At 38.8% G+C, this 57,671-nt stretch carries 54 protein-coding genes and 1 pseudogene (1 of these 55 running past the window's edge); 35 read left to right on the forward strand and 20 right to left on the reverse strand.

Features of this window, described 5'->3' with window-relative positions:
• The 3 genes and pseudogenes from AAV97_RS03595 to AAV97_RS03605 form a co-directional block, all read left to right on the forward strand.
• A pseudogene (locus AAV97_RS03595) lies at positions 1-460 on the forward strand (acetyl-CoA C-acyltransferase); the annotation flags it as partial.
• Between the two features lie 312 nt (positions 461-772).
• Complete coding sequence (locus AAV97_RS03600; RefSeq protein WP_046759835.1) at positions 773-1,138, forward strand: nuclear transport factor 2 family protein; 366 nt, start codon at positions 773-775, stop codon at positions 1,136-1,138.
• Positions 1,139-1,149: 11 nt separating this feature from the next.
• Entirely contained in the window at positions 1,150-2,217 is a 1,068-nt protein-coding gene (locus AAV97_RS03605) for a maleylacetate reductase (RefSeq protein ID WP_046759836.1), read from the forward strand.
• Positions 2,218-2,444: 227 nt separating this feature from the next.
• Here the strand turns inward: AAV97_RS03605 and AAV97_RS03610 are convergent, their stop codons facing one another.
• The 3 genes from AAV97_RS03610 to AAV97_RS03620 all read right to left on the reverse strand — a co-directional run bounded on the left by AAV97_RS03610 (position 2,445) and on the right by AAV97_RS03620 (position 6,305).
• Positions 2,445-3,101 carry a hypothetical protein gene (locus AAV97_RS03610; protein WP_046759837.1) on the reverse strand — a complete coding sequence of 219 codons (657 nt, stop codon included), beginning with the start codon at positions 3,099-3,101 and terminating at the stop codon, positions 2,445-2,447.
• Between the two features lie 69 nt (positions 3,102-3,170).
• Entirely contained in the window at positions 3,171-4,700 is a 1,530-nt protein-coding gene (locus AAV97_RS03615; RefSeq protein WP_046759838.1) for an alkaline phosphatase, read from the reverse strand.
• Between the two features lie 15 nt (positions 4,701-4,715).
• The gene (locus tag AAV97_RS03620) at positions 4,716-6,305 is read right to left on the reverse strand and encodes an alkaline phosphatase (RefSeq protein WP_046759839.1); all 1,590 of its coding nucleotides are present in this window, start codon (positions 6,303-6,305) and stop codon (positions 4,716-4,718) included.
• Between the two features lie 565 nt (positions 6,306-6,870).
• Here AAV97_RS03620 and AAV97_RS03625 point away from each other — a divergent pair.
• Positions 6,871-7,623 (forward strand): IclR family transcriptional regulator, encoded by a 753-nt coding sequence (locus AAV97_RS03625; protein WP_046759840.1) that lies wholly within the window; start codon positions 6,871-6,873, stop codon positions 7,621-7,623.
• Between the two features lie 362 nt (positions 7,624-7,985).
• Here the strand turns inward: AAV97_RS03625 and AAV97_RS03630 are convergent, their stop codons facing one another.
• From AAV97_RS03630 to AAV97_RS03645, 4 genes are all read right to left on the reverse strand, one after another.
• Entirely contained in the window at positions 7,986-9,482 is a 1,497-nt protein-coding gene (locus AAV97_RS03630; RefSeq protein ID WP_009584622.1) for a CoA-acylating methylmalonate-semialdehyde dehydrogenase, read from the reverse strand.
• 46 nt (positions 9,483-9,528) lie between these two features.
• Positions 9,529-10,689, reverse strand: a complete 1,161-nt coding sequence (locus AAV97_RS03635; RefSeq protein ID WP_046759841.1) for an iron-containing alcohol dehydrogenase — start codon at positions 10,687-10,689, stop codon at positions 9,529-9,531.
• A gap of 32 nt (positions 10,690-10,721) precedes the next feature.
• Complete coding sequence (locus AAV97_RS03640; protein ID WP_046759842.1) at positions 10,722-12,113, reverse strand: GntP family permease; 1,392 nt, start codon at positions 12,111-12,113, stop codon at positions 10,722-10,724.
• A 507-nt stretch (positions 12,114-12,620) separates the two neighbouring features.
• A complete protein-coding gene (locus AAV97_RS03645; protein WP_046759870.1) occupies positions 12,621-13,013 on the reverse strand; it encodes a hypothetical protein in 393 nt (130 codons plus the stop codon).
• A gap of 376 nt (positions 13,014-13,389) precedes the next feature.
• Between AAV97_RS03645 and AAV97_RS03650 the strand changes: the two genes are divergently transcribed.
• From AAV97_RS03650 to AAV97_RS03665, 4 genes are all read left to right on the forward strand, one after another.
• On the forward strand, positions 13,390-14,733 hold the full coding sequence (locus AAV97_RS03650; protein ID WP_046759843.1) for a spinster family MFS transporter: 1,344 nt from the start codon (positions 13,390-13,392) through the stop codon (positions 14,731-14,733).
• Positions 14,734-14,823: 90 nt separating this feature from the next.
• Entirely contained in the window at positions 14,824-15,819 is a 996-nt protein-coding gene (locus tag AAV97_RS03655) for an AraC family transcriptional regulator (protein WP_046759844.1), read from the forward strand.
• Between the two features lie 99 nt (positions 15,820-15,918).
• The gene (locus AAV97_RS03660) at positions 15,919-17,025 is read left to right on the forward strand and encodes an NAD/NADP-dependent octopine/nopaline dehydrogenase family protein (protein WP_046759845.1); all 1,107 of its coding nucleotides are present in this window, start codon (positions 15,919-15,921) and stop codon (positions 17,023-17,025) included.
• A gap of 1 nt (position 17,026) precedes the next feature.
• Positions 17,027-18,025 carry a 3-hydroxybutyryl-CoA dehydrogenase gene (locus tag AAV97_RS03665; RefSeq protein WP_005029799.1) on the forward strand — a complete coding sequence of 333 codons (999 nt, stop codon included), beginning with the start codon at positions 17,027-17,029 and terminating at the stop codon, positions 18,023-18,025.
• A gap of 49 nt (positions 18,026-18,074) precedes the next feature.
• On the opposite strand, the gene AAV97_RS03670 is transcribed toward AAV97_RS03665, so the two are convergent.
• Positions 18,075-18,542 (reverse strand): MarR family winged helix-turn-helix transcriptional regulator, encoded by a 468-nt coding sequence (locus AAV97_RS03670; protein WP_004831289.1) that lies wholly within the window; start codon positions 18,540-18,542, stop codon positions 18,075-18,077.
• A 149-nt stretch (positions 18,543-18,691) separates the two neighbouring features.
• On the opposite strand from AAV97_RS03670, the gene AAV97_RS03675 reads away from it, so the two are divergent.
• The 8 genes from AAV97_RS03675 to AAV97_RS03710 all read left to right on the forward strand — a co-directional run bounded on the left by AAV97_RS03675 (position 18,692) and on the right by AAV97_RS03710 (position 26,137).
• Positions 18,692-19,804 carry an amidase gene (locus tag AAV97_RS03675; protein ID WP_046759846.1) on the forward strand — a complete coding sequence of 371 codons (1,113 nt, stop codon included), beginning with the start codon at positions 18,692-18,694 and terminating at the stop codon, positions 19,802-19,804.
• Between the two features lie 18 nt (positions 19,805-19,822).
• The gene (locus tag AAV97_RS03680) at positions 19,823-20,989 is read left to right on the forward strand and encodes an acyl-CoA dehydrogenase family protein (RefSeq protein ID WP_005029794.1); all 1,167 of its coding nucleotides are present in this window, start codon (positions 19,823-19,825) and stop codon (positions 20,987-20,989) included.
• A gap of 43 nt (positions 20,990-21,032) precedes the next feature.
• Positions 21,033-21,560 carry a nuclear transport factor 2 family protein gene (locus AAV97_RS03685; protein ID WP_046759847.1) on the forward strand — a complete coding sequence of 176 codons (528 nt, stop codon included), beginning with the start codon at positions 21,033-21,035 and terminating at the stop codon, positions 21,558-21,560.
• A 30-nt stretch (positions 21,561-21,590) separates the two neighbouring features.
• On the forward strand, positions 21,591-22,868 hold the full coding sequence (locus AAV97_RS03690) for an aromatic ring-hydroxylating oxygenase subunit alpha (protein WP_046759848.1): 1,278 nt from the start codon (positions 21,591-21,593) through the stop codon (positions 22,866-22,868).
• Positions 22,869-22,878: 10 nt separating this feature from the next.
• Positions 22,879-23,364 carry an aromatic-ring-hydroxylating dioxygenase subunit beta gene (locus tag AAV97_RS03695; RefSeq protein ID WP_004831284.1) on the forward strand — a complete coding sequence of 162 codons (486 nt, stop codon included), beginning with the start codon at positions 22,879-22,881 and terminating at the stop codon, positions 23,362-23,364.
• Positions 23,365-23,374: 10 nt separating this feature from the next.
• Positions 23,375-24,112, forward strand: a complete 738-nt coding sequence (locus AAV97_RS03700) for an SDR family NAD(P)-dependent oxidoreductase (protein ID WP_046759849.1) — start codon at positions 23,375-23,377, stop codon at positions 24,110-24,112.
• A gap of 34 nt (positions 24,113-24,146) precedes the next feature.
• Positions 24,147-25,100: a PDR/VanB family oxidoreductase gene (locus tag AAV97_RS03705; protein WP_046759850.1), complete on the forward strand. Its 954-nt coding sequence runs from the start codon at positions 24,147-24,149 to the stop codon at positions 25,098-25,100.
• A 71-nt stretch (positions 25,101-25,171) separates the two neighbouring features.
• Complete coding sequence (locus tag AAV97_RS03710; RefSeq protein WP_171249345.1) at positions 25,172-26,137, forward strand: p-hydroxyphenylacetate 3-hydroxylase reductase component; 966 nt, start codon at positions 25,172-25,174, stop codon at positions 26,135-26,137.
• Positions 26,138-26,217: 80 nt separating this feature from the next.
• Here the strand turns inward: AAV97_RS03710 and AAV97_RS03715 are convergent, their stop codons facing one another.
• From AAV97_RS03715 to AAV97_RS03740, 6 genes are read right to left on the reverse strand one after another with little or no spacing between them, the layout of a single operon-like run.
• Entirely contained in the window at positions 26,218-26,910 is a 693-nt protein-coding gene (locus AAV97_RS03715; protein WP_046759852.1) for a hypothetical protein, read from the reverse strand.
• Positions 26,911-26,940: 30 nt separating this feature from the next.
• The gene (locus AAV97_RS03720) at positions 26,941-27,633 is read right to left on the reverse strand and encodes a hypothetical protein (protein WP_009584637.1); all 693 of its coding nucleotides are present in this window, start codon (positions 27,631-27,633) and stop codon (positions 26,941-26,943) included.
• Positions 27,634-27,648: 15 nt separating this feature from the next.
• Positions 27,649-28,392, reverse strand: coding sequence for a Tox-REase-5 domain-containing protein (locus tag AAV97_RS03725; RefSeq protein ID WP_052945854.1), 744 nt, complete (start codon positions 28,390-28,392; stop codon positions 27,649-27,651).
• A gap of 9 nt (positions 28,393-28,401) precedes the next feature.
• Entirely contained in the window at positions 28,402-28,734 is a 333-nt protein-coding gene (locus AAV97_RS03730) for a hypothetical protein (protein ID WP_009584635.1), read from the reverse strand.
• On the reverse strand, positions 28,724-29,224 hold the full coding sequence (locus tag AAV97_RS03735) for a DUF4123 domain-containing protein (protein ID WP_046759853.1): 501 nt from the start codon (positions 29,222-29,224) through the stop codon (positions 28,724-28,726). The genes AAV97_RS03730 and AAV97_RS03735 overlap by 11 nt, the downstream gene beginning before the upstream one ends.
• A complete protein-coding gene (locus tag AAV97_RS03740; protein ID WP_009584604.1) occupies positions 29,221-29,421 on the reverse strand; it encodes a hypothetical protein in 201 nt (66 codons plus the stop codon). The genes AAV97_RS03735 and AAV97_RS03740 overlap by 4 nt, the downstream gene beginning before the upstream one ends.
• 90 nt (positions 29,422-29,511) lie before the next feature.
• Between AAV97_RS03740 and AAV97_RS03745 the strand changes: the two genes are divergently transcribed.
• A complete protein-coding gene (locus AAV97_RS03745) occupies positions 29,512-30,189 on the forward strand; it encodes a hypothetical protein (RefSeq protein WP_046759854.1) in 678 nt (225 codons plus the stop codon).
• Positions 30,190-30,354: 165 nt separating this feature from the next.
• Here AAV97_RS03745 and AAV97_RS03750 read toward each other — a convergent pair whose 3' ends face one another.
• Positions 30,355-32,826 carry a penicillin acylase family protein gene (locus AAV97_RS03750; RefSeq protein ID WP_046759855.1) on the reverse strand — a complete coding sequence of 824 codons (2,472 nt, stop codon included), beginning with the start codon at positions 32,824-32,826 and terminating at the stop codon, positions 30,355-30,357.
• Positions 32,827-33,401: 575 nt separating this feature from the next.
• Here AAV97_RS03750 and catM point away from each other — a divergent pair.
• The 3 genes from catM to AAV97_RS03765 all read left to right on the forward strand — a co-directional run bounded on the left by catM (position 33,402) and on the right by AAV97_RS03765 (position 37,460).
• On the forward strand, positions 33,402-34,319 hold the full coding sequence (gene catM / locus AAV97_RS03755; RefSeq protein WP_009584605.1) for a cis,cis-muconate-binding transcription regulator CatM: 918 nt from the start codon (positions 33,402-33,404) through the stop codon (positions 34,317-34,319).
• A 301-nt stretch (positions 34,320-34,620) separates the two neighbouring features.
• Positions 34,621-35,886: an OprD family outer membrane porin gene (locus AAV97_RS03760; protein ID WP_046759856.1), complete on the forward strand. Its 1,266-nt coding sequence runs from the start codon at positions 34,621-34,623 to the stop codon at positions 35,884-35,886.
• Between the two features lie 749 nt (positions 35,887-36,635).
• Positions 36,636-37,460, forward strand: coding sequence for a class I SAM-dependent methyltransferase (locus AAV97_RS03765; protein ID WP_009587254.1), 825 nt, complete (start codon positions 36,636-36,638; stop codon positions 37,458-37,460).
• Positions 37,461-37,486: 26 nt separating this feature from the next.
• On the opposite strand, the gene AAV97_RS03770 is transcribed toward AAV97_RS03765, so the two are convergent.
• From AAV97_RS03770 to AAV97_RS21175, 4 genes are all read right to left on the reverse strand, one after another.
• The gene (locus AAV97_RS03770) at positions 37,487-38,860 is read right to left on the reverse strand and encodes an ATP-binding protein (RefSeq protein WP_046759857.1); all 1,374 of its coding nucleotides are present in this window, start codon (positions 38,858-38,860) and stop codon (positions 37,487-37,489) included.
• Complete coding sequence (locus AAV97_RS03775; protein ID WP_004831272.1) at positions 38,857-39,528, reverse strand: response regulator; 672 nt, start codon at positions 39,526-39,528, stop codon at positions 38,857-38,859. The genes AAV97_RS03770 and AAV97_RS03775 overlap by 4 nt, the downstream gene beginning before the upstream one ends.
• Positions 39,529-39,897: 369 nt before the next feature.
• Positions 39,898-42,126, reverse strand: a complete 2,229-nt coding sequence (locus tag AAV97_RS03780; RefSeq protein ID WP_046759858.1) for a phosphocholine-specific phospholipase C — start codon at positions 42,124-42,126, stop codon at positions 39,898-39,900.
• A gap of 35 nt (positions 42,127-42,161) precedes the next feature.
• On the reverse strand, positions 42,162-42,308 hold the full coding sequence (locus AAV97_RS21175) for a hypothetical protein (RefSeq protein ID WP_171248744.1): 147 nt from the start codon (positions 42,306-42,308) through the stop codon (positions 42,162-42,164).
• A 556-nt stretch (positions 42,309-42,864) separates the two neighbouring features.
• Here AAV97_RS21175 and AAV97_RS03785 point away from each other — a divergent pair.
• Positions 42,865-44,070 (forward strand): alpha/beta hydrolase family protein, encoded by a 1,206-nt coding sequence (locus AAV97_RS03785; protein WP_228136506.1) that lies wholly within the window; start codon positions 42,865-42,867, stop codon positions 44,068-44,070.
• A 270-nt stretch (positions 44,071-44,340) separates the two neighbouring features.
• Here the strand turns inward: AAV97_RS03785 and AAV97_RS03790 are convergent, their stop codons facing one another.
• Complete coding sequence (locus AAV97_RS03790; RefSeq protein WP_005029768.1) at positions 44,341-45,162, reverse strand: IclR family transcriptional regulator; 822 nt, start codon at positions 45,160-45,162, stop codon at positions 44,341-44,343.
• Between the two features lie 258 nt (positions 45,163-45,420).
• On the opposite strand from AAV97_RS03790, the gene AAV97_RS03795 reads away from it, so the two are divergent.
• From AAV97_RS03795 to AAV97_RS03860, 14 genes are all read left to right on the forward strand, one after another.
• Positions 45,421-45,726 (forward strand): non-heme iron oxygenase ferredoxin subunit, encoded by a 306-nt coding sequence (locus tag AAV97_RS03795; protein ID WP_005029766.1) that lies wholly within the window; start codon positions 45,421-45,423, stop codon positions 45,724-45,726.
• A gap of 25 nt (positions 45,727-45,751) precedes the next feature.
• Positions 45,752-46,051 (forward strand): recombinase-like helix-turn-helix domain-containing protein, encoded by a 300-nt coding sequence (locus AAV97_RS03800; RefSeq protein ID WP_009587234.1) that lies wholly within the window; start codon positions 45,752-45,754, stop codon positions 46,049-46,051.
• A gap of 17 nt (positions 46,052-46,068) precedes the next feature.
• A complete protein-coding gene (locus tag AAV97_RS03805; RefSeq protein ID WP_046759860.1) occupies positions 46,069-47,136 on the forward strand; it encodes an aromatic ring-hydroxylating oxygenase subunit alpha in 1,068 nt (355 codons plus the stop codon).
• On the forward strand, positions 47,129-47,893 hold the full coding sequence (locus AAV97_RS03810; RefSeq protein WP_046759861.1) for an SDR family oxidoreductase: 765 nt from the start codon (positions 47,129-47,131) through the stop codon (positions 47,891-47,893). Before AAV97_RS03805 ends, AAV97_RS03810 begins: the two co-directional genes overlap by 8 nt.
• A gap of 11 nt (positions 47,894-47,904) precedes the next feature.
• Positions 47,905-48,834: a VOC family protein gene (locus AAV97_RS03815; protein WP_046759862.1), complete on the forward strand. Its 930-nt coding sequence runs from the start codon at positions 47,905-47,907 to the stop codon at positions 48,832-48,834.
• A 27-nt stretch (positions 48,835-48,861) separates the two neighbouring features.
• Positions 48,862-50,073, forward strand: a complete 1,212-nt coding sequence (locus AAV97_RS03820) for an NAD(P)/FAD-dependent oxidoreductase (protein ID WP_046759863.1) — start codon at positions 48,862-48,864, stop codon at positions 50,071-50,073.
• A 40-nt stretch (positions 50,074-50,113) separates the two neighbouring features.
• On the forward strand, positions 50,114-51,337 hold the full coding sequence (locus tag AAV97_RS03825) for an MFS transporter (protein ID WP_046759864.1): 1,224 nt from the start codon (positions 50,114-50,116) through the stop codon (positions 51,335-51,337).
• A 23-nt stretch (positions 51,338-51,360) separates the two neighbouring features.
• Positions 51,361-51,882 carry a cupin domain-containing protein gene (locus tag AAV97_RS03830; RefSeq protein WP_009587221.1) on the forward strand — a complete coding sequence of 174 codons (522 nt, stop codon included), beginning with the start codon at positions 51,361-51,363 and terminating at the stop codon, positions 51,880-51,882.
• A gap of 32 nt (positions 51,883-51,914) precedes the next feature.
• Positions 51,915-52,730 carry an alpha/beta fold hydrolase gene (locus tag AAV97_RS03835; protein WP_046759865.1) on the forward strand — a complete coding sequence of 272 codons (816 nt, stop codon included), beginning with the start codon at positions 51,915-51,917 and terminating at the stop codon, positions 52,728-52,730.
• A gap of 22 nt (positions 52,731-52,752) precedes the next feature.
• Positions 52,753-53,547, forward strand: a complete 795-nt coding sequence (locus tag AAV97_RS03840) for an SDR family oxidoreductase (protein WP_046759866.1) — start codon at positions 52,753-52,755, stop codon at positions 53,545-53,547.
• Positions 53,548-53,556: 9 nt separating this feature from the next.
• Positions 53,557-54,348 (forward strand): aspartate dehydrogenase, encoded by a 792-nt coding sequence (locus tag AAV97_RS03845; protein ID WP_005029744.1) that lies wholly within the window; start codon positions 53,557-53,559, stop codon positions 54,346-54,348.
• Between the two features lie 12 nt (positions 54,349-54,360).
• A complete protein-coding gene (locus AAV97_RS03850; protein ID WP_046759867.1) occupies positions 54,361-55,827 on the forward strand; it encodes an aldehyde dehydrogenase in 1,467 nt (488 codons plus the stop codon).
• A 38-nt stretch (positions 55,828-55,865) separates the two neighbouring features.
• Entirely contained in the window at positions 55,866-57,506 is a 1,641-nt protein-coding gene (locus tag AAV97_RS03855) for a thiamine pyrophosphate-binding protein (RefSeq protein WP_046759868.1), read from the forward strand.
• A gap of 162 nt (positions 57,507-57,668) precedes the next feature.
• Positions 57,669-57,671, forward strand: partial view of a hypothetical protein gene (locus tag AAV97_RS03860; RefSeq protein ID WP_046759869.1) — the start only. It continues 1,191 nt past the right edge of the window; 3 of the gene's 1,194 nt are visible here — the first part of the coding sequence; the start codon lies at positions 57,669-57,671; the stop codon falls past the right edge of the window.

Here is a 57,671-nt window from a genome sequence, read left to right on the forward strand (position 1 = left end):
GGGCAATGCTTCAGGAATTAATGATGGTGCAGCCGCTTTACTGATCGCATCAGATCAAGCCGTTACACAGTATCAATTAAAACCACGTGCCAAAATCATTGCAGCGACAACCGTGGGTATAGAACCTCGAATCATGGGATTTGCACCTGCACCAGCGATCAAGAAATTACTTCAACAGGCAAATCTGAGTTTAGCGCAGATGGATGTGATTGAGCTGAATGAAGCCTTTGCCGCCCAAGCTTTAGCGGTGACTCGTGATTTAGGCTTGACAGATGATGATGCACGGGTCAATCCGAATGGTGGTGCGATTGCTTTAGGTCATCCATTGGGTGCATCAGGTGCTCGCTTGGTGACAACCGCCCTCAACCAACTTGAACAGATTCAAGGGCAATATGCTTTGTGTTCAATGTGCATCGGTGTGGGTCAAGGCATCGCCATGATTATTCAACGGGTAATATAACTTTCTTGTGATTATAATCAATTAAAAGGGTGCTTATTTAGGATCCTTTTAATTTGTGTAAATCAAAAAATACTAGAATTTATTTAGTATTAAATATAAGAAAAAATAAAAGAAAGCAGAGTTTATTTATGAAAAATATTTTAGATAGTATGTTTGTGATTTTTTATAATTCTTTGATTTTTAATAAATAAATTTAATAAAAAATATTCTTTCAATTATGAAAATATAATTTCCTAAATCGTTATTTTTAAAATTTTTTATAAAAGATAGGATGAATTAAATCTTGAGTTATTTAAAAGTGTAATCAATCTAATGGAAGATATTCTAATCAAAAAACTTGAGGATGAACGGTTTAAGTCAATCGTTGAAAGACGTTATAAAGATTTTGCCAAACTGGTTCATCCTGAAATGACTTATACGCATACCAGTGGAATCACTGATTCAAAACAATCGTACTTAGATAAATTGTTTGATGGCTTTTATGATTATAAGTGGATCGAACACCCAATTTCTAAAATTCAAATTATTGGTGATATTGCACTGGTCTTTGGTGAAATGCATTGTGAAGTCCTTGCTGGAAATATTCAAAAAATTTTAAAGAATAAATCATTAGCAATTTGGAGAAAAGAAAATAACGAGTGGTTATTTTATGCCTATCAGCCAACACCGTTGCCATAAGGAGATTAAATGTGAAAAAAGAATTTATCTATGATGTTCCGCAAAGCAGAGTAATTTTTGGAGTAGGTTCTCTTAAAAATTTAAAAGCTGAAATTAAAGCTTTAGGGGCAAAAAAGGCATTAATTTTATGTACACCTGAACAGGTTGAGTTAGCAGAGAAGATATCTGATTTGCTAGGGCATTCTTGTGTAGGAATATTCCCTAAAGCAGTTATGCATGTACCCATTGAAACAGCGAAAGAAGCAATAAATGTCTCAAGAGCATTAGGTGCCGACTGTGCGATAGCTGTAGGCGGCGGATCAACGACAGGTTTAGGGAAAGCAATTGCTTTAGAGGATGACCTGCCGATACTTGCGATCCCAACCACTTATGCAGGTTCGGAAATGACCCCTGTTTATGGCATCACGGAAAATGGTATTAAGAAAACAGGAAACGACCCTCGAGTTTTGCCAAAAACAGTAATTTATGACCCTGAACTTACATTAAGTTTACCATTAAATATGTCTATTACGAGTGGTATCAATGCCATAGCACATGCAGCAGAAGGTTTATACGCTCAAAATGGTAATCCGATTATGTCTTTGTTGGCTGAAGAGGGAATTAAGGCTTTGGCAGATGGATTAAGACTTCTAAAGCAAAATGATCAAGATATTGAAGCACGCAGTTTATGTTTATATGGCGCTTGGCTGTGTGGTTATGTGCTAGGAAATGTCGGCATGGCGATTCATCATAAACTTTGTCATACCTTAGGAGGAAGTTTTAATTTACCACATGCACAGACTCATACGGTTGTGTTACCACATGCCATTGCTTATAACCAGCAAGCTGTTCCTGAAGCGATGGATAGGATTAAAAGAGCACTAGGAGCAAAAGAAACTACAGCAGCAAATGCATTATTTGATCTGGTTAATGAGCTTGACGGACCGAGATCTTTGGCAGAATTAGGATTAACTGAATCAGATTTGGATAAGGCAACGGAAATTGCATTATCCAATCCATATTGGAATCCTGAAGCTATAGAAAAAAATGCAATTCGCCGTTTATTACAAAATGCATTTGAAGGCTCACGTCCTAATTAAATTTATGAATTACTCATGAATGAGTGAACTATGCTGATCTATTTATTTAGGTCGGTTGGATTTTTCATAAAATCAAACTAAAATTTTTATTAAAAAAATTCGGTTGATGTCCAATCTTTTATTAGAAAGTTGTTAATTTGGAAGAGGGCTTAGGAAATATTGAACATCAGCCAAATAAAAATATGTTCCAGTTAGATTAAGCTTTTTATACTTTAATCAGCTATAGTTCAATCCCCAAAATCTGCATATTCCTTCGAGATGAATTTGCCATATTGAGTCCATGGTGGCGTAATATTCACTTGTTGGATGTGGGTTTTGGTCAAGCTGTAACTTTGCCCATTTAAGCTGCGAATATCGATGATCAGCGCTAAATTATTTTTATTGTCCCATTTTACTTTAATCTTATTTTTTGCATTTTGGCTCTCATACCATGTATAGCCATTACCTTGTTGAGTGATTTTCATTTTTTTCACTGATCGGGAATCAAAAATGGAAAAGACACAAGTCCAGCAGTTAGTCAAACCCAGCATTTCAATATCTACAGTTTGTAAATGAATGACAGTTTTATCCTCAGGCAAAACCAAATTGAGTCGTGTTGATTTTTTATTGTCGAGAAAATAATGTTGTGCCGTTTCAGATAAATCTAGGTGTTTATGGCTAGGTTTATTTTTAGCATCAGTTGAATGTTGATGATGTTTTGGAAGCACTCGTTCAAGCCAAACATTATTTTGATCACGATACATGTGTTCTTGAAATACTGAAGTGTGGGTAACACCATCATTGCCGATCACTTGAGACTCTCGGCTAATGGTCGCTTTAAGCACTGGTGCGGCTTGAACAGTATGGATGAAGAAGATAAATAAAACAGTGATAATAAAACGCATAAATAACCCTGTATAAGCAAGAAAACCTCAGCTAGATATACCTCGCTGAGGTTTTAAATAGATCAGAATTTAGAACCCAAAAGCTTCTTTTAATTTGCTAAAGACCCAAGTGTTATCACGTGTTCCTTTAAATATCGATGAACCTGCACCCTCTGCATATAGCATGACATCACCACCACCATGGGTTTCAGAACCAGGTGCACCCATGCGAATCCCAACTTCTTGCAGATAATCATCAGAAGCAGCATCTTGTTCAGAAATGTTGACACGAGAAGTCGGACGAGGACCACCACCATTACCAAATACCAGTACTGATCCATTATTGCCATTTACATCAAGGGCAGGAGCATGTGGTTTTCCATCCGCCAAAATGCGATTTGGTGCGGCAGCTGTGTTGGCAACAGCATATAAATAACTTAAGCCTAAAATCCCCGGATTAGTCGTTGTAGTTTTTCCTGTACGGGCGTTGTAGCCATTAAAGGTTAGGGTATGGTCATGGTCTGCTGTGACCACGATTAAGGTGTTTTTGAGATCAGGATCAGTTTGTTTCACTTTGTCTAAAGCGGCTTTGATCGCATTATCAAAGGCGATAGTGTCTTGTAGTGAACGTTTGGCATTAGTGCCATGCAGGGCATGGTCAATACGACCGCCTTCGACCATCAAAAAATAACCCTTGTCGCCACTTTGTGCCTGTAGCATCTCAAGTGATTTTACGGTCATTTCTGCAAGACTAGGTTGATCTGGTGCCTTACCATTCAAACGATCCAGATCATAGGCAAGGTGAGAGGTTGCCGTATAAAGTCCAATATATTTTTTGTTGAGTGGCGCAGATTGCATTTCGGCTTTGTTTGCAGCAACGGTATAACCTTTTGCCGACAGTTCACTTAATAAATTACGTCCATCAATACGCCCTCTGCTATTGCTAGGGCTGTATGGGGTAAAGTGATTACGACCACCGCCCATCAATACATCCACACCATCAAGTAGTTTGCTGTTGTAGCCAGCCCCACCAGGAATAATTTGACGGGCAATTTCAAACTGGGCATTTCGATTACATACATGTGCAAAAGTTGCAGCAGGGGTTGCATGGGTCAGTTCAGTTGTGGTGATTGCCCCAACTTTTTTGCCTTTGGCTTTTGCCAATTCAAGAATTGTCATTGCAGCTGTACCTGCCGCAGTGCTTGAACCAGGTTCTGGACAACGATTTACAGCATTCCGAACGCTTGTCCCATCAGGTGCTTTACCTGCTACTGGTTCAACGGCTACTGTACCAGGACTCATCCCAATCACTTCATTACGGGTTTTCTGTCCTGTCATGTAGGCTGCCATTGAAGGTGCGCTATCCGTCGTTTGTCCATCTTCAGAAAAGGTTTTGATACGCACAGCACGGCTAAATGTATCCATGGTGAGTTTACCTGATTCACCATAAGCATATATTCGACTGGCAGTGACCACGGTTGGTCCCATACCATCACCTAGAAAGAAAATCACATTTTTGGCTTCACCCGCTGCTTGAACAGACATACTACTCAGTAATAATGTGGCAGCAATGATGGACGCCCCAAGGTTGATTTTGTCTCGTTTTATATTTTTTGACATGGTTATATTCCTTGTTTATAGACCAATGGCTTTTCGAATACGTTGAAACACTTCAGTATTTTCAAGGCTGCCGTAAAAGTTTTCAGATCCAGCTCCTATTGCACCTAAAAATACATCTGTTCCTCCATGTGTTTCGTCATCAGCGAAACCTGTTTGAACGACGGCTTCTTGTTGAAAGTCATCTGAGGCAACCCCTGTACACCAGCCAACAGTACTGATGTCTGTACCGAGACTGTCTTTATAGTTTCCAACAGGTCCTTTGACTGGATTACAAATATCGTTGTCGACGAGCACACCACGTGGTTCTTTACGATCAAAATCAAGGCGTTTTTTACCTGTACCAAATCCGATAATGGCATACGGATTTCCGTTAATATCTGTTGCTACACCTTCACCGTTATAGTTTTTAACCAGTCCAAGAACACTGGTTTCGCCACCTTTAACATATTTCCCTGTACGCTTTGCATAGCCATTCAGAACCATTGTATGGTCATGGTCAGCAGTGACGACGATCAATGTATTCTTGAGTTCAGGGTCTGTTTTTTTCATTTTTTCAATTGCAGTTTTAATTGCATTATCAAATGCCACAGTATCTTGAAGTCCTCGTTTTGCATTGGTGTCATGCAGTGCATGGTCAATACGTCCACCTTCTACCATCAAGAAAAAGCTTTTATTTTTAGCTTGTAGTACATCAATCGCTTTGCTGGTAAGGTCGGCAAGACTCGGTTCATCAATTTTTTTATTCACTCGATCAAGGTCATAATTGAGATGGCTGGAATTAAATAAGCCTAAAAGTTTTTGAGTTTTGCTTGGATCGACTTTTGCAAAATCAGTCCCATTTGCAACAAAGTTATAACCTTGCTTTTGCATTTCCTGAATAAGATCACGACCATCAGCACGTCTTCCACCCGCTGTGGTAGGTTTAAATTGTCTTAAACCACCACCCAAAATGACATCGACACCATCTTTGAGCTTAGTGTTATATGCTGCATAACCTGTGCTTTTGCCCCCTGGAACCAGTTGTGCTGCAATATCGTTTTCTGCATCACGGTGACAAACATGAGCATAGGTGGTTGCAGGCGTAGCATGAGTAACACGTGTTGTGGTAACAATGCCTGTTCCCATTCCTTTTGACTTGGCAAGTTCAAGTAGGGTTTCTGTTGGTTTTTTATCTTTATTGTCGGCAGCACTGTCGCAGTTACTTGTTCCATTGCTATTGGGTGGTGTCGCAACAGTACCTGTCTGCATTGAAATGACTTCATTTTTCATTTTTACGCCTGTCATATAGGCGGCCATAGATGGTGCACTATCTGTAACTTGACCATCTTCAGAAAAGGTCCGTACAAAAGCTGATTCTGGTAAGCGATCAATGGTTAAATCGCCATCTTCTCCCACTGAATAGATGCGTGCAGCGGTTAAGGTGGTGATGCCCATCCCATCACCCAAGAAGAAAATGACATTCTTCGTCGTTGGTTTTACTGGTGTAACCACTTGCGGATTATCTTTGTCATTGTCCGAGCAAGCTGTAATGGTTGCACCGCCGAGGATTGCTAACAAGCTGAATGCGAGAAGTTTTTTCCTCTTGGTCATTTTTAGAAAGAACATAGATCAAATACCCTTTGAATAATAATAGTGGCTTTTTTTTGTTCAATTTGAGTCTAATCACGGATCATGACATTTTTATTTCTATGTTTAGAATTTCTTAAATATGACTAATTTGTAATTTAACTATGATGTCTTCATATGGTGTCTTCAAAATTAAAAAATGAACGATGATAATGACGTAATAAATGAAGTTGTTTCGTCACTCAAATGATGATTGTAGGGAGGAAATGGATTCAAACTAAAATCTTTTCACTTTCATTATTATTGAATACCAATACGCATTGATCTTGAATAATGCTTTTGAGGTGGATTCATGTAAGTTACTAAATCCTCAATAGAATCAATCTTGTTTGAAATGATTATGTATGACCTTTCAGGGTTTACTTTCAGAAAAACCTTATCAAGTACAGCCCCAAATATTAAATATAAGTCGTCTATAAGGCGGTTGATGTCTATCTTTGGAATTATTGATAAAACCTCAATTATTATTTATCAGATACAATCTGTTATGATAAACAAAGTGCAGAACATAGACTGACCAGATTGAATTGTTGGGAACATGAGAATGAATAAAAAAGGTTCATCAATTACACGCGTTTTAGACATTATTGAAGCCATATCAACAGCAAAACATCCTCCAACACCCCTCGATCTTTCCGTTGAACTGGATATTCCAAAACCCAGTATTCATCGCTTACTACAGACACTGGAACAAGAAAAATTCGTTAAAACGGATATGTATGGTGGATATATCTTGGGTGATCGAACCTATAAATTGCTGCTAAGTTCTTGGGAGCAAGAGCCGCGAAAAATGGAACGATTGGCGATATTACAAAAACTCTCAGACCAAATTAATGAGACTTGTGGCATTGCCATCCTAAATAATAATCAAATGTTATATACCGACCGTGTACAAGCCAACTGGCCATTGCAGGTGTATTTACCTGTCGGTTCAACTGTTCCTTTATGGTGTAGTTCAAGTGGAAAACTTTTTTTAAGTTTCCAACCCAGTCAACGTAGAAAAAGTATTTTAGAGCATTTACCGATTACGCAACTCACACGAAATACCATTACTGACCCAGTATTACTTGAAGAAAATTTAGATCAGATTTATTTAAATAAAATTGGAACAGACAATGAGGAGTTTATTTCGGGTATGGTGGCATGTTCAGTACCAATTCAGCGTGGTGATACGATTATTGCCTGTTTATATGTACATGCACCAACCATCCGAAAATCACTTGAAGACCTGTTGCAGTTTGAACCTTTACTACGTCAAGCAGCACATGATTTAAATAAATTAATTGAAGTTGCATAAAAAAGCAGACGATAAAGTCTGCTTTTGTTCAAACAAAGTTAATAGCTGATGTTACGCAGTAACTCTAAAATTAAATTTTGGAGCTAGAAGAATATGGATACGCGAAAATGTCATCCGCAATTGCTTGAGGCAGGACTCCTCCTAATAAGTAAAGTTTCTGCGAAACTTTGAATATTTTGACGATAGTGAACGAGTTCTGCGGATGACAATGGTTTTGGGTACTTTTGACAAAACAAAAGTACCTCGAGCCGAAGGCTATTCCATAAATTTAAACTTTGGATGTAAGACTCCGTCGTGTAAATTTAGCTTTTTCTTTTTCACCTACTTAATTTAAATCAAGTGCGTAACATCAGTGAATAGGATTAATTTAATGTCGGCATCGCAAACTGTGCGCCTTCACGGACATTGGTACTTGGCCAACGTTGAGTAATGGTTTTTCTGCGTGTGTAGAAGCGAGCACCATCTGGACCATATGCATTTAAATCACCAAATAATGAACGTTTCCATCCGCCAAAACTATGATAAGCCACAGGAACTGGAAGCGGAATATTAATACCCACCATACCGACTTTGATGTGATCACTAAAATAGCGGGCAGCTTCACCATCACGAGTATAGATACACGTACCGTTACCATACTCATGATCATCAATCAGATTCATGGCTTCTTGCATGGTTTTTACACGGATGACTTGCAGTACTGGACCAAAGATCTCTTCTTTATAACTGGTCATATTGGGCTGAACTTGGTCGATTAATGTTGCACCAACATAAAAGCCATTTTCATAGCCAACTGGTGCTGCATTTCGACCATCAACAACAATTTTTGCACCTTGCTGTTCTGCGCTACTGATATAACCCTCAACCTTTGCTTTATGTTGTGCAGTAATGACGGGACCAAAGTCATTGTTTTTGTCGGAGTATGGACCATATTTCAATGTACCGATTTCATTAGAGAGCTTTGAAATCATTTGATCTGCAATCTCATCTCCTACAGCAACCGCCACAGATAATGCCATACAGCGTTCACCTGATGAACCAAAAGCCGCACCAAGTAATGAGTTTACGACATTATCAATATCTGCATCTGGCATAACGATGGCATGGTTTTTGGCGCCGCCCAATGCTTGGCAACGTTTACCTGCCGCTGTTGCGGTTTTATAAATATATTCTGCAATTGGTGTTGAGCCCACAAAACTCACCGCTTGGATACGTGTATCATGCAGTAAAGTATCCACTGCTTCTTTGTCACCATTGACCACATTGAGTACACCATCAGGTAGTCCAGCTTCTTTGAGTAATTGTGCAATATATAAGGTCGAAGATGGGTCACGTTCAGACGGCTTTAAGACAAAGGTATTTCCGCAGACAATTGCCATCGGGAACATCCACAAAGGCACCATCACAGGAAAGTTAAAAGGCGTAATCCCTGCAACCACACCTAAAGGTTGAAATTCGCTCCATGAATCAATTGAAGGTCCTACATTTTTACTAAATTCACCTTTTAAAAACTCTGGTGCGCTACAAGCATACTCGACATTTTCAATGCCACGCTGTAATTCTCCTGCTGCATCGTGCACAATTTTTCCGTGCTCTTCACCAATCAATTGGCAAATTTTTTCAGCATTTTGTTCAAGCAACTCTTTGAATTTGAACATGACACGGGCACGTTTGATCACAGGGGTGTTACGCCATTCAGGAAATGCAGCTTCAGCAGCAGCAATTGCCTCTTCAACTGTTGCTTTGGTCGCTAATGCGACTTCTTTTGTTTGTGTACCAAGTGATGGATTGAAAACAGCTTGAGTTCTGCTGTGTTCAGTATTTAAAGCACCGTTAATAAAATGTCCGATTAATTCCATGTGGGTATATCCTCATTGTGATAAAAAATAGTAAAAGGGCGTTCAATCATGACCAAAGTTTTTGGTAGAGCGAGACCATTTGTTCAACTGTAGGAACAATAGGGTTGTTGGATGGTGAACCAGATGCCAGCGCTTGCTCTGCCATGGTTTGCACAACCTCATCGAAATATTGTTTGTCTACACCAAACTCCGCCAAAGTCGGCACTTTGAGATCGCGATTGATTTCGATTAAAGTGTTAATTAGTTTTTGATTTGCCACGTCATTAGAATCATCAAGATGTGCACAGCCCATTGCTTTAGCGCATTCTGCATAGCGTTCAGGTGCAGCATGTATTGAAAATTCTGTGATCATCGGCAGCAACATGGCGTTGGATAAGCCATGTGGGACATGGAAAAATGCACCAATTGGACGACTCATTCCATGCACCAAAGCGACTGAGGCATTGGAAAAGGCAATGCCTGCAAAAGTAGAGCCCAGCATCATTTTTTCACGAGCTTGTTCGTGATCAGGCTGATGATAAACAACTTGCAAGTTTGGTCCGATGAGTTTCATCGCTGCAATTGCTTGAGCATCACTATATGGTCCGGCTTTCTTACTGACATAGGCTTCAATCGCATGCGTTAATGCATCAATACCAGTATCTGCTGTGGTACGAGCAGGTAAGGACATGGTGAGCTCATAATCAATGATGGCGGCAACAGGAAGAAATCCTAAACCTGCACAGAGCATTTTTTCACTGGTGAGATCGTTGGTAATGATGGTAAAGCGGGTACATTCCGAACCTGTCCCTGCTGTTGTGGGAATGGCAATAATTGGAAGTCCCATTTCATTGACTTGGCGAGGAAATTTATAATCCGAAATTTCTCCACCATGTTTGCTCAAAATACTGATCGCTTTTGCACTGTCAATTGGGCTACCACCACCGATTGCAATAATCGCATCGTATTGATGAGTTTGCACATGATGAACGCCAGCTTCGATTGAACCTGAAGTCGGTTCAGGAATCGTTTCATCAAAATAGTCACTCTCAATTCCTGCTGTCTCAAGAATGTTTTGAATCTGTTGAATATAACCCAACGTAACCATCATTTTATCGGTAATGATCAGTGGCTTTTTTGCACCTAAACTTTCAAGAATTGCCGGGAGCTTCGCTCTGGCATTTTTTCCAACTTCCATAATCCTTGGAAGGTTAACTGAATGAGACATTTTTAATTCCTTTCGTAATGGATGATGTGTTTTTAAAATGAACCGAATAATGTTCCCAGTGTGATTACGCCACATAGCGCAATCAGTGGAATAATGACCGCAACCACAAACATGTCGTAATAAGATTGTTTGTGCGTCAACCCACATAAGGTAATAATGGTAATTACAGCGCCATTATGTGGCAGAGAATCAAGTGCCCCAGAAGCCATAGAAGCGACACGGTGCATAAGTTCTTGAGAAATACCGTGCTCAATCGCAAGGTTTTTATAGGTTTCACCCATGGTATTGAGTGCAATACTTAATCCCCCAGATGCCGAACCTGTGATACCTGCCAATACGTTGATCACAATGGCTTCCGAGATCAGCGGATTGTTCGGTGCTATGCCGACCAAAAAGTCCCGTAAGATAATAAAACCAGCCAATGATGCGATGACCGAACCATAGCCAACTTCCGAGGCAGTATTGAAAATGGGTAAAAAGGAAGAGGAAACACCTTGTTGAATGGAATCTTTAATATCCACAATGGCTTTCCAGTTGAGAACAATAATGCTCAGACACGCCAAGACTAAGGCACAGATGATTGCCCATAATCCAATCACTGAATTCAATGAAGTATTACCAAACTTATCTGTTGCTAAATAGGCAGTGTCCAGCGAAGGTAAAATCAATTTAGTCAGCACTAAGTTGGTGATAATCACAATTAAAATTGGGGCAAATGCAATGATCAGACTTGGGTTTGATTTCACCAACTTTGTTTCAACATGCATTTCAACATGGTTGCCATAGCCTTCTTTATTGAGGTCTGCTTGTGCAAGACGCTTGTTTAACCACCACATGCCTGTCAGCAAAATAAAAATTGACGCTAAAGTGCCCAGACCCGGTGCGGCATATAGATCGGTATTAAAGAAGGGCATTGGAATCGCATTCTGAATTGCAGGAGTGCCAGGCAGAGCAGTCATGGTAAAGGTGAGCGCACCTAGCATTATCGCTGCTGGAATTAAGCGTTTCGGGATACCAAGTTCTTTAAACAGTGCTGAGGCAATTGGAAATACAGCAAAACCAACTACAAAAAGCGAAACACCACCATAGGTCAAAATAGCGCAGGACAGCACAATAGATAACATTGCACGACGATGTCCTAATTTATCAACAAAAAAGTTGGCAATGGTTTGGGCTGAACCAGAGTCATCCATTAATTTTCCAAATACTGCACCCAATAAAAACAGTGGAAAATATTTGATGATATAACCGCCTAAACCTGTCATGAACACTTGCGAGTAAAAACCAAGCAGCTCATTACTTAATCCACTCCAAGCCACTGCAAATAAAGCGAGTAGTGGAGCAAGTACAATAACGCTAAATCCTTTATAGGCTAAATACATCAGCAATATTAAGGATATGACTATTCCAATTAGTCCGATCATTTTTAAACATCCTGTTTATCATTCTATCTATAATGATACGATTCGTATCGTTATTAATGTATATAATTTAATCTTGATGATGTCAACAGAAAATTAAAAACGATTTTTTTCTTATACTGCCGAGATGAGAGAATCAGATTTGAGTACATTTTAAAAATGTTAGATCGTTTTGATGGGTGTGTTATTGCCTGATTTTATGAATAATTTAAAATTTCATATGCAATATAGACATTAAAATGATGTGATTTTTTAATGATCAGTTGTCGTTGAGATCGGAAGTATTGAGAAAAAAACTAAATAAAGAGAGGGTTTTACCATGAGAGGAAATAAATTTATTTTTATGGAGGGTTGAATGCATCGAAGATTGTTTTTTTAAGGGATAAAAATTTTAAGCCGCAACAACTTTAAATGGCAGTAAAAGAGGAATATCGCAAAATAGAGTATGCCCCATATACATTTAGCAGATCAATTAGATACAGGGCACGATTTATTGATGATGGTTATGTTTTAGGATAAGAATGTTTCTTGTAAATAACTCCAGCGCATTTTTCCTTCAATTTCCTCAATCAGTGCACATGAACGGCGAATCAGTACACCCGAAGATTTGGTGTGTTTTTCCGTATAGGTAAGTACGATGGTATCTGAGCTCTGCGTCAGTATTTGCTCATCATAAATTTCAATTTGAAGATCAGGCATCTTTCCTTGATTATTTGCAAACAGCCCTTTGACTTCTTGGAGTTTAATTCGTTTTCCTGCTGCACCGACCATTTCAAAATGATCCGCAAAATAATCAATTAGCAGAGGAAGATCTTGTTCTGAATGTTGTCCAGTAAAAATCTTTTCAATCAATACATGCATTGTATGTATACTTTCGATTGCATGTTCTTTTAAAAGTGCCATATCCATTTCCGTTGAAAGCTTTTCTCTCTTTTTATTTTATTGCAAAAATAAATGTAAAATTCAATATAAATTTAAAAAATATATTTTGGTCAGAAAATTATTTAAGCAATAAAATATCATAAAACTAAATATATCATATGTTTATAGATTATTTTTTAATTATTTATCATACTGAGGAAAATCGGGAATAGCCAAAATAGCAAAAAAGGTATAACTTTATACCTGAACTATTATGGAAAATTCCATGTAAAAATAATAATTATATGACAGGATGATTTACCTTATTGAAGATTGACTGGAAAAGGAGATGTGTTCTGGTCGCAAGATTTTTCAATAAGTAGACCCATTAGAAAAATGGCATGGACAAGGAAGAAAGATGGATACTCATACAACTGAGCCAACAAGGGCTCAATCCAATATATATGCATGGTATGTCGTTTTACTGTGTATGTTGGCATATATATTTTCATTTATTGATCGACAGATATTGGCACTGATGATTGAACCGATTAAAGCCGATCTTGGTCTATCAGATACTCAGTTTAGCTTATTACATGGTTTAGCATTTTCATTGTTTTATGCTTTTATGGGCTTACCTTTGGCCTATTTGGCAGACCGATTTTCACGACCAAAAATTATTGCAATCGGTGTGGTCTTTTGGAGTATCGCAACAGTATTTTGTGGACTCAGTAAAAACTTTATTCAACTTTTTTTAAGTCGTATGGGCGTAGGTGTAGGCGAGGCGGCCTTATCCCCAGCAGCCTATTCGATGTTTAGTGATATGTTTAGTAAGGATAAATTGGGACGAGCGGTAGCAGTTTATTCCATCGGTTCTTTTGTCGGAGGTGGTATTGCCTTTCTGGTCGGTGGGTACGTGATTGGTTTGCTCAAAAATATGGATACGATCTTGATTCCTGTATTTGGAGCCTTAAAAGCATGGCAGGCGGCATTTATTATTGTCGGTTTACCAGGGGTATTTATTGGATTATTGGTTCTACTCACCGTCAAAGAACCAAAACGTAAGGGACAACGTTTAAATGCACAAGGCGAAGTGGAAAAAACCAGCATGGGTGATGCTTTCAAATTCATCAAAAAACATGCACAAACATTTAAATGTCATTATTTAGGTTTTACATTTTATGCGATGGCGTTGTACTGCTTAATCAGTTGGTCACCTGCATTTTATATGCGTAAATTTGGACTGACCCCAACAGAAGCTGGCTATATGCTTGGAAGTGTTTTATTGGTGGCAAATATTTTAGGGGTATTCTGTGCAGGCTGGTTAAATGACTGGTTTATTCAAAAAGGTCGTAAAGATGCACCCATGATTACTGGTGTTATTGGAATTGTCGGTTTAATTTTACCGATGATGATATTTACCCACGTCGATCAATTATGGCTCTCAGTTGTTTTCCTTGTACCTGCCATGTTTTTTGCATCTTTTCCGATGCCAATTTCAACGACAGCGATGCAAATGTTGGCACCAAATCAACTCCGTGCTCAAATTTCTGCCATCTTTTTACTCATCAGTAATCTGGTTGCTGTTGGAATAGGTACAACTTTGGTGGCATTAATTAGCGATAAAGTTTTTGAAAACCCACTGATGGTCGGAACTTCATTAAGCATTGTGGGAACAATTTCATGCATATTGGCATTTATTTTATTGAAAAAAGGCTGTCAGGCATTTAGTGACAGTATGCAAAGGGAACATGCTTCATGATTTAGTCATGTTTGATGACCAACCAGCGCCCATTCTTTAGTGATGGGCGTTGTTGTTGATTTGATCAATCCATAACAAGGGAGTGTAATGATGGAAATATCTGTCAAACTGAATCACCTTCATTATCTGGATGAATTTTTATTATTGAAGTCTGATGACTATCAGACCATCAAAGAACAAATTAGCCATTACTTATGTCCGCATCATTTTGATGTTGCTTTAAGAGAACCATTGAATACACGATTAAATGGTTTTAGTTTTGGAAATAATGCGCTCTACGATTTGAAATATAGTGCGCCTGTGATGATTACGATTGATGAGCGATCTAACTTTTATTTATTTCGACTTACGCTTGAAGGACAATGCAAAGTCAGTCTAGCAAATCAACATGTGCTGCAATCCGCTGGAATCATGTCCGTCACACATCCTTATACACGGCAACAGATTATCACCAACCAAGATTGTCGCAATATTATTCTAAAATTGTCACAGCACGATGTAGACACACAGTTATGTAAGATGTTGGGACATTCTGCTCATAAACCACTTCAGTTTGATACTTCGCCGTCTTGTACGAATGAGCGCATAGATGCTGTGATCGAAACGCTCAATTATCTGTGTCATGCTTATTATCATATTCACAACTGGCAATTTATTTCGAGTAGCTTTAGTCAGTATCTGATTGAATTGATTTTACTCAAAATTCCAAACAACTATAGCGAGCAGTTGCATATACAAGGTCAGCAGCTTTTACCACGGTATCTGAAAAAAGCCCAACAGTATATTCAAGATCAATTACAACAACCGATTTCATTGTCAAACTTGAGTCAACACTGTGATGTGTCGATCCGTACCTTACAAAAAGGCTTTGGGCAATATTTACAGCAAACCCCAGTGGAATATATCCGTGAGCAACGATTGAAGCATGTGCATCAGGCTTTACAAGCGACACAAATCAATGAAACGGTAACTGATATTTTATTGCGTTACGGTATCCAAAGTTTTGGACATTTTTCGACAATTTATAAAAAGCGCTATGGATGTTTGCCTTCTCAGACCTTAAAAATGAATACTCAGCTCAACTAAAAAATGCCTGCGCGAATTGAATAAGCCATGCGCATTTGGATAAGCCAGATGATTATGGCTCACCTATGATCAATTGAAAATGAATCATCAGGAGAGATCATGAAAATTACAGTACTCGGCGGTGGGCATGGATGCTATGCAGCTGCAGCAGAAATGGCAGAAAAAGGACATGACGTGGTGTTATGGCGTCGTGATTCAGCAGCCTTAAAACAATTCGCCATGACAGGGCAATTGAAGGTTAAGGATTATCAAGGAGATCGAACCCTAACAGTGGGATTTGAACAGAGTCAGATCAACTTGACTAATGATTTGCAAGCGGCGATCCAACATGCCGAATTGATCATTATTCCTTTGCCAGCGACCACACATGAAGATTTAGCCCAACAAGCGGCAAAATTTTTTAAAGCAGGGCAAGTGGTGTTTTTACCTCCAGCAACATTTGGTAGTTTTATTTTCGCCAAAGCCATGCGAGATGCTGATAACCATGCCGAAGTGGCTTTTGCAGAAACGGGGACTTTACCGTATTTAGTGCGTAAACATGGAGTCAATCAAATAGTAATTAGTGGTTATGCTACAAGATTGCCGACGGGTGTGTTTCCCAGCGCATTGTCAGAACATGCTTTTCAGCAGCTTAAGCAGGCTTATCCAAGTGTGGAGCCGATTGAAGATAGTTTAAGCGGAGCATTGATGAATGCTGGTCCAATTATTCATCCTCCTTTGATCCTCATGAATGCTGGTCCGCTAGAGCATTTTGAAGCTTGGGATATTCACAATGAAGGTACGCAACCTTCAATTCGCCGTGTGACCAATCAGCTCGATGTTGAGCGAATGCAAGTACGTGAGGCACTAGGTTATGCTGCACCTCATTTCCCTTTGGCGGATCACTATAACAAAGCCGATGAGGGAGATGAATGGATGTATGGTCGAGGTGCGCATGGCAAATTAACTGATAGTGGAGATTGGCGAGAAGATATTGATCTACAGTCACATCGTTATATGTTGGAAGACACGCGTTTAGGATTATCCTTTTTAGTTTCGGTGGGACGTTGGGCGGGTGTCGCAACACCTGTGGCAGAGGGTTTGCTGAATATTGCCTCTGCAATTACTGGAAAAGATTTATATCTGGAAGGTCGGACCTTTGAAAATTTAGGTCTAGCCCATCACAGTAAAGCTGAACTGCAAGCGATCTTATTGCAAGGAGTTTAAAATGAGGAAAATTTCAAAGATTGCAATATTGGGTGCGGGTCGAATGGGCAAAGCAATGGCGATTGCTTTTGCCTACGCAGGGCTTAAGGTCGCGTTAATTGATGCTAGGCAACGAAGTGAAATAGAATTCCAAGATTATCACAATCAAATCCAGAGCGATTTGCAAAAAGAGCTTCGATTGCTTGAAACAATAAAATTTATCAATGCTGAACAGCATATATTCATAGATAAGCAAATTAGTATTTTAAGCCGAGATGCATCAATCGAGATCTTATCCAATTGTGATTTATTACTTGAAGCTATTCCAGAAGTAAAACCACTCAAACAGGAAATTTTTGCTTGGCTAGACCCCTATATTTTAGCCAATTGTATTGTTGCTTCGACAACCTCTACCTTTTTGGTCACGGATATTGCGCAAATGATTTCTCATCCTGAGAGAGTGATCAATGCACACTGGTTGAATCCTGCTTATTTGATTCCCTTGGTGGAATTAAGCCGTTCTGAAGAAACTTCAGATGAGGTGGTGGCTGACTTAAAACACTTTTTGCATGACATCGGCAAGGTTCCTGTTGTATGTAATGCTAAAGCTGGGTATATCGTGCCACGGATTCAAGCATTGGCAATGAATGAGGCAGCAAGAATGGTCGAAGAAGGCGTAGCCTCTGTTGAAGATATTGATATTGCTATTCGTACAGGATTTGGTTTGCGCTTTTCTGTTTTGGGATTATTAGAATTCATTGATTGGGGTGGTGGTGATATTTTGTATTATGCCTCACAATATTTGCAGAGGGAGCTAGGAGATCGCTATCAAGCACCTGAAATCATTGCTGACAATATGCGTCAACAACGCAATGGCTTACGTGAAAAACAAGGCTTTTATAATTATGATCAGGTCGATATTGCTGATTACAAACAACAAGTGTTACATCAATTTGCAGATCGAATCACCAGCCAGCATTTAAAACCACAGTTTAATATCTTACAAAATGATGCCGTTTAAACTTTGCTGCTTAGCTCATCTCGATAGAGATGAGCTTTTACGATCAAATTTAACTCGAAGGCATGAGGTTAAACAGTTTTTTGAGTTGAGCATTTAACTGATGAAGTTCTTCATCTTCAAAGGCATTTAGAATCCCAGACAAAGTCACCTGACTGATCTGATTAATTTGTTCAACCAGTTCTTTACCTTTATCAGTCAGTTTGACCATCGAGATTCGTTCGTCAGCCTCTGATGAAAAAACTTGCACAATATCATCTTCAACTAAACGATAAATCGCTTTGGTTGCCGTGGTTAATTTGAGCGTAGAAAGATTGGCAATCTCTGTAATACTGGCTTGTTCTAAAGCATTAGTACTCAAGATAATTTTACGACGCGTGTTATCTATACCTAATTTTTTAATCGATTTTTCAATAAGCTGGGTATATTTTCCGTTAACTTGCGAGATCCAGAAAAAAGGGTAGCTTTGTAAACTGCTTGGTTCATTGTTAGGTAGAAATTGTTCTAAATGAGTCAGCATAGCCAAGTAATAACTTTATAAAAATGGATATTTCCCATTATACAAAAATTAAATTTATTTTTCTTTGTTGTTTATCAATAAAAATATCTTGACAATTACATTACTTTTTCCGATATTTATATTAACTATAAAAATACATGGAAAAGTGAATGAATATCGTTGTACAAGAGGTACAAAAAGGCACAGGTGCTTTGAAAGTGATGGTGAAAGATTCCATCGATATTCAAGGTATGAAAACGATGGCAGGCAGCCAAGCGTTAATGAATACATCTGCTGCGACTCAAAATGCAGAAGTTGTGGATCGTATTTTGGCAGCTGACTGTCAAATTACTGGGAAAACCAATTTGCATGAACTTGCCTTTGGCATTACAGGCATTAACCATCATTTTGGTACGGCAATTAATCCTAAATATCCTGAGTTGATCCCCGGTGGTTCCTCAAGTGGTTCTGCGGCAGCCGTAGCAGCAGGTTTGGCTGATTTTACATTAGGTACTGATACAGGCGGTTCAATCCGTATGCCTGCTGCATGCTGTGGTGTATATGGCTTAAAACCAACGTTTGATCGAGTCAGTCGTCAAGGTGTGCATCCAGCGGTAAGTTCTTTGGACTGTGTTGGACCATTTGCAATGTCAGTCAACATGATTGAAACCGCAATGCAGATTATTGATCCAAGCTTTCACCCTTTAACGGACTTAGCGCAGGCACCAAAACTCGCTTGGCTTGATGTCAGTGCTGATGCTGTAGTGATTGAATCCATTCAGAATTATCTTGCCAACGCTAATTTGACACTGACTAAGGTGAAATCAAAATGGTTTGATCCAGCATTTGAAGCAGGTATGCAGATTATCAATTATGAAAACTGGCAGGCATATGCAGCTTTAACCGAAACAGGACTGGTTGGAGCAGATGTCAACGGTCGATTACTCAAAGCTGCACAAACAACAATGGATCAAGTCCAACAAGCAGAACAAATCAAAGCCAATTTTAAGGCTGAAATTGATGCTTTACTGGCGCAATTCGATGCCTTGATTTTACCAACCTTGCCACAGATTCCACCCAAAGTGAGTGAGGCTGAAAATACAGTGGCGTTTTTGAATTTAACCAGTTTGGTTCGTCCTTTTAATTTGTCAGGACACCCAGCAATTTCAATACCCCTACAAACAGCATCAGGCTTTCCGATCGGTTTACAAATCGTGGCAAAACAAAATGCAGATGAATATCTCTGTGCAATTGCGAAATATATCGTTCAGGCAGGGCAATAAATTACAAGGAAGCAGGTAATGAATCAGTTAGCGACAAAGGATTTTGTAATGGACACAAAAACAGCAGAATTAGACGCTTTATGTCAGGAAATACGCGAGCGTGCTTGTACAGGTGAGTTTGACAATCAAGCTTATGTTAGTCAGGACATTATCGAGAAACTCAAAAAAATTGGTGTATATCGTGCTTTGGTTCCGAAACGATTTGGTGGCAATGAATGGTCACCAAAACAGTTTTGTGAATTGATTGAACAATTGTCTAAAGCGGATGGCTCAGTAGGTTGGGTTGCAAGCTTTGGGATGAGCCCTGCATATTTAGGCAGTTTACCTGAAGCAACGCTTGAGCAGTTATACCAAGACAGTCCCGATATCGTTTTTGCAGGAGGTATTTTCCCACCACAACCTGCGGAAATTACTGAAGAAGGCGTTGTGGTCAGTGGGCGTTGGAAATTTTCTAGTGGCTGCATGGGGGCTGATATCGTAGGAGTCGGGATTTCACCACAAAAAAATAATGAAACTCAAGGTTTGCCACGTATGGCAGTTATGCCTGCTCAACAGGCACAAATTGAAATGACTTGGGATACAGTGGGACTTAAAGGAACAGGTAGTCATGATTTGGTGGTGAAAGATGTTCTGGTCGCAAAAGAATGGACTTTTGTTCGTGGCGAACCATCGAAGTTATCCGAACCATTTTTTAAATATCCCTCACTGTCACTGGCAACACAGGTTTTAACTGTGGTCGGGATTGGTGTAGCAGCAGCAGCACTTGAAGAGTTTCAAAAGTTGGCACCGGGTAAATCTTCAATTACAGGTGGGGCTGAAATTGCCAATCGTCCGGTGACCCAATATGAATTTGCACAGGCTGAAGCGGAGTTTAAAGCAGCACGTGTTTGGTTCTATGACACCATGCAAATCGTTTGGAATGAAGTGCTTGCTGACCGTACACCAACAGCGGAACAGATTAGTGACATGCGTTTGTCATGTACCCATGTAGCAAGAGTCTGCGCACAAGTAACACGTAAAATCCAAATGCTGGCAGGTATGACCGCAATCTATACCCACAATCCATTTAGCCGTTTTGTGAATGATACCAATGTGGTGACACAGCATGCCTTTATGGGAGATGCCACCTTACAAAATGCGGCATTGGTCAGTTTTGGCATGAAGCCAACACCCGGTTATCTATAGTTTGATAAACAACATTAAAAAATAGTACAGGGATGAAGCAAAGATGAATGATCAAGTCGTTTTACAGCATCTTTTACAGCGGATACAACAACTTGAAGCACAAAATGCGATTCGTAATTGTATCAACCGCTATATGGAAATTTGTGATGGCTTAAATGCCGATACTGATCTAGATGAACTCATGGATTTATTTGATCCAGACAGTATATGGGAAGGGATTGGGGAAAAATATGCCCAATCTTTTGGACGTTATGATTCTTGGCACGCCATTTTTAATATGTTTAAAAGCTATACCCAGAAAGAATCACATTTTGTGATGAATGCGCACTTCGTCAGTTCAGAACAAATTGAAATAAATGATGAACAGGCAAATGCAAGTTGGTTGATGTTGCAAACCTCAACCTTTGCTGATGATCAAAGCCATTTAAATGCCGCAAAACTTACAGTGAAGTTTAAACAGCAAGCCGATGGGCGTTGGAAAATTAAACATTTCCAGACTGAAAATATTTTTAGTCGCCCCGTATCCCACTGGAACAGTACAGCGAAATTGCCAGTACCGTCTCAGCAATAACCTATGGATAGATTGAAAAGGATAATTGATATGAACAGTATTATTCCAATGCAGAACATTGAAGTTGATTACAGTGATTTGGTTCAAAGTGATCGTGTACATACCTCTTTATATAAAGATGAACATATCTTCGAACAAGAGATGGAAAAAATTTATTACAGCACTTGGGTCTGGGTGGCACATGCCAGTGAAATTCCTGAAGGCGGAAGTTATAAAACGATCAATATAGGTCAACAACCTGTTGTTGTGGTTCGAGATCGCAAGAAGAAAGTTCATGTTTTGTTAAACCGTTGCCGTCATCGTGCAGCAACAGTATGCGAACATAAAAAGGGCAAGACCAATAGTTTTGTCTGTCCTTATCATGGTTGGAGCTATGCGCTCGATGGTTCATTACGCGGTGTACCTTCACCTGAAAGTTATGGAGACTGTCTCGACAAGTCTGAATTTCCGTTGGTGAGCTTACGGGTTGAAGAATACAATGGAATGATTTTTGCCACATTTAAACAGGATATTGAACCCTTAGAAGATTTCTTGGGAGCTGCTAAAAAATGGATTGATCTGTTTATGAAGCAAGGTGCAGGGTATCCAATCAAAGTATTGGGTGAGCATCGTTTTCATTTCCCAGGTAACTGGAAAATTCAGTTAGAAAATACCACGGATGCCTATCATTTCCCATTGGTACATAAGTCTTTCTTAAGCTCAGTTGATGAGAAAACAGAAGAACTGTTCAATTTTGAAAATCAACCTGGTTTTGTCGAAGACTTAGGCAATGGTCACAGTGTCATGGTGATGATTCCTGAACTGGTCGATCTAGATGAAGAGTTAATGGAGCGACCAATCCAAGAGCGCTTTGAGGACTTGGCTCAGGCTTTACGTGATGAAGGTCATGAAGAATTGAAAGTCCGTCGCATCGTACGTGCTGTTGGCGGATCTGGTTTTAACTTGAATTTGTTTCCTAACATCGCCTGTTCAATGGCTTTCTTCCGAGTCATGCAACCTATTTCAGCCAAAGAAACCGAAATTCACCACTCCGTCATTACCATGGATGGTGGACCACAAATCGCCAATCAATATCGTTTACGTCTACATGAACATTTCCAAGGACCATTTGGTTTTGGAACTCCAGACGATTCTGAGGCATGGGAACGTGTACAACATGGTGCAAACGCAGGCAATGATTTATGGATCATGTTAAATCGCGGTCTACCGGGTGAAGTGAAAACTGAAGATGGTTTAAAGAGTGATGTCAGTGCTGAAACAGGCATGCGTGCTGCTTATCAGCAGTGGAAAAAGTTGATGACGGCTTAAGGAGAATGCCATGAAAATTGATTTAGATTTACTCAATGAAATTACAGCTTTTATTTGGGCTGAGGCAGATATGTTGGACCACTCTGAGCATGATAACTGGTTAGATTTATGGAATGAGAAGGGCGTGTATATTATTCCAATTGATCCCAAACTGACAGATTATGAAAATAATTTGAACTATGCCTATGACGATCATCATATGCGTAAGTTACGTGTGCAACGTTTACAAAATGGTGAGGCAATTTCAACTGCACCAAAAGCCAATACTGTACGTAGTGTCTCACGTGTTCGCATTGTAAAAGATCAAGATGGTGAAATTATTTTACGTTGCGCACAAAACTTACGTGAGTTTCGTAAGGAAAGTCTAAAACATTATACCGCCGATGTGACATTTCATTTGGTTCGTGACTCAGAGCATGGATTTAAAATCAACAGAAAAATTATTAACTTAGTCAACTCGACCGATACCTTGGCGGGTATCAGTTATATCCTCTAGGAGCAGAAAAATGAAACAGGTGGTTTTAGTGACAGGTGCTGCTTCTGGATTGGGTAATGTCATTGCCGAATATTTTGCGGCTCAAGGACATCAAGTCATTGTTTCAGCAAGTAACTTAGAAAAGGCAGAGAATGCCAAAGCACGCAGTCAATATGCTGAAAATATGTTTGCCTTAAAACTCGATATTTCAGTAGAGGCTGACTTTCATGCAGCAGTGCAGTGGATTCAAGAGAAATTCTCAAGACTGGATGTATTGGTTAACAATGCAACTGTGACCAAGGCAACGCCTGTTTTAGAGATTACTGCTGCGGATTTTGACTGGGTGACACAGGTGAACCAACGTGGCACTTTCCAAGCTTGCCAGATTATTGGCAAATACATGGCTGATCAGGGTTATGGGCGTATCGTGAATATGGCTTCTTTGGCTGGTCAAAATGGTGGAACTGCTACAGGCGCACACTATGCAGCGAGCAAAGGCGCAATTGTCACCCTAACTAAAATTTTTGCTAAGGAATTCGCAGCCAAAGGGGTGACTGTGAATGCGATTGCTCCCGGACCGATGGAGTCACCGATTGTACATAGCGTGGTATCCGACGAAAAAATGACGCAATTTATTGAAAATATCCCTGTTAAGGCATTAGGCAGTATGACGTTTATCGCTGAGACCTGTGCATTACTGGCAAGCCAAAGTGCTGCATTTGTGACTGGTGCAACGTGGGATATTAACGGTGGATTATTTATGCGCTAAGCCTAGCGCTCAGCACATAATAAGGAGATAAATCATGACGATACTCTATAATGTGGTTGTCAGAAACCGTCACGTTGAAGGTGGAAATGTTGCAGTCATGGAATTTGAGTCTGCAAATTCAACGGCATTACCAAAAATTGAAGCAGGTGCACATATTGATGTGCATTTGCCGAATGGCATGGTACGTCAGTATTCACTTTGTCAAAATCCAAATGCGATTGGTACCTTTCGATTAGGAATTTTGCGTGATCCTGAATCACGAGGTGGGTCAGTATCTGCATTTGATGATTTAAAAGATGGCATGCAGATTCAGGTCAGTGAACCTAAAAATCTATTTCCATTGGTTAAAGCCAAACATGCGGTATTAGTAGGAGGGGGTATTGGAATCACGCCCTTGATTACGATGGCTTATCAACTCGCACAAGAAGGCGCTTCCTTTGAGCTGCATTATTGTGGAGCAAGCCCAGAGCAGTGTGCTTTTGTCGATGAAATTAAAAATGGTGTGCTGGCACCGTTTAGCACCTTTCATTTTAAATCGGAAGGTGCCAACCATCGTGAGTTTTTCCAATCCGCCATTCAAGACATCGAAAAAGATAGCCATATTTATACGTGTGGTCCGAATGGCTTTATGGATTGGGTAATTAACTTAGCCCTTAGTCAAAATTTCCCCGAACAGCAAATTCATAAAGAGTATTTTCAGGTTGAGGTAGAAACTGGCGGAGATGCTTTTGAAGTCGTGGCTGAACGTAGTGGCAAGATTATTATGGTCAATGCTGAAGAAACCATTTTGCAAGCTTTGGCACGTGAAGGCATAGACATCGAGATGTCATGCGAACAAGGGGTGTGTGGTACCTGTATGTGCGATGTGATTGAAGGCGAACCAGACCATCGTGATGTGTACTTTACAGATGAAGAAAAGTCTAGCAATGAACAAATATTGGTGTGTTGTTCTCGATCTAAGTCAGCACGGTTGGTCCTTGATATTTAATCAGTTGGATTAAACCAAGATATCGAGATGACAAAGATAGGACATCGAATAGGATAAAAATTCAGGAGAGAATAATGAATTCACGACAATCAATGGATGAAATCGCAATAGATCCGATGCAGTTTAGACGTGCATTAGGAAATTTTGCAACTGGCGTCACCATCGTCACCGCACAAAATGATCAAGGTGAAAAAGTTGGTGTCACTGCAAATAGCTTTAACTCTGTGTCTTTGGACCCGCCTTTGATTCTATGGAGTATTGATAAGAACTCATCTAGTTTTTCTGTATTTGAGCAAGCCACTCATTTTGCTGTGAATATTTTATCGGGTTCTCAAATTGAGTTATCCAACAAATTTTCACGCCGTAATATCGACAAATATGACGGAACAAGCTATCAGCCTGGTGCAGGCAAAGCACCAGTTTTAGACCATTGTTCGGCTGTGTTTGAATGTGAGCGACATGAAATTATTGAAGGTGGAGATCATTGGATCATTATTGGAAAAGTGGTGAAGTTTCATGATCAAGGGCGTAGTCCTTTGGTTTACCATCAAGGGGCTTATTCTGGGGTAATTCCACACCCTTTGCTTCAGTTGAAAGATACCGTTCAAGCTGAACCAGAGGATTTAGGGCAACTTCATCAAGGACATTTATACAGTAATGTGTGTTATCTGATGAGTCGGGCGTTTAAATTCTATCAAACCGATTATATTCCTAAACAGCTTGTGACAGGGTTCCGTACCAGTGAAGCTCGCTTATTATTGGTATTGGGAAGTGGAACAGCTTCCAATAAAGCGGATTTACCTCGAGATATTGCCATGCCGATGCGCGAGGTTGAACAGGCTGCAACAATTCTTAAAAAAGATGGCTTAATGGTTGAAAGTGATGGTTTTTTCAAATTGACCGAAAAGGGTAAGAAAACAGCACATTATTTATTTGATATTGCAGACAGTCATCAAAATGAAGTTTTTGAAAAATACCCTGAACAAGAAAAGGAAGTATTTATAAAAATCTTAAAGGATATTGCAGGAATTGCATAAGATTATAAAAGCCAGTAACTGATTAAGTTCAGTTATTGGCTTTTTGTCGTATAGGATGAGAGAAGACAAAATCATTGTCATCACAAATCAACTTCACTAAAAAAATCTGAATCCAGCTCAGTTTCAGGAATTGCATTTAAGGCAACTAAAGCAATCGCATTTTCTTCAATAATTTTTTTCATACGACCAGATTCTTCAAAAATATTTTCATCAAAAATCAAGATACTTCCTTGATTGAGATCATTTAAAACATCTATTTTTTTATATAAGTGGGGAATGGAATTTTCACTTATGATTTGTGGAACATAGCATATTGCTGAAACAGGATGTCTGTGTTCGAAAACAACAATATCTCTAAAAAAGTCATCATAAATAAAAATATATTTAAAATTTAAATGAGTAAGCATTATTTGGAATAGCTTTTTTAAAATTTCCGTATTTAATTGATTTTCAAGTCCAAATCTCAATCCGATGTTACTTAACGCAACACTGATATATTCAGTGGTTTTATCATCTCCATTACATAAAAGCACTGATTCAAAAGGGTCTTTTTTTCTAGCATTATATAAATATTTAAAAGCTTCTTGACTTGGAAATGAATAACCCAAAGGTTTAGAAGGATTAATTGCATTATTAATATAAAGATTTGAAAATATTGGATGTAATTTCTGAGCTTCAAGAACGATACTCTCTAAAGCTTTTAATTGTTGTTGAATCTCTTGATCAGAGTTCGATAAGGCTTTGTAAAATAAAGCGTGTAAATTATATTCCATATCAAAAAGCCTTATCATCAATAGTCAAAATCACAAATCAACTTCACTAAAAAAATCTGAATCCAGCTCAGTTTCAGGAATTGCATTTAAGGCAACTAAAGCAATAGCATTTTCTTCTATAATTTTTTTCATACGATCAGATTCTTCAAAAATATTTTCGTCAAAAATTAAGATACTTCCATGATTGAGATCATTTAAAACATCTATTTTTTTATATAAGTGGGGAATGGAATTTTCACTTATGATTTGTGGAACAAAGCATATTGCTGAAACAGGATGTCTGTGTTCGAAAATAATAGTATCTCTAAAAAAATGATTGGAAATAAAAATGTATTTAAATTTTAGATATTTAAGAAGTATTTTTAATAAGTTTTCTAATATTTCTATATCTAATTGATTTTCAAGACCAAACTTTAAACTAATACTATTGAGAGTTACACTTATATATTCAGCGCTGTCATTTTTTCCATTCCATAAAAGTGCTGAATCAAAAGGGTCTTTTTTTCGTGACTTATAAAAGTATCTTAATGCCTCATCGCTAGGAAATGGATAGCCTAGTGGTTTAGATGGGTTGATGGCATTATTAATATGTAAATTTGAAAATATTGGATGTAGCTGATGAGCTTCATTTATTATTTTTTTGAAAGCTTCAAGTTGTTTTTTAATTTCATTATCTTTGTTTGATAAAGCTTTATAGAATAATGAATGAATAATAAATTCCATGCAAATTACCTCAATTTAAAGTGGCATAAAAATAGTTTTAACAATTTCACCACTTTCTATATCAAAATGTTGCTTTGCTTCTTGTTCAAGAAAATACCATACCAGTTTATTAGTTTTATATTTTATATTTACACTTCTTTGACCTATTGCTTCTTTAGTGAGTCCTTCAAAAATAAATTTACGTATTCCTTTTTTTGATTCTGTTAAAAACTGCGCATAATTTCCTTTAGCCTCAACCAGTGTACATGGTATTGGCCATAAGCCATCAAAAGAGACATCATTTAAAAGCCATTCTTCAATCGGGGTCGAAGGTTTTGTTTTTCCCTCTGAAACTGAAGGCGTGCCTGCTCTAAACTTTAATGGATCACTTAACATATTGGATATTTTAAATTGATATTTGGTATTATCGGGATCACCAAATGAAATTTTCTTGCGATGTTTTTTGCCAAACGTAAAGGCTTCACATTTTTTACATTTGGTTTGTTTTTCCTTTTCGATTTCTTTATTTTTGATTTTTTCTTGTGTTTCTTTGGCAGTTTTCTTTAAATCTTCTAAAGCTTCAGGAGATAACGGAATTTCTCTAGTATTTGGAATTCCAGCGAAAATGACAGCTCCTGTTCCCACACCTATGGGCTTACCACCTATGCTAGGTGACGTAGGAGTAGGTTGTCCAATTTGAGGCTTTGGTGTTGTTTTTGTAGGATTCGGTTGATCACCAACACCAGCCCAACCGAGTACCAAAGTAGAGAGGTTATCCATTTTATGTCCTTAATTCATTTCGTACTCTAAGACTGATAATAAATCTTTGGCTTTAACATTCGATGCAAAGATAAATTTTTGAATATTTTCATCAAATAAAAAGTTTTTTCTAAGTATTACATTCCAAATGATGAGCTCAATCATGACACCGTTATCTGTAATTAATTGAGTGACGAGTAAATCAAAACTGTTATAAATTTCTGTTTTAAGATGTTGTATTTCATGATCATAAATCGAAAGTAATAACGAGTTTTCTAAAATTTCGTTGTAAATACTTTCACATATTTCATCTCTATCTTTTAATGATTCTAGGCTGAGTATCTGATTTTGATTAAGTTTCATTGTTGTTGATCTCATACCCCAAGTCATTGAGTTTAAAATAATATGCATCAATTCCGTTCATAAACTCTTTTTTTTGTTCTGGCGTTAAAATTTGGTGAAGTCTATTTAAAATTCGTGGGTCATAGAATCTCAAAATACCGATTCCTCCATCTTCTAATTCAAGATAAAGTTTTTCACGTAATATATTTTTCAATTGTTTTATGCTGAGTGCGCTTTTGAAAAAAATCATCGCATTATGTTGATTCATCAACTTGATAATATTCTCGAATTGTAAAGATTGAATAAACGGTAAATGAATTAAAATTCCGCCAAATAAATAAGCTTGTTCTTCAAAGGTATCCTTAAATAGATAATCACATGAGCCAAAGGTATGTTCAATATGCGTAATTTGTTTATGGTCGATCTGAGCACCATCGATTAGACAATAGAATCCTAGATTTTTTTGGTTATTCTCAATAAATTGATCAAAATCTTTTATTGTTATAATCATCGCCTGATAATTCCCAAACCTCGGTTAGCCGCATCCATTAAACATTCTACACAGATGGGTTGTTGTAAAGGGAAAATTGGCATAGATATTCTTTCACCAGTTTTAAATTGGTGTTGACCTGCATGAACTTTGAATTCTCGTGGTGTAATAAAGGTTATTCCATCTTTACCAATGATTAACTGAGAGTCTGCTGCCATATACTCCTCTTTTTATAATAGATGTTGTTAAATTTGTATTTAATTTATATTAATATACCTATTAAGTAAACTACAAAGTTAATTACAAAAATGACATTTATCCTTGCGATTCAACTTAAAGACAGTGCCATCGTGGCTTCTGATCATCAATCTGCCATTTTACATGAGGATGGTTTTTTAGATTTCTCAGAAGAAAAAATTAGAAAAATGCACTATTGGGAAGAGGGCATGATTACGGGGAGTGGCGAGTATCATGTGGTGCAAAGAGCTTTTGAAATTTTTAGTTTAATTGCGTGCTCAAACATACAAAAGCTACCTGAATGTCTTGAGATTTCAAGAAGAGCTAGAGAGTTAGAAGTGGGTACAGATTATTCTCAGATACAAAGGACAAAACTGCTATGTTCTCGTTTTACAGAACAAGGTGCACAGCTGTATACAGTAGCTCGTTTGGATCATCGAGATAATTATACGATGACAGCAATAGAACCAATGAAAATATCACTTTGGATGTTTAATCCAGATGTATCGGCTGTAATTACAGACTTACAGTATTTATTCGATCATTTAAGAAACTATTCATCTTTTAAAAGTTTAAATGACTGGTTTGAATATTATATTCCCCAAATCGCTAGAATCTATAAAAAGCAAAGTAAACATGATGCTTTTATGAGTGAAAGTTTTGATATTTATTTTCAAAATAAAGAAAATTATTACTCAGGTCCTGTCCCTAACAGAAGTGAAAAAATCGCGAAGATATCAATATTATAAAATTATTCTAAGAAGTTGTATAACAAATAATAAAGTTATTGAGTTCAATAGGCTTCTTCAACGAAGATTTGTTTGAACAATTCTTTTATACAGAGAACCTTCACCCTAAGTGAATAGGAGAAGGAACCTTTCAAATCAATTATAACGCATATTATTTTTGCAAAATTAATAATTTAACGTGATACTTTGTTGGGTATTTTGATCAATTTGCTTTTGACTGACCGCATCATTTTTACAAGTGTAATTTTCAAACAATGAAAGCTGATCGGCAAAGTGTGGATCAAGTTGACCATTTCGATGAATAAAGCCACTTTGACCTGGGGCAAGAATAGAACACATTGTCACTTGGCTAGGATCTAATACCACACGGAAAGTCGCACTTCCAGTATTGCCATAAGTGTTGAGTTGTTGTTGATTTGCCTGATCAGCCCAAGGAATACCGACAGAATTTTTGTTTGAAAAACCCATAGTCGCGACAGGTATTTTCCAGTCACTCGGTTCTTTCGAGTTATATTGGCTAGTTAATTCGAGCAATGTTTTTTCAAGTGCGATCAAAACCACATCTTCAGGCAATTGACCATTCAAGAAATCAACGGTTTGAGGAACCGTGGCTTGTTTAGCTTGTAAAGCATTCCAGATGAGTTTCGATGCGCTGGCTGGCTGGGTACTTCTCGGATCATTGTTGACTGGATAAAGTGTATCTGTGTAACGTGTATAAATATTTTCAGATAAATGAGGTTTAAGCACAAGTTCTATCATGTGATTGAGCCATGTTCGCATAATCGCTGGAGCTGCACCCTGATAAAATTTTCCTTCACTGTCAGGGCGTAATTTAAAATCCCAACTTGCTAATAATGGTGCGACTTTTTTGGCTAAAGACGAAGATTTACGACTTTGAGCCGCTTTGACCATATCAGGAATAAAATAGCGTGCATTCAGGTCTGACCAAGCCCCCAGTTTATTGATGTCCCAAATATCCTGCTGGCTTAATTTTTGTTTGCTCGTCAAAGGTTCTATTAGTTCATTGACTCGATCGACATAGGAAAAGTTGGATGAGTCTGAACGTAAGCCAGCATAAGCCTTATTGTTCCAACTACTGATATAGCCTTTTTCTGGGTTATAAGCTTTGGGATTATGCGAAAAATCATAAAAACCTTGCCATTCCATTGAGCCATCACCCTGAGCTGGCAACTGAATATGTTGATTTTCAGGGCGGATCGGTAAACGCCCCAATGCAGCAACACCGATATTATTTTGTGTATCGGCATAAAACCAAGTAATAGATGCTGCAACACGCTTGGCTTGATCAAGAAACTCATTCCAGTTATTTGCCTTAGCTGCATTTGCCCAACCTAATAAGGTTTCAATTTCTAGACCTTCCCAACTCCGTTTTTGAGCATATGCGGTATGGTTTTTTTCATCCCATGTACTGACAAAGCCCTGTTTGCTTTTATAAACATCTAAAACATGGTCTGCTTGATTACGTACTTTAATACTCATTTGACGATGTTCTAAAGGAATATATTGTCCTTGATAGAGATATTGCTTTGAATTATTCGGATTTAATTTGAGTTGATAAATATCGTTAGTATCAAGAGAGCCGACTGTCGAACCCCAAGCAATTTTACCATTGGTACCAAATAAAATTGCAGGTAATCCAACTGGTGTAATCCCTGTCAGATTATAACCAGCACCATGTAATCCGATGGAGTAAGTAATTGCAGGAGTGTACCAGCCTTGCTGTGGACCATTATATAAAACCGTTTGACCTTCAACCGTTTTATCTGCTTTGACAACCCATGCATTACTTGCAGTAGGAACACCATCGACCACACTCTTACCCATGGCGACTCGGGCTTGAGCGAGATATTGCTTAGCGGCTTGATCTGAGATCGGTGAAATATTTTTTACTTGCGATTTTTGATGCACTGAGATTTGTGCTTTCTGATCACTTTCAATGATCGTTGGGGCGCTTGGGTCATCTAGCCAACGCAATTGTTGATAGAGTTTTAAACCTGTAGCTTGACCTTTTTCTTTCTGAAGTTGTGTCAGTAAATCTAAATTTGAGACCTCTGAACTGGCAGAAAAGAATCGATTCAGAATTAAACCGACCCAAACCATTGCAATATCTTCTGATGCCCATAGCGATGGTTGAAAATCATAATCAATAAACTCTTTTGGCATCAGTTCAGGATTTGCCAATACTTCTTTGATGCGTTTATTGAAACCCGCGGCATAGCCATCAAAAATGGCACGATCTTCAGGGGAAAGTTGCGCAATTTGCCGTTTAATTTCATCTGGGTTAAAGCGGCTATGTGTTGCGATATCATATTGAAGGTATTCTGACCCAAGTACTTCCGCAACAGTGCCTAAGCCCGTGCGTTTAGACATTTCCATCTGAAATAAACGATCTGTTGCTACCGCATAACCATAACCATAAAAAAGCCCATATGTATCATCAGCATAGATATGAGGTGTCCCATAATTATCTCGTTTAATGCTGACTTGCTTTTGTGGTTGATTTGACTCTAGATGTGAAGAGGAACTACAGCCTGCTAGAAAGAAACAACTTAAAGCACTTGCTTTGAGCAAATGGACTAAACGGAGTGGCTGAGGGTTATATATGCTTAGTTTCAATTGAAATATCCTTTTCATTATTATGAGAAAACAATACTTTCAGTGGCATCGGTCTAAAAATAGTGAGCTTAAAGACGTACGGGCTTGCATTGTTAGTAAAATTATTGTTATTTTTATATGTAATTTTCTAGTATTTGTAAGGTATATCTTTATACTTTTTCCAAAATGCATTGTTAAAAGTCTATTTTAAAATGATGAATATTTATTAAGAATATGATTTATATATTTATTTTGTATGATCTTGAATTGGTTCTTTTACTTTAATCAAATGTTTATAAATCAGACTCTCAAATATTTTTTATTCATTGGAGACTAGAAAAAGATCAAATTTATAGATCTGTATTTTAAAGCAGTTGTTTTTAAATATTAAAGATGGAGAGTTCTATAAGTTAAGCGAGTTTTGAGTGGGATTGTTCAGTTTTGGTGTGATTAAAGTTGAGATGTTCTGACTTTATTAATGTTCCATGAAGGATGATTGGATCATGCTTAAACACCAAGCTGATTACTCAATATATTTTATATTTGTGACTGTTGGGTTTGTATCTTATGGAAATTCAACAAAGCAGGGCAATTAAATGGAATTAAGACATCTTCGTTATTTTGTCACGGTCGTTGAAGAGCAGAGCATTACCAAAGCTGCGGAAAAGTTATGTATAGCTCAGCCACCTTTAAGTAGACAAATTCAGAAGTTAGAAGAAGAACTGGGTATTTTGTTATTTGAACGGGGTTCTCGACCTGTAAGAACAACAGATGCAGGTCAATTTTTTTATCAACATGCTGTGCAAATTCTTACACATACTGCACAAGCAACATCTATGGCAAAGCGTATCAGTTCAATCAATATGATTATACGGATCGGCTATGTCAGTTCTTTACTGTATGCTTTGTTGCCACAAATTATTTACTTATTTCGTCAAAATAATCCTGATATTCAGGTTGAGTTGCTCGAATACGGAACCAAAGATCAAATTGAAGCTTTAAAGCTTGGAAAAATTGATTTGGGTTTTGGGCGTTTGAGAATCAGTGATCCTGCAATCAAACGAATTTTACTGCGCAAAGAAAAATTAAAATTAGCAATTCATAAAAATCATTATTTGACTGAATATGTTCATAAAGGGATTTATTTATCTCAAATTATTGATGAATCGATATTTTCTTACCCGGCAACACAAAAACCTAATTTTTCTACGTTGATTCAATCTATTTTTACTGAATTAGGTTTGGTGCCAAAAAATATGATAGAAGTTCGTGAAATCCATATGGCTTTAGGTTTGGTTTCATCGGGTGAAGGGGTATGTATTATTCCTGAAAGTGCCAGTGATATTGGAATGAAAAATCTAGTTTATATCCCTATATTAGATATGGAAGCATATAGTCCGATTTCTTTAGCGGTAAGAAATATGGATCAAAGTCCTTATTTATCCAAAGTGTTAGAGTGCGTTAAACAGGTATTTGAAGAAGAAGGAATTCCATTGCAATTCGAAGGATACTAGGTCAAATACAGTGTATTGGAGCTTTGTTGTATTTTAGCTTTAATCGCTGGGTTATGTATGTTGTGCCTGTCACAATGGATGATGAGACGGGGATTTAGCAAAAGGTATGACAATATACTTTTAATGATATGGAAAATTACATTAATAATTCCAATACTTGAGCTTAAGCCAAAACACTTAAAGATTATATAGCACTGATTTTTATTTAATTTCTTAAAGTGAACTGGATTGAGATAACAACGGGGTAAGGGTCCCATCGTTGCAATAAACAAAAACTTAAGCTTTCAGGAAAGGATTTCCTATGTTGAGATTAAATGTATTTTATAAAGTGCAAAAAATCGCACTTTATACCGCTTTAGCTTACTTAAATGTTCATGCTGCTCATGCAGACTTTTTAGAAAATAGTGAAAAAAGTATTTATTTACGTAATTTCTATATGGAACGGGACATTGAAGGTACAAATAAAGATATTGGGAGTTGGTCACAAGCTGTGATGGGACGTTTTGAGTCTGGCTATACAAATACACCCGTACAGTTTGGATTAGATTTAGGTGTGCAGTATGCATTGCGTCTGAGTGATCGTTATGACGAACGATCAGATACCATTTTTAAATATGATCAATCTGAAGGGCGTCAGGCACGAGATTATTTAAAACTGGGTGCGACTTTAAAATTAAAATATCAGGATACCGAACTCAAAATTGGTGAACTTTTTCCAAAAACGCCCGTATTATTCATGGATGACTCTCGCCAACTGATCACAACTTTTGCCGGTGTAATGTTGGAAAGTAAAGACATTGAAAATTTAAAGTTATCTGCTGGTAGATTTACACATGTCAATGCACGTGATGATGATGAGTTTAGGAAATTTACTTTAGGTGCATCGACAGATCCTCGTAAACGCAGTGATGGATTAAATTTCATTGGTTTGGACTATAAGCTGACACCGCATTGGAATGGTGCTTATTGGTTTGGACAACTTGAAGATATTTATCAACAACACTATGTCAGTGCAGCATATTCAAATCAAATAGGCGCAACAAAATTTAAAGTAGAAACTCGCTATTTCAATTACAAAGAGGATGGTGATGCTTATTTTGGAAAGATTGATACTCAATCCACGAGTTTGCAAAGTACCATGCAAAATGGTGCAAATACATTGTCTTTAGGCATACAGAAAAATTCAGGAGAAGATAATATTCCTTTGTTAAATGGCTTTGTTCCACAAGGCTATTTACAAACGTGGTCATCGGTTGCTTTCTATAAAGCCAAAGAATTCACTTGGCATGCTTTATATAGTTATGATTTTAAAGACAACGGAATTCCAGGTTTGAAACTGACATTACGTTATTTAAATGGAAGTGGTATTTATCGAGCAGGATTAAAGGACAATAAAGAAACTGAAAAAAATCTGATTGTTAGTTACATCGTTCCACAAGGAAAATTTAAAGGTCTAGGTGCTGAGTGGCGGCATATTCGTGCTGATATTAAATACGGAGCAGGAAATACTCCAGGCGCAGATTTTGTAGAAAACCGTATTTTAGGAACATATACATTCAAATTTTGATTGGATGGAAAACTCAATATTTTTTATTAGGCTTCGTAACAATCAAAAACTATCATTGATTGAATATGGATAAAATTATTATCCATATTCAATTTTTGCCATGAAAAGATCAGCATTTTTTCTTCCTTTAAATGAATAAGCCCATTAATTTTTCTAAATTTAATAACTGATGTTACGCACTTGATTGAAATTAAGTAGGTGAAAAAGAAAAAGCTAAATTTACACGACGGAGACTTACATCCAAAGTTTAAATTTATGGAATAGCCTTCGGCTCGAGGTACTTTTGTTTTGGCATGAGGAGCAAAGCTCCGCAAGGGCAATCATCTTGCGCAGCCGTATCGCTACTCACCGCAGAACTCGTTCACTATCGTCAAAATATTCAAAGTTTCGCAGAAACTTTACTTATTAGAAGGAGTCCTGCCTCAAGCAATTGCGGATGACGTTTTCGCGTATCCATATTCATCTAGCTCCAAAATTTAATTTTAGAGTTACTGCGTAACATCAGTTAATAAAAGAAATACGTCAAGAAAATGTGTAGATTCCTCATTCAAAAAATATGATTAAATGATAATGATATTTATTTGCATTTATGTTGTATTAGGCTTAGCATGATGTCTAGCTTTTCATGATGTTGATCAATGAACTGAAACAGTGTGTCGGGGATAAGACTGGTTTTTATGAAATTTTCCCTTTTGAACGTGAGCATCAATCAGTTCAAAAAAGATATTTATTTTTAAAAGGAAAGTACAATGAATAAGATTGCCTTGAATTTACAAGATGAAATTGCTGATACTTTATTGATTACATTGTATGCAAAATCCGTAGAAACACGAAAACAAGATCCTCTGATCAACGATCAAACGGCTTGTGAATTGGTCGAAAAAATTGATTATGACTTTTCAAAATACAAAAATAAAACCGCAAGTTCAGTTGGGGTTGCAATTCGCTCTAATCATTTTGATCAGAAAGTGAAGCAATTTATTCAATGTCATCAAAACCCAATAGTTGTTTTTGTTGGGTGCGGATTAGACACGCGTCTTCAACGTATTGGTGAAAGTGCTCAGCAAGCACAATTTTATCAACTCGATCTCGATGAAGTAATAGAACAACGAAAGAAACTGTTATCACCACAAGAAAATGAACATTTAATTGCCAGTTCCATGCTCACAACAACATGGATGGATCAATTGAAACAAGATCACCCTCAAGGGGACTTTATGTTCGTCATAGAAGGGGTGTTAATGTATTTTAATGAAGCACAAAATAAACAAGTTCTTATCGGTTTGGCAGAGCGTTTTTCAGGGGCAGAAGTACATTTTGATATGCTGAATCAATGGATGAGCACCAAATCATCATTACATGACACTGTGAGTAAAACCAAGGCAACTTTTAAGTTTGGTCTAGATGACGACAAAGCGATTGAAGCTTGGCATCCTAAACTCAAATATGGGCAGACTTATTTATTTAATCAGTTTAAAGGTTGGCGTCGAATGGGCATTATTTTAACTACTTTAATGTCAATTATTCCGCAAATGAAAACATCTTCACGGATTTTAATGTATCGAATTAAATGACGCTTTTAAAATGCCAAGAATGTATTTTAGAGCCTTTTATCAAGATAGATGGTGACTTTTAAACCTTGTGGTTGGTTGTGACTAAATTGAATGGTGTAACCGTAGCGTTCAAGGATCAATTTAACCAAAGATAAGCCCAATCCATGCCCATTATTTTGCGACGATTTACGCCAAAATCTTTGTGTTAATAAAGTTAGTTCATTGTCAGCGAGTCCGATACCATGATCAATGATCATCAATTTACCTTTTATTAATTGAATTTCAATTGTTTGCTGAGAATTTGAATGAATATATGCATTTTCAATCAAATTTTTTAAGATGATATTCAACTCAGTTTCAGGAATTTGAATAGTTTGCTCAACCGCTATAGTCAGGTTTAAATTGTTTCTGATTTCAGGGTAGTTCGACTCAAGTTCAAGCATAACTTGCTTTAAACTTTGACCAATATCTGTAGAGACAGGCTGAAATGCTTGTAAAGTCATAGCCTCCATCTGACTGAGCAATAACAGTTGTTTTAATAGTTGTTCATAGCGATTAATACTATGTTCTGCTTGTTCAAGGTTTTTAAATGCCGCATGATCTGTCATTTGAGACTGAGCTAACATGAGTTTACTCAGTTGAACGTGTGTTTTGATTGCGGTCAATGGACTACGCAACTCATGTGCAGCGAATGCGGTAAAACTCTTTTCATTTTCAAGACTTTTATGAAGTTGTTGAATTAAATCAAATAAATTGTCCACAAATGGCTGGATTTCTTTGGGAGTATTTTGTGACTTCAATTCAATCAAATAGAGGGCGGATTCCGATAAATTCTGTTTTTTCTTAATCAAGGTATTGGAAATATTTTGTAGCGGACGAAATTCCACTCGCATAATCCATAAAATCAACAGAATACATAAAAAGAGTGTAGCGATCAGTGGGATCAAAACGGATTGTAAAATTTGTTTGAGCAATGAGTGGCGTAGTTGCAGTTTTTCAGCAGTTACCACCTGAATATTGCCTTTTTGAATGACATAACTGCGCCATTCTGTATTCTGATAACGCCATGTACTAAAACCAGTTTTTTGTGTCTGTAGATTTTCTGGCGCACCACGAGTTCGAGCCACGATTTTTTGTTCAACGGCAATATTTGAGCTAAAAACTGAGACCTCACAGGCAATCAGATTTGGATGATTAATATCCTGAGTCTCATGTTGGAGTGCTGAATGAATGTCTTGTAGAGGGAGCTGTTGGACTAAACGGATCACCATATGTGCTGAGGCTGATAAACGTTCATCTAAGGTGTCTTGTAAGCGTTTGGCTAAATCAAAATAAAGCCAACAGAAAACAAATGACCACAGTAATACAAAGATAACAGTAATACTGACCACGAGCCTCCATTTGAGACTGTATCCTTTCACTTGCTTTGCTCCGGATTTTTTAAGATATAGCCGACCCCTCGAACGGTTTGAATAATATTGCTATGAATTTTCTGTCTTAGATGATGGATATGAACTGAGATTGCGTTACTTTCTATAGAGTCTTGAAAGCCGTAAATTTTATCAATCAGTTGTTCATTTTTTAAAATTTGATTTGGATAGAGCATAAAGATTTCAAGCAAACTGTATTCACGTCGAGACAAGCTTAATAATTGATTTTGATAAAAAACTTCTTGTGTCTCACAGTTAATTTTGAGCTCACCCATCTGTAATATATTGGAAGAATAGCCAGCATAGCGGCGTGACAATGCCAATATTCGCGCAATAAGCTCATTCAAATCAAAGGGTTTGGTGAGGTAATCATCGGCACCAGCATTTAATGTCTCAATGCATTGTTGAGTTCGATTGCGTGCGGTTAAGACTAGAACAGGGATATGAATTTGATCTTTTCGCCATGATGCAAGTAATTCCAAGCCATCTTGGTCTGGAAGCCCCAAATCCAATAAACACAGGTCTACTGAACTTTGACGGATAAAATAATCAGCTTCACGAGCTGTTCGTGCATGTTCAACTGAAATGTTTAAATAATCTAGTGCAGCCAATATGCTTTGAGCAATGTAGGGATCATCTTCAACTAATACGACAAACATGAGATTTCCTCGGTAGATGGCTGCATTCTACAAATAAATTCGCTTGTTAATACTTTCTTAATGATTGTTTTTAATTGATCAACAAGATTGGTTAAAAATAAGATAAGAATGGTTTAGCTATAAATGAATAATCAATACATTATCGTGACTTGAGGGCTAAATCAAATGACAAACTTGTCGTTGATTTATCCAAGCGTTGAATTGGAATATGGTCTGAATAGACAGAGAATATCTTGACTCAAAAAATAATCAAGCGATATGAAAAACTTGAGCCAAGAGCAAATAACTTATTTAATAATAAAAAGCCGTTTAGTTGATTAAAATTAAACGGCTTTTTGATGAATCAAATGGGGGATCAGCTCTGAGTATTTAGACCATTGCAGGATCACTCACAGAATCTTCACCAGTTTCCACTCGCCCTGCAAAACGGCGATAAAACTTGGCATCTTGACTACAGGTCACAGCAAAATCATACCATTGCCAAGCATCTTTTAATTCCCAGTGTTGAGTTGAAGTTTGACCTGCTTTTACCGTGATTTTTAATGGCGAATCAGTTCGATAAACCACTGGGGTAATCACAAACTCCGTATCTTTAGCACCCGTATTGTTTAGGTCGACATAAATATTGCCATTAGCAATATCATAACAAACACGGATTTCAGGATTGATCTGCAAATCTTGGTTTCGATTCAAATCACCTTTGAAATGACGGTGAAAACCATTTGGTCCCATGACCCAAAGATCATAGAGACCTTGATTGTCCTTTTTAACATTCCAGACATCATCCAAAGTTTTACCTGCTTCGATGATATAGCGACGTGGAATACGGCTTAGATTTAATTTGTCATACACATGAAAAACTGCACCTTGAGTTCCTGTGTTAGCAAACAAAAGTTTTACTGTTCCATCACTTTGACAACGTGCACTGGTATGTAATTCATAAGGCAAAGCTTTTGAACGACGAATACCACTGGCTTGAATTGGAAGTTGTAAATTGGTGGGGATTGGCACATTGGGTAATTTTTGTTGTGCTGATCGTAATTGATCTGCTTGTTCACGAGTTTGTTTACCATTTAATTCGGGCAATACATCTTCATTGGGTGTTTTAAAGTTAAATGCTGTGGTCAAATCCCCACAGATCGCACGACGGTATGGGCTAATATTGGTTTCTTTGACCCCAAAACGTTTTTCTAAAAACATCAATACCGAAGTATGGTCGAAGACTTGTGAGTTAACAATGCCGCCACGGCTCCACGGAGAAATCACAAACAAAGGTACTCGAGGTCCAGGTCCATAAACGCCATTGTCTTTTTTAGGCTGACCGCTACTACCGAGAGGTGCATCATGGACATAATATTCATACTGCATATCGGTTTGGCTAAGTGTAGATTTACCTGCATAGGTATTATCTGCAAGTAATGCTGGTGCAGATGGCGATGGTACATGGTCAAAATAACCATCATTTTCATCAAAATTAATCAGAAAGACGGTCTTACTCCAAACCTCAGGAACAGCTGTTAACGCATCTAAAATTTCTTGAATAAACCATGAGCCTTGTACCGGGCTTGATGGTCCAGGGTGTTCACAATATATGGATGGTGCATTGATCCATGAAACTTGGGGTAATTTTCCTGTTTTAATGTCATTTTTAAATGCATCTAAAAACTCTTCAGGTTTATTGCCAGGTAGGGTATTGGCGATCCCTTTATACAGTGGGTTTTTCGCATTATCTGTACTGGCATCATAGGCTTTATATGGTAGTTTCTGTGCTGCGGCATTGTATGGGCTATTGGGTGCACCACCACTTGAAACAGGATAACCAGAATCAATATTGGCTTTTTTAAAGGTACGGAATGCACCTAACATATTATCTCCCCATTCATCTGGCATGTTTTGATAACAAATCCAATTGACCCCAGCCTCTTCTAAGCGTTCAGCATACGTTTTCCATGTATAACCAATATCCACATTTTTCGGATCACCATCAATCCAATCCCATTCGTTATTTACGAAGGCAGTGCTGGTCGGTACTGCGCCGTTGGTTCCAGTTAAATGAAATGAGCGATTGGCATCTGTACCCGTATGCATGGAGCAATGATAAGCATCGCAAATGGTAAAGGCATTTGCCAAGGCAAACTGATATGGAATTTCTTGTTCTTTGAAATAACCCATCGCATAATCAGTTTTGTAGGTTGGCCAGTTGGACATACGCCCATTGTCCCATGCCTTTTGACTATCCACCCAAGTGTGGTTTGTTCCCGGTGCACGTTGAGCATTATTACTTGAACCATCCAAGTGGAACGGGGTAAGTAGTGCACCATTACTTCGTTGTTGCTGCCAAACGCTACGCCCATTTTGTACAGGTATAGTGATACGATCTGCAAAGCCCCGAACGCCTTTAAGTGTCCCAAAATAATGGTCAAATGAACGGTTTTCCTGCATCAGGATGACGACATGTTCAACGTCTTGAATAGTTCCGGTTTTATTGTTGGCGGGAATAGCGAGTGCTTTTTGAATACTGGCTGGAAAGGCTGATAAAGTTGCTGCCCCAAAACCTGTTTTAAGGGTGTTTGCTAAAAACTGACGACGATCAATCACAATATTTCTCCTAATTCAATTTTTGTATTTATGACTTATGGTGCACAACGCATAACTGGTTTTTTGGAACCATCAGGTTGAGCCGTAGAGTGATCATCATTGGAATCGTTACAAGCAGTAAGCAGCAGTAGAATGGGAAAAATATAAAAATATGCGCGCCATTGCTTTGAGTTTTTTAACATCTGGTTCATCCATAATTAAAGATGCCCACACCATAAACAGCGCTTGTGACAACTGAGTGTCATCTTTATGACAGCTCATTGACATGATGAAACAGACAAATAAGTCTGAAAAATTGAGTTTACAATATGATGCTAAAATGCTCGAAAAGTATAATGAAATACACATGACTCAATTTAAATGTGGTAGCAGGTGATCTATCGCTATAAGTCTCACTTTATCTTTTTAAGCAATCTCAAGCTATTTTTTTCATTTTCATCAAAATTTGAAACCAGATCAGGATTTTATTCAGTCTTATTTAAACGATAAATTTAGAGGTTTTTGACATTTTTGATGCAGGTGTGGGCAGTTGATTTGAAGATATAGCAATCGATCAATCTTAGTAAAAATCACATAAATAAAAAATTATCTCAAATGATGTCTGAATAAAACGGTTTGAATGTATTGCTTTAGACTGATATAAATTGAATTGTTTGTATATAAAAATTAGTTTTACATACAAAACTAATTTTAGATAAAGCACGATAAACCTCAGCCAGCATACTAGGGAAATATGAGATGAAAAGGAAATATAAACGTGTAGAGAAAATAATGATTTTTCTGAATTATCAAACATTGAAAAGCAAGATGATGGTGATCGGAGGTCTATTGACATCATCATTGTTACTCGGTGCTTGTATGAATACGGACAGCAGTCAAAATGCGACTACAGGAAAATTAATATCTGTTCAGCAAGATATAGATATTTCTACATTACCAGACGCCGCAAAACGTGTGCAGATTTCATATACAACAAGCTCATTTAATGGCAAAGCGACAACAGTGAATGGTCTCATGACATTGCCGAAAACACCTGTTCCTCAAGGGGGCTATCCTGTGGTGAGTTGGGGCAGTGGCACAACCGGATTTGCTGCGCAATGTATGCCTTCTCAAGCCGTAAATGCAACACGTGATGCATATCTCAATGAATGGTTAAAACGTGGTTATGTCGTCTTGCAAACAGATTATGAAGGTTGGGGTGGTTCTGTAGGGCATCGTCCATTATTGGATGGAAAAAGTAATGCTGCTGCTTTGACGGATATAGTGACCGCTGCACATCGGTATTCTAATCAACTCAGCAATGAATGGATTGTCGTAGGACACAGTGAAGGCGGTGGTGCGGCTTTGTGGGTTGCTGGGCTCACTCAACAAGCGGGTGGGAAATATCCCTTGAAAGGTGCGATCGCAATTGCACCTGTAGGACCAGGGATTCTAAAATTCATGGACAATGCTGTGAATGGTGGCGTAGTTCATGCCCAACCATTTTTATCAGTCACAGTGCTTGGTGCAAATATTGTAGATCCAAGTATAGATTTGGATAAGTTGCTGAAAGCTCCCATGAAACCACAAGTTGAAGCAGCAAAGACACAATGTCTTGCACCTTTGTTTAAATTAAAACAGTTGCAAGCTGGGCAATATTTAAACGCGGGTGCTGATTATGACAAAGTTACTGATTTTTTGAAAACAGCTCAAGATCCATCACGATTGACCATGAAAGTCCCTGTAACCATTATTCAGGGCACACAGGATGAAACCACAGTCACGCCACCGACAACTAAAGCGATGATTTCTAGTTTTTGCTCTCGTGGCGCAACAGTTGAATATCACGAGTATTCAGCAGAAACACATCGTTCAGTCATTCCTGTATCTCAAGAAGATGCCTTTAGTTTTGCAAAAAAAGTTTTTTCCAATCAGCCAACTAAGAATGTTTGTAAAAAGGATTGAATTTAAATCGTGCTTGGTATGTCGCCATTATCGTGACTGTCTTGGTGATAGGTCATACGAATTCTGTCTGAATGCCAAAACCATTCAATAATAAGATTCTAAGTAAGCATAACAATTGTCATTTTACCATTAGGGCATTCCTATTCTTATCCAATAGAATGCCCAGATCGCATTTAACAATAATGTTCGTTGACACTTTTAGCTCATTTAATCCACACAATGAATTACACACCACGACATAAAATGGATGTGGTTGAGTAAAGATAACTGCTATTGCATATAAATGAACTTTGAAATTTTATCTGCATAGTCCACGACATCTTGAGAGATTTCATTTTTAAACACATCTTCTGAATAGGTGCTGAGTGGGCAACTGACTGAAAGCACGGCAGCAATTTCTTGTGTGGCTTGATTATAAATCGGTGCAGCGCTCGCGGCCATATCGGTATTAAAGTGCCCCCAACTAATCATAAAGCTTTGACTGCGAACGTATTTTAAACGCTCTAATAGTGCTGCCAAATTTTGAGGCGTTCGATCAGAGTAGACTTTCCAATCGTTAAAATGTTCATAACGTTTGATCACTTCAGACTCAGGCAAACGAGAAAGTAATAATTGTCCAATGACCGTGGCATGCGCATGCCAACGAGTTCCGATATGGACATTACTGGTAAATGAACCGATCGATTGAACATTGCTGGTAAATACAATATCAGTACCTTCTAAAATTGATAGATGTACCGCTATTTTAATTTTATCGCGCAACTCTCGCATAATAGGTGCAGCAATATCGGTGAGTGAGGATTTTGAGAGGCTATTAAAACCCAACTCCATCACATTGCTATTTAAGGCATACGTTTTTTGCGACATTTTTCTTAAATAACCACAAAACTCAAGCGTGTGAATTAAACGAAAAGCACTTGAACGATTCACATCTAATTTCTCTGCAATTTCAGAAATGGTCATTTCCTGATGGTGCTGATCAAATAATTTTAATATGGCTAATCCACGTACCAAACCGGGTACTAAATAGCGCTCATCGGTATTGGATTCCGCGTTTTGCTCTAAAAGAACATCTGTCGTTGTTGAATTCATTGTTAAGTTAACCTGTGTTCATCATGAAATTCCTCTAAAAGGAACTGTTGTATTTTAATCAGCAAATTTTTTATCTCAATGTTTATATATAAAACATTTTTTTCATTAAAAAACTTACAAAAATGTGATTTTTTATTAATGCATTGATAATTAACAAAATATAAAAATTGACAATTAAAATGATCAAAGCTTATGCTATTCATTATGTTTTAAATGCTAAATTAAGTTTTATATATAAAACAAATTAAGGATGCAAAAATGAGTTGGATCTCAGTTTGTCAGCAAGATGACATTACCGAAGATGAGCCTAAAGCCATTGATGTCGACGGTAAAAAAATTGGTGTGTTTTTCATCGATGATCAATATTTTGCAATCGAAAATGTTTGTCCGCATGCCTTCGCTTTATTAACAGAAGGTTTTATTGAAGATCAGACTGTGGAATGTCCATTGCATGAGGCGATTTTTGATATACCCACTGGTGAGTTAAAAAGTGGTCCGGGATGTCGTGATTTATGTACTTATCCCGTGCGGATTGAAGGGCAGGATGTCCAAATTCAACTATAAGTTTCATTAAGAAGGATGGAATCTCATGAATACATTTAATGAGAAGCTCGCGAATTGGATTCATGCCACGCCAGCAACTGAAGCAGGAATAAACAATATTCAAATCCCGGGGCAACCTGAATTATTGGTGTGGCAAACCCGTTATAAAGCGCCCACGGTCTATGAACAGGATTTTGTTCAATACTTAATTCAAGCTTTTTCATCAGGGATCACTGAGCTAGATGAGCTTGTTCAATCTTTAAATCAGCAAGGTTTTCGCTGTGAATCTGGTGAAGCATGGACGTCTGAAACATTCTCAGACGAAATGCAACGTTTAGGTTATTGATTCAAGGAAGAAAAGAGATGAATGCAGCAGTATCCGTAACACCAAGTGTGGAAGAGTATTTAGATTTAGGTCTACGTGATCAATGGCATCCTGTTTTAGCCAGTTGGGAAGTTGCAGCTAATCCTGTTGGAATTACACGCTTGGGCGAAAACATTGTGGTGTGGCGTGATGATCAGGGCCAAGTACATGCCTTAGAGGATCGCTGTCCACATCGTGGCGCTCGCCTCTCTTTGGGCTGGAATTTGGGCAATCGTGTGGCTTGTTGGTATCACGGTGTCGAAGTCCGCCATGATGGTGTTGTTGAAGATGTACCCGCAGTGCATGAATGTCCAATGAAAGGCACCAGTTGCGTCAAAAGCTATCCAGTGATTGAACAGCATGGTGCGATTTTTATGTGGTTTGGTATTGATGCCAAAGAACCAGCAAAGCCACTTGAATTTCCAGAACAATTGGCCAGTGTGGCATGGAGTTCATTTCTGTGTCAGGCAGATTGGAAAGTCAATCATCAATATGCCATCGATAACGTGATGGACCCTATGCATGGCAGTTATTTACATTGTACTTCACATTCAATGGCTGAAGGTGACCGCACTGCGGAAATGAAACACCGTTCAACAGAACATGGCTTTGTTTTTGAAAAAGAAGGTCAAGTCGGTGTGAACTTTGATTGGGTTGAATATGCCAATACTGGAGCAAGCTGGTTGCGCTTGTCGATACCTTATCGTAAAGACTTTGGACCCGGCGGAGAGTTTTGGATTGTTGGCTATGCTACGCCAATCGATGCCAATAACACTCGTGTGTTTTTTTGGCGTTGTCGTAAAGTGAGTGGTTGGCAGCGTAATGTTTGGCGTTTCTTATACCGCAACCATTTAGAAAAATTGCATTGGGATGTGCTTGAGCAAGATCGCATTATTTTAGAAAACCTTGCACCACACGCTCGTCAGCAGGAATTTCTTTATCAACATGATGTTGGACTATCTCGTCTGCGTCGTTTAATGAAAAAAGAAGCGGAAAAGCAATTAAAGAAAATTGCCAATTTAAAAAGTGCAAATCGTATTGAGTTGCAGGAAGAAGCGCATGGTTAACATGGCATTGCTGCAAGGTAAAAAAGTCCTTGTCACAGGCGCAGCCAGAGGTTTGGGGCGAGACTTTGCCCAAGCTATTGCGGAAGCAGGTGCCCAAGTGGTTATGGCAGATATTTTGACAGACCTGCTTGCTGAAGAGGCGAAGGCATTAAAAGCCAAAGGGCTTGATGTGGATGCTGTCACGATTGACTTGGCAGATAACATTTCAATTCAACAAGCTGTTGAACAAGCTGTTGCCCGATTATCTGGACTCGATGGTTTGGTTAATTGTGCTGCACTTGCAACCAATGTTGGTGGGAAGGACATGATGGATTATGACATGGAGCTTTGGGATCGAGTCATGAACATCAATGTTAAAGGCACTTGGTTGGTAACTAAGGCTTGTGTGCCATATCTCAAACATTCAGCCACTGGCAAAGTGATCCATGTTGCTTCAGACACCGCTTTATGGGGTGCGCCAAATTTGATGGCTTATGTGGCGAGCAAAGGCGCATTAATTGCGATGACCCGTTCTATGGCAAGGGAACTCGGGCAGTTCAATATCTGTGTCAATACCTTGTCTCCAGGTCTAACCTTGGTTGAGGCCACAGCATATGTCCCACAACAACGCCACGATTTATATGTCAATGGTCGAGCAATACAACGACAGCAGTTACCACAAGATTTAAATGGAACAGCACTATATTTACTGTCTGATTTGTCCTCATTCGTGACTGGACAAAATATTCCAGTCAATGGTGGCTTTGTCTTTAATTGAAGAGGTATCCGATGATTACAGGGATTGAAATTTTAAAATTTGGTGTAGAAGACAGAGTTGCTTCGAATAAGTTTTTGGCAGACTTTGGTCTCCAAAAAATCGAGTCGGATATCGATGGAACCGATCTTTATCAAACCCAAAATGCGAGCAAGATTTATCTATTTGACTGTGATGATTTACGTTTGCCACAGGCGATTGAAACTGGTTCAACCTTACGAGAAGTGACTTGGGGAGTTGAGAACCCCCAGGATTTATCTGATTTATCGCTGCGTCTAAAAGATGAAGAAGGCTATCAAGAGTCTGCTGATATGCTGCAATGTCTTGATCCAAATGGCATGACCATTCGCTTTCAGCAAAGTTTTACTCATGACTTACCGGCATTAAAAACAGAAGGAATTAACCAATACGGCAGTATCAATCGAGTAAATGCAGCAAGTCCCGTTTATCAAAAAGGACAACCTGTCGCGATTGGTCATGTGGTGTTTTTTACCCCTGACTTGGAAAAAACAGAGTCGTTCTATATCGAAAAGATCGGTTTTTTCTTATCAGATGCCTATCGCAATCGTGGAGCCTTTTTACGTTGTCGCAGCCAAGGTTATCACCATGATTTGTTCTTGCTATCAGTACCGAATAAACCCGCTGGGCTTAATCATGTCGCATTTGTCGTACGTGATATTCATGAAGTGATCGGTGGTGGCTTAAACATGAACCGTTCTGAATGGTCAACTTTTATTGGTCCAGGTCGTCATCCAATTTCTTCGGCTTATTTTTGGTACGTCAACTCACCTTTGGGTGGAGCATTTGAATACTACACCAATGATGATTATTTGACGGAAGAATGGCAGCCACGCGTGGAAGAGCATCGCCTAGAACTGTTCACCGAATGGGCCATTGAAGGTGGTTTGGATGATCAGACCCGTAGACAAGTTAAACCTGTTTAAAACACGTCTGAGTTGAGAGCACAAGCTATGCAAAGAGTGGTGATCGTGGGTGCAGGACAAGCCGCAGGTTGGGCTGTCAGTACACTGCGTCAAAATGGATATTCAGGTGAGATTCATGTGGTTTCAAATGAAGACCGTGTATTTTACGAACGTCCACCCCTGTCAAAACAGGTGTTATCAAGACAAGCAAGCTATGAAAGCCTGCATCTATTTTCTCCTGAACAGGTTCAGGACTTTAATATTCAATGGCATAAACCTGCGCTTGCGACACATGTGGATCGCCAGCAGAAAAATGTGGTTTTAGATAGTGGTGAAATTTTACCTTATGACAAATTATTGATTGCTACAGGAAGTCGAGCTAGGGTTCCTGTCAATTCATGGCAATTTATTCCCAATGTGGTGACTTTACGCAATGTCCAAGATTGTGAACGATTGTCAGGCATTTTAGATCAGACACAAAAATTAGCCGTGATTGGCGGAGGCTGGATTGGCTTAGAGATCGCAGCGACTGCTCGTCAACAAGGTAAAGAAGTACATATCTTTGAATATGGTGATCGCCTTTGCGCACGTAGTGTGAGTCCAAAAGTATCACAATTTCTAAAAAACTTACATGAACAGCAAGGCACTCAGATTCACTTAAACAGCCAAAATCTACATTTGGTTGAAGCAGGGCTAAAGCAAGTCGAAGTGCTAAATCATCCACATGGCAGTGAACTGTTTGATTGCGTCGTGGTGGGTGCTGGTGCAGAGATTGCAAAAGAGCTGGGTGTGAGTGCGGGTTTGGACGTTAAAGATGGCATCGTGGTGAACGGTTTCGGTCAAACCTCAGATCAGGATATTTACGCTGCGGGTGATGTCGCGATCCATCCAAGCTTGGGATATTGCATTCAGTCTTGGGCAAATGCCCAAAATCAAGCGATTGCAGCAGCGAAATCAATGTTGGGCATTGAAACGGAATATACCGATATCCCATGGTTATGGTCAGATCAGTACCACTTCAATATTCAGGTTTTAGGGACTTATCAGCCAGAGAGCCCTCAGCATATTGTATTGCGACAGAGTTCAGCTGAACAGTGCAGTTATTTGTATCTTGATCAACAACATCGTTTATTGAATATGGTCGCAGTCAACGATGCAAAATTGGTCAAATTGGCAAAGCGCTGGATGCAATCTGGAACTGTATTAGACCCAAAATTATTAGCAGACCCTGAATTTAATGTCATGAAATTAAAACCATAGGCATTAAGTACGGTTCATGACTCAATCGAAGGAATGAAATATGAGTAATGAAGAGAAAAATGGATTAAAGCATTGGGTTCCTGCTTTTGTCCTCATGGTGTGTGTCGTTCTGGCATTCTTCGACAAAATTAGTATCGCGGTGTTATTTGCTGACCCTCACTTTCAAGGTGCAATGGGGATTGCTGAAGATAAAGCAAAACTGGGATGGCTCATGACCAGTTTTTTGCTGGCTTATGGATTTTCATCTGTATTTTTAAGTTTTTTGGGCGATATTTTTAATCCCAAGAAAATGTTGTTTTGGAGTGTTGCATCTTGGGGTTTGCTGATGTTCTGTATGGGCTTTACCATCAACTATACAGGCATGTTGATTTTACGTGTTTTGTTGGGTTTGGCAGAAGGTCCATTGTTTGCACTTGCTTATACGATCGTAAAACAAACTTATACAGATCATCAGCAAGCTCGTGCATCGACCATGTTTTTACTGGGTACGCCCATTGGAGCATTCTTAGGTTTCCCAATTACTGCGGCTGTGCTTGCACATCATGATTGGCATACAACATTCTTTGTCATGGCAGGATTAACCGTAATTGCATTACTGGCCATTGTATTTGGGCTGCGTAATTTACAATTGAAGAAAACTATTGAGTTGGAGTCAACCAGTAAACGTATCAACTTTAAAGGACATATTCAAAACACCAAGTCGTTGTTGCAGAACAGTTCATTTTGGTTGGTGTGTATTTTCAATATTGCATTGATGACTTATTTGTGGGGCTTAAACAGTTGGGTACCGTCTTATTTGATTCAAGACAAGGGCTTTAATCTTAAAGAGTTTGGGGTTTATTCCAGCTTCCCATTTATTGCCATGTTACTGGGCGAAGTGATTGGTGCATTTCTTTCCGACAAGCTAGGACGCCGTGCTATCCAAGTCTTTAGTGGCTTACTGGTCGCGGGAATCTTTATGTATGTCATGGTCATTATGACCAATCCAATTTTAGTCATCGCAGCGATGTCTTTAAGTGCCATGGCGTGGGGCTTTGGTGTCGCTGCAGTATTTGCATTACTCGCTCGAGTGACTACAGCGGATGTGGGCGCAACAGCAGGTGGAATTTTCAATGGTCTAGGTAATTTTGCCAGTGCAATCGCACCTGTTTTGATTGGCTACATTGTAATGCAAACCCATAGTTTTAATTTAGGAATTACCTTTTTGGCAGCAGTTGCCGTGATTGGATCATTCTTCTTGCTTCCTTTATTGAAACGTTATTAATCAAAGATATTCAGGAGTTAAAAATGACTACTCAACAATTTGAAACATGGACTCAACCGAGCGGTACAAGTTTAGAAGATTGGTTAAATGCACGAATTGCCCGTTTTGAAACACGCAAATATGATTTTGATGCTTTGAAGTTTCAAGCTGACTATGACCCGAAATATCGTCGCGCGCAAATGCGCTATATGGGAACAGGAGCAACAGGTGTTGCCGATGATAACAATACTGTTCCAGCTGAAAACTTTACGTTTTCTACCATGGTGCTCCCACCGCAGTGTGAAGGTCCTTTGCACATTCATCATGATGTGGAAGAAGTGTTTTTTATGCTACGTGGTGAGATTGATCTGTTCATTGAGCATAACGGTGAGAAATTCCAAACCAAGCTGAAAGAGCGTGATCTAATTTCGATTCCACCTGGGATCTACCGTGGCTTGTTTAATCCAGGTCAGGAAGATGCCTTGATGTGTGTGATGTTAGGTGCGGGTAAACCGACGATTCCAAACTATCCGCCTGAGCATCCATTGTCTCAAATCAAACGTTAATCGTTTGATCGGATACCGATATAAGGAATGAAATGATGACACTGATTGATGTATTAGCCAAATATCCAGTTAAAACGGTAATCGTCAAGGATGCTGTGCAAGCTTACCGCGAGGCGGGACAAGGGCAGTACTTGGTTTTACTACATGGCATTAGCTCAGGTTCAGCATCTTGGATCAATCAGCTTGATGTACTCAGTCGTTATTTTCATGTGATTGCTTGGGATGCGCCAGGTTATGGTCAATCAGCGGGTTTAAATACGTCTCAACCGAATGCAACAGATTATGCACAACGTTTATTTGGCTTGTTGGACGCTTTAAATATTTCTAAGGCAATTTTGATTGGTCACTCCCTTGGCGCTTTACAGGCCAGTGCTTTTGTTCATCTTTATCCTGAGCGGGTGAGTGCCTTGATTCTGGCTAATCCAGCGCAAGGCTATCAACGTTCGAGTGAAGATGTGAAAACTCAAGTTTATCAAAAACGTCCGAATATGTTGAAAACATTGGGTAATGCAGGTATGGCGGCATGTCGTGGACCGTATTTGATTTATAAACAAGATGATCAGGCTTTAGCTTTGGTGAATGAAGTGATGAGCCATCTCAGTTTAGATGGTTTCACTCGAGCCTCTTATTTGCTGGCTTATGATGAAATCAGAAATTATTTAACAGCAATAAATGTTCCTTGTGCAGTGATTGCCGGTGATAAAGATGAAATAACCCCTGCAAAAGCAATTAAAGAACTCAACCTAGAGATGCAATTGGGCAGTTACCATCTCATTACAGATGCAGGTCATCTGAGTTATGTCGATCAACCTGAACAGTTCAACAATATTGTTTTATCAGTCAATTAAGATTTAAACGAGAGATATGGATATGAGCTTCCACATTAAAGGAAAAGTAGCAGTTGTCACAGGTGGCTCGTCAGGGATTGGTTTGGCTGCAGTCGAAATTTTAGTTGCTGAAGGCGCCAAAGTGGCATGGTGTGGTCGAGACCAACAACGTTTGACAGCTTCGCAAAACTCTATTTTAGAAAAATACCCAGATGCTGAAGTTTTTACCAAAATCTGTAATGTTCTAGACAAAAATGATGTTCAACAATTTGCTCAACAGGTCAATCAGCAACTCGGCAATGTTGATATGTTGATCAATAATGCGGGTCAAGGGCGTGTTTCAAATTTTGAGAATACTCAAGATGAAGATTGGATGAAAGAAATTGAATTGAAATATTTCAGTGTATTACATCCAGTTCGCGCATTTTTAAATGATTTAAAACAGTCGCAATGTGGTTCGATTACCAATGTTAACTCCTTATTGGCGTTACAACCAGAACCTCACATGATTGCAACCTCATCAGCACGTGCAGCTTTATTAAATCTAACACATTCTTTAGCTCATGAATTCAGTCAATACGGCATTCGTGTCAATTCGATTCTGTTGGGCATGGTGGAATCTGCGCAATGGAAACGCCGTTTCGAAAACCGTTCGGATGCAAACGCAACGTGGGAACAATGGATAGGCGATATTGCAAAAAACCGAGGTATTCCCATGCAGCGCTTAGGTAAGCCAGAAGAACCTGCACATGCTTTGGTATTTCTGGCATCACCGTTGGCGTCTTATACCACAGGTGCGGCTTTGGATGTATCAGGTGGTTTTAACAAACATTTATAAGGTGTTTCCATGAAACAGTTGATGATGATTGGTTTTGGCGCAATGGCCGCAGAAGTGTATGCCCATCTACCTCAAGAATTACAGCTCAAGTGGATTGTTGTACCTGTACGGAGCGTTGAAAAAGTTCAGGCACTTGTTTCAAACAATGTACAGGTGATCAGTTCAGTTGATCAGTGTCATGGCACACCAGATTATGTGATCGAAGTGGCAGGGCAAGCAGCAGTGAAAGAGCATGCACAAAAAGTACTTGAAAAAGGTTGGACCATTGGTCTGATTTCGGTGGGAACTTTGGCAGATAACGAGTTTTTGACTCTACTCAAACTTACGGCTGAGCAGCATCATGCACATCTGCATTTACTAGCAGGCGCAATTGCAGGAATTGATGGAATTTCAGCAGCCAAAGAAGGGGGGCTGGAAAAGGTCACCTATAAGGGCTGTAAGAGTCCAAACAGTTGGCGTGGTAGCTATGCAGAACAGTTGGTTGACCTTGAACATGTAAATCAAGCAACTGTATTTTTCAAAGGTACAGCCAGAGAGGCAGCGTTGAAGTTTCCAGCCAATGCCAATGTTGCAGCTACGATTGCTCTTGCAGGCTTAGGAATGGATCAAACCATGGTTGAGTTAAGTGTTGATCCGCATATCAACAAGAACAAACACACCATTGTAGCGGAAGGCATGTTTGGTGAAATGACCATTGAGTTGGTGGGTGTGCCGTTGGCAAGTAATCCAAAAACTTCAACATTGGCTGCATTGAGTGTGATTCGTGCATGTCGTAACAGCGTTGAAGCAATTCAGATATAAAAGGATTTGATCATGGTAAAGCAAATTTATATCGCAGGTGAATGGCGATTAGGCAAAGGCAATATTATCGAGAGTGTGTTTCCAGCTGATCAATCTGTGAATGCAGAAATTTCGACTGCAAGTTTGGATGATGTTGATGAAGCAATCAAAAAAGCAGATTTAGCATGGCGACAACCAAGTTGGCGCAACAGTATGCCGCATGAACGTGCACGAATTTTATATAAAGTGGCTGAGATCATTGAAGCACGTGTCGAAGAACTAGCCCAATTACAAACCCGTGACAATGGTAAACCTTTAACTGAAACGCGTGCTTTGGTCATGAGTGCAGCTGCAACAGCACGTTATGTGGCGGCGGCTTGTGAAACGTTAAATGATGAATTAACAACACAACGTGCAGCAGATTTCATGACCATGAGTGTGCATGAACCTGTGGGTGTTGTTGCAGCGATCACACCGTGGAATTCGCCGATCGCCAGTGAGGTGCAAAAACTTGCCCCTGCAATAGCGGCTGGAAATGCAGTCATTCTTAAACCCGCAGAGGCAACCTCTTTAATCGCTTTGGAACTTGCCAAAATCTTTGAACAAGCTGGCTTACCCAAAGGCTTATTAAGCGTTTTGGTGGGGCGTGGTTCTGTGATTGGTGATGCAATCGTAAAACATCCATTGGTACGTAAAATTTCATTTACTGGGGGGACAACAACGGGTCGTCATTTGGCACATCTTGCTGCGGAGAAATTAATCACCACTTCTTTAGAACTTGGTGGCAAATCACCGACCATTGTATTGCCAGATGCAGATATTGAATTGGCTGCTAAGGGGGTGGCTTACGGTATTTTTAGTTCGGCAGGACAGGCGTGTATTGCAGGTTCACGGTTATTTGTTCATCGCAGTATCTATGATCAGTTTCTCAATCGCTTGATTGAAATTACCAAAGCTTTACGTGTAGGGCATCCTGAGACTGCAGATGTGCATCTCGGTTCTTTAATTAATCAAAAGCATTTGGCATCTGTGGATGCATATGTCCAATTGGCCAAGCAAGAAGGTGGTCAAGTCGTAGTAGGTGGTCAAGCGTTGACGGATGGTGAGTTGGCAAAAGGCAGTTATTACTTACCGACCATTATTACGGGTTTGGATAATGCTGCACAAACCTGTCAGGAAGAGATTTTTGGTCCCGTGTTAGTCGTCATCAAGTACGACGATGAGGCTGATTTGATTACCCAAGCCAATGCAAGTTGTTTTGGATTGGCCGCAGGTATTTGGACTGAAAATTATCGTAAAGCGTGGCAAATTGCTCGTGCTTTAGAGGTGGGGACAGTTTGGATCAATACTTATAAAAAATTCTCGATTTCGGCACCGTTTGGCGGATTTAAAGACAGTGGTATAGGTCGTGAAAAAGGTCGTTTAGGCATTTTGTCTTATATGCAACAAAAAAGTATTTATATGGGATTAAGCGAACAGCCAAATCCTTGGTGTGATTGATCTATTCATGGAATGAAAAAAATTTTGAGGAACAAATAATGACAGAACGTGTAAATGTAGGTGAAGCAATCGCTCGGGTTTTAGAAGCGCACCAAGTTGAGAGTATTTATGGTGTTATCTCGATTCACAACTTACCCATCGCTGATGCGGTTGGGCGCCGTGAAAAAATTCGTTTTGTCGCTGCTCGTGGCGAAGCCGGTGCGGTGACAATGGCAGATGGGCACGCTCGCTTTAAAGGTTTAGGGGTTGCCTTAACCAGTACAGGCGCAGGCGCAGGAAATGCAGTAGGATCATTGATCGAAGCAATAAATGCAGGTAGTCCAGTTTTACATCTTACTGGGCAAGTGGAACGTGAATATCTTGATCGTGATGCCAGTTTTATTCATGAAACCAAAGATCAGCTGACTTTTTTACGAGCATCCAGTAAAGCCGCATTCCGCATTACCAGTCCAGAGAATGCTGTAGGGGTGGTCCGTGAAGCAATTCGTGTCGCAACAACTGTACCCATGGGTCCTGTCAGCGTTGAACTGCCTATAGATGTACAAGCGGCTGAAATCGATTTACCACTCAACTTAGGTCCAGTAAAAGCACTGGAATTACCACAGGCTGAGCAAGTTGAAGTTGATTTGATTGTTCAGGAAATTAAACAAGCCAAACGTCCGATATTTTGGATTGGTGGTGGGACATTGAAAAGTGTGGAAGAAGTTAAAGCCATTGCTGATTTGGGAATACCTATTGTGTCGTCTACCCATGCACGTGGTGTATTGGCAGATGATCATCCTCGTAGTTTGGGAGCATTTCATAATTCAGCAGCAGTTGAACAACTGTTAAAAGACGCTGATTTATTGGTTGTGGTCGGTTCGCGTTTACGCAGTAATGAAACGAAAACTTATTCAGTACAGTTTCCAAACAATATTATCCAAATCGATGCTAATCCAGTCGCACAACAGCGTAATTACACTGTACGTCACTTTGTCTGTGCTGATGCTAAACATGTGTTGCAAGGCGTAGTGGCTGGCTTAGCAGATGTATCAAAAGTAGATGCAGAATACGATAAAGCCATTGTTCAGGCAAAACAGGCAGCAATTGATGCTTTACGTACTCAGTTAGATCAATATGCCTTAATTTGTGATCACTTACGTGCCGCATTACCTCAAGATGGTATTTTTGTTCGAGATATCACCATGTCGGGCAGTACTTGGGGTAGTCGTTTATTTCCAGTACAAGCACCGAATCTCAATATTCACTCTTTAGCTGGTGCTATTGGTCTCGGTCTAGCAACTGCGATAGGCGCTTCAATTGCCAATCCAGACAAAAAAGTGATTGGTCTAGTTGGTGATGGTGGCTTGATGTTGGGTATCGGTGAGATTGCCACCATGGCACAAGAAAATACCAATATGGTGCTGATGATCATGAATGATGGTGGTTATGGCGTGATGCGTGGTATCCAAAATAATTACTTTAGTGGGCGCCAATATTTTAATGAATTACATACCCCTGACTATCAAGCTTTAGGAGAAGCAATGGGAGTCAAAAGCTGGAAAGTCGGCAGTGCTGATGAATTTAACACAGTCATTCAGCAAGCCGTTGATTTTCAAGGTCCAAGTGTCATTGAACTAGATATGAAATCGATTGGACCACTGAACTTTGCAGGACCACCACAAAAGAAATTGTATTAATTTTTAGATGAACATCTGAAAAAGCTATCGCAAGAGATTCAGATGTTCATTGATTTCACAAGGAGGATTATTTTTTTTGCATAAAAATTAATAAAAACTATGTTTTACAGGTAAAACAAGAAAGCCAACAGGATCGTTGGTAAAAAATTGAAGGAATCAGCTATG

This window comes from Acinetobacter sp. Ag2, from assembly GCF_001005515.1.
GTDB classification, from domain to species: Bacteria; Pseudomonadota; Gammaproteobacteria; order Pseudomonadales; family Moraxellaceae; genus Acinetobacter; species Acinetobacter bereziniae.

What these genes read in the sequence shown, in the direction of transcription:
- AAV97_RS03600 (WP_046759835.1), top strand. Translation starts at nt 773, where the DNA reads ATGGAAGATATTCTAATCAAAAAACTTGAGGATGAACGGTTTAAGTCA.
- AAV97_RS03610 (WP_046759837.1), bottom strand. Translation starts at nt 3,101, where the DNA reads ATGCGTTTTATTATCACTGTTTTATTTATCTTCTTCATCCATACTGTT.
- AAV97_RS03615 (WP_046759838.1), bottom strand. Translation starts at nt 4,700, where the DNA reads ATGTCAAAAAATATAAAACGAGACAAAATCAACCTTGGGGCGTCCATC.
- AAV97_RS03620 (WP_046759839.1), bottom strand. Translation starts at nt 6,305, where the DNA reads ATGTTCTTTCTAAAAATGACCAAGAGGAAAAAACTTCTCGCATTCAGC.
- AAV97_RS03625 (WP_046759840.1), top strand. Translation starts at nt 6,871, where the DNA reads ATGAATAAAAAAGGTTCATCAATTACACGCGTTTTAGACATTATTGAA.
- AAV97_RS03630 (WP_009584622.1), bottom strand. Translation starts at nt 9,482, where the DNA reads ATGGAATTAATCGGACATTTTATTAACGGTGCTTTAAATACTGAACAC.
- AAV97_RS03635 (WP_046759841.1), bottom strand. Translation starts at nt 10,689, where the DNA reads ATGTCTCATTCAGTTAACCTTCCAAGGATTATGGAAGTTGGAAAAAAT.
- AAV97_RS03640 (WP_046759842.1), bottom strand. Translation starts at nt 12,113, where the DNA reads ATGATCGGACTAATTGGAATAGTCATATCCTTAATATTGCTGATGTAT.
- AAV97_RS03645 (WP_046759870.1), bottom strand. Translation starts at nt 13,013, where the DNA reads ATGGCACTTTTAAAAGAACATGCAATCGAAAGTATACATACAATGCAT.
- AAV97_RS03650 (WP_046759843.1), top strand. Translation starts at nt 13,390, where the DNA reads ATGGATACTCATACAACTGAGCCAACAAGGGCTCAATCCAATATATAT.
- AAV97_RS03655 (WP_046759844.1), top strand. Translation starts at nt 14,824, where the DNA reads ATGGAAATATCTGTCAAACTGAATCACCTTCATTATCTGGATGAATTT.
- AAV97_RS03660 (WP_046759845.1), top strand. Translation starts at nt 15,919, where the DNA reads ATGAAAATTACAGTACTCGGCGGTGGGCATGGATGCTATGCAGCTGCA.
- AAV97_RS03665 (WP_005029799.1), top strand. Translation starts at nt 17,027, where the DNA reads ATGAGGAAAATTTCAAAGATTGCAATATTGGGTGCGGGTCGAATGGGC.
- AAV97_RS03670 (WP_004831289.1), bottom strand. Translation starts at nt 18,542, where the DNA reads ATGCTGACTCATTTAGAACAATTTCTACCTAACAATGAACCAAGCAGT.
- AAV97_RS03675 (WP_046759846.1), top strand. Translation starts at nt 18,692, where the DNA reads ATGAATATCGTTGTACAAGAGGTACAAAAAGGCACAGGTGCTTTGAAA.
- AAV97_RS03680 (WP_005029794.1), top strand. Translation starts at nt 19,823, where the DNA reads ATGAATCAGTTAGCGACAAAGGATTTTGTAATGGACACAAAAACAGCA.
- AAV97_RS03685 (WP_046759847.1), top strand. Translation starts at nt 21,033, where the DNA reads ATGAATGATCAAGTCGTTTTACAGCATCTTTTACAGCGGATACAACAA.
- AAV97_RS03690 (WP_046759848.1), top strand. Translation starts at nt 21,591, where the DNA reads ATGAACAGTATTATTCCAATGCAGAACATTGAAGTTGATTACAGTGAT.
- AAV97_RS03695 (WP_004831284.1), top strand. Translation starts at nt 22,879, where the DNA reads ATGAAAATTGATTTAGATTTACTCAATGAAATTACAGCTTTTATTTGG.
- AAV97_RS03700 (WP_046759849.1), top strand. Translation starts at nt 23,375, where the DNA reads ATGAAACAGGTGGTTTTAGTGACAGGTGCTGCTTCTGGATTGGGTAAT.
- AAV97_RS03705 (WP_046759850.1), top strand. Translation starts at nt 24,147, where the DNA reads ATGACGATACTCTATAATGTGGTTGTCAGAAACCGTCACGTTGAAGGT.
- AAV97_RS03715 (WP_046759852.1), bottom strand. Translation starts at nt 26,910, where the DNA reads ATGGAATATAATTTACACGCTTTATTTTACAAAGCCTTATCGAACTCT.
- AAV97_RS03720 (WP_009584637.1), bottom strand. Translation starts at nt 27,633, where the DNA reads ATGGAATTTATTATTCATTCATTATTCTATAAAGCTTTATCAAACAAA.
- AAV97_RS03725 (WP_052945854.1), bottom strand. Translation starts at nt 28,392, where the DNA reads ATGGATAACCTCTCTACTTTGGTACTCGGTTGGGCTGGTGTTGGTGAT.
- AAV97_RS03730 (WP_009584635.1), bottom strand. Translation starts at nt 28,734, where the DNA reads ATGAAACTTAATCAAAATCAGATACTCAGCCTAGAATCATTAAAAGAT.
- AAV97_RS03735 (WP_046759853.1), bottom strand. Translation starts at nt 29,224, where the DNA reads ATGATTATAACAATAAAAGATTTTGATCAATTTATTGAGAATAACCAA.
- AAV97_RS03740 (WP_009584604.1), bottom strand. Translation starts at nt 29,421, where the DNA reads ATGGCAGCAGACTCTCAGTTAATCATTGGTAAAGATGGAATAACCTTT.
- AAV97_RS03745 (WP_046759854.1), top strand. Translation starts at nt 29,512, where the DNA reads ATGACATTTATCCTTGCGATTCAACTTAAAGACAGTGCCATCGTGGCT.
- catM (WP_009584605.1), top strand. Translation starts at nt 33,402, where the DNA reads ATGGAATTAAGACATCTTCGTTATTTTGTCACGGTCGTTGAAGAGCAG.
- AAV97_RS03760 (WP_046759856.1), top strand. Translation starts at nt 34,621, where the DNA reads ATGTTGAGATTAAATGTATTTTATAAAGTGCAAAAAATCGCACTTTAT.
- AAV97_RS03765 (WP_009587254.1), top strand. Translation starts at nt 36,636, where the DNA reads ATGAATAAGATTGCCTTGAATTTACAAGATGAAATTGCTGATACTTTA.
- AAV97_RS03775 (WP_004831272.1), bottom strand. Translation starts at nt 39,528, where the DNA reads ATGTTTGTCGTATTAGTTGAAGATGATCCCTACATTGCTCAAAGCATA.
- AAV97_RS21175 (WP_171248744.1), bottom strand. Translation starts at nt 42,308, where the DNA reads ATGTTAAAAAACTCAAAGCAATGGCGCGCATATTTTTATATTTTTCCC.
- AAV97_RS03785 (WP_228136506.1), top strand. Translation starts at nt 42,865, where the DNA reads ATGAAAAGGAAATATAAACGTGTAGAGAAAATAATGATTTTTCTGAAT.
- AAV97_RS03790 (WP_005029768.1), bottom strand. Translation starts at nt 45,162, where the DNA reads ATGAATTCAACAACGACAGATGTTCTTTTAGAGCAAAACGCGGAATCC.
- AAV97_RS03795 (WP_005029766.1), top strand. Translation starts at nt 45,421, where the DNA reads ATGAGTTGGATCTCAGTTTGTCAGCAAGATGACATTACCGAAGATGAG.
- AAV97_RS03800 (WP_009587234.1), top strand. Translation starts at nt 45,752, where the DNA reads ATGAATACATTTAATGAGAAGCTCGCGAATTGGATTCATGCCACGCCA.
- AAV97_RS03805 (WP_046759860.1), top strand. Translation starts at nt 46,069, where the DNA reads ATGAATGCAGCAGTATCCGTAACACCAAGTGTGGAAGAGTATTTAGAT.
- AAV97_RS03810 (WP_046759861.1), top strand. Translation starts at nt 47,129, where the DNA reads ATGGTTAACATGGCATTGCTGCAAGGTAAAAAAGTCCTTGTCACAGGC.
- AAV97_RS03815 (WP_046759862.1), top strand. Translation starts at nt 47,905, where the DNA reads ATGATTACAGGGATTGAAATTTTAAAATTTGGTGTAGAAGACAGAGTT.
- AAV97_RS03820 (WP_046759863.1), top strand. Translation starts at nt 48,862, where the DNA reads ATGCAAAGAGTGGTGATCGTGGGTGCAGGACAAGCCGCAGGTTGGGCT.
- AAV97_RS03825 (WP_046759864.1), top strand. Translation starts at nt 50,114, where the DNA reads ATGAGTAATGAAGAGAAAAATGGATTAAAGCATTGGGTTCCTGCTTTT.
- AAV97_RS03830 (WP_009587221.1), top strand. Translation starts at nt 51,361, where the DNA reads ATGACTACTCAACAATTTGAAACATGGACTCAACCGAGCGGTACAAGT.
- AAV97_RS03835 (WP_046759865.1), top strand. Translation starts at nt 51,915, where the DNA reads ATGATGACACTGATTGATGTATTAGCCAAATATCCAGTTAAAACGGTA.
- AAV97_RS03840 (WP_046759866.1), top strand. Translation starts at nt 52,753, where the DNA reads ATGAGCTTCCACATTAAAGGAAAAGTAGCAGTTGTCACAGGTGGCTCG.
- AAV97_RS03845 (WP_005029744.1), top strand. Translation starts at nt 53,557, where the DNA reads ATGAAACAGTTGATGATGATTGGTTTTGGCGCAATGGCCGCAGAAGTG.
- AAV97_RS03850 (WP_046759867.1), top strand. Translation starts at nt 54,361, where the DNA reads ATGGTAAAGCAAATTTATATCGCAGGTGAATGGCGATTAGGCAAAGGC.
- AAV97_RS03855 (WP_046759868.1), top strand. Translation starts at nt 55,866, where the DNA reads ATGACAGAACGTGTAAATGTAGGTGAAGCAATCGCTCGGGTTTTAGAA.